The following is a 57,671-nucleotide window of genomic DNA, read 5'->3' on the forward strand; positions in this document are numbered from 1 at the left end:
AATATACTCCCACTTTTATTGTTTATCAAAACGATAAAGAAATTGGTCGTATTATTGAACGTCCGAAAGTGTCATTAACCGCTGATATCTCAGCGATGTTATAGCTTAGTTTACAATGTAAGTATGAGTATATAGAGAAAAAATCGCCGATGAATTATATTCTCTGCGATTTTTTTGATCATGGCTTACTTTTTTGATAATAGCTTAATTGGTCATAGTTTAAGTAGTAATAGTTTAATTGATAATAATTTAAGTAGTAATAGCTGAATGGATAAGTAGGCTTTATAGCTTGTCGTTTGATTATCCCCTCTTACTCATTAAAGCAACAAATACCGTTATGATTACACGACTATAAGGTATAGCTGTGCCGGCTTAGCAGAGGGTGAGTTAAAATATTACAATAGGTATGGACTCGCTGCATGGTAATGAAGGTAAGTAATTGAAATTTTAGATTTTTTTGACGAAGCTGTTACTTTTTACACTGTTATATATTGCGAAGAGTAACAGCTTCAAGTTAAGAACAGGCGCATGTTGGCCAGTGACTTAAGGGTTTATCAAGCTAAAATTTGATGGCGATTCCGACCGCAATTGAACTATCTATCCAGAGCGAATCGCTAAAGTTTGCGCTACAAATATCCTGCTGGCAAAACATGGCATCATCCTCATCAATTAAGGTGGCATAGGCGCGTAGTTCGGTCACTAAGGCCATTTGCTGAGAGACTTCATAGCGAGTACCAATGGCGACACTGGCAGAGGGATACAGTTCTTCACTACCCTGTTCGGCATCGAAATAAGCACCACCTAGCCCTAAACTCAAAGTCGTTACATAGTTTTGCTGACGGTACAAAGCGATGCCATTAAAATGTGCATAAGTGATATCTAGCTCATTATTAGCTTGATCTTCGCCAATAAAATCATGACTAACACGGTTCAAAAGTATCTGACCTTGACCATTAACATTTGCTTGCCACGCTATACCAACAGCCATATTATTGCCAGAGTCAATATTGATATCGCTATTGTCACTGGTAACCAAGTCAGGACCGTATATTTTACCGAACATAACGCTGAGCTCTAATGGCTTTGCTATAGCGGCATGTGATGACAACAAAATGCAAAGCATTGCTAGTAGGGTTAATCGGCTATTTACTTTCATTACAAGGTGTCCTGTGATTTGTTGTTTTTTGTAAACTCAGCCAAATGTAGTGGCTAATTCTGACTAATTTTGGCTAGTTTTGACCAATTTTGGCTGAGTTTTAAGACCACTAAAAATTAAGACTAGCCAAATAAGTCAGTCAGTTTTTTCTTAGCTTTTTCTTCCAGCTTCTCTTTCAATTTCTCTTTAGCACTGTCGGTTAACTTTTTCTTTTGCGTGGCTTTTGCTTGTTGCCAAATTTGAGATAATGCTTGTTTAACAATCTCGGCACCGAGTTGGCTTGCAGGCAAACCAGTTTCACCACCGACATTATTTAATGTGATATCTGGTAACGTGGCACTATGTGCTTTATTACCAAAAGCACTTAAATCAAGTGTTAGCGCCGTGCCAGCAAGGATAATTTTACTGACTTTTATTTTAGGCTCTTCACCCGTATTAGTGTCGGCAGCACTTGCCTCAGCTTCAGGGGTATTACGCTTGATAGCATCGAGAATATCTTTGATATTAGAGCCACCGGTTTGGGTGAACTGGACAAATGCTTGCGGTGATTTGATGATGATCGCATCAATAATAATAGGTGATGAGGCTAAACTTTCTAAATTAATATCAAGCGTTACTTCCTCTAAAGCGAAAGCGTTTGGTTGGCTATAAGTTTTAGGGTTGGCTAAATTAATACCTAAAATACTACCTGCGCCGCTAGCAAGCTTAATATCTACGGTTTTTACGGTAACCGTTTGTTCAGTGACTTTGCTGCCCACCGTTTCAATTTGACCTTTAATGTAGCCATTAAGTGAGCTTCCTGCTAAAAACCAAAGAGCACCACCACTAAGTAATAACAAAACAATAATAATTGAGGCTATAATTTTCACGAGTTCAATCCTTAAAATGTAAAAATGAAGTATCGCGCATACTCGCTATACTTCATTTGGTTTATGTCTTATTAAATTATATCTTAATAAGTACAAAGTTAAATATTTTTTCTAATTTGCGACCAAAGCCTTAAATCCTAGGCTAAGTTGTCTCCAGAGCTGTCAGTATCTAAGTTATAATAATGTTACTGTAATTTACTCAATTTTAGAGAGTTTTGTTTATGTCTACTGCCATTGGTCGTCGCTTACCTTTGTTATTACTGGTTGGAATGTTAATTGCCTTAGTTGTTTATTTACAATGGCCTGAAAAGACCTCCAACAACGAAAAGTATCAACGTGTTGTCGCAGTAAAAACGGCTAAAATCGATCTCGTTGATTTTAATGATTCCGTCGAGGCCATTGGTACGACACGAGCGAATGAGCAGGTGTACATTACCAGTAAATATTCAGATGTTGTTGCTGAGGTTCTATTTCAAGATGGCGAAACGGTTAAAAAAGATGACATTTTAGTACGGCTAAATAGCCAAGAGGAAGCGGCTAAAGTCGAAGAACTTCAGGCTAATCTTGCCGAGTCTGTCGCGCAACTCAATCGTTTTCAAGATTTGTACAAACAAAAAGCCACCGCTAAGTCGCTGGTTGATCAACAAGAAGCAAAAACTAAGGCCATTTCAGCACAACTACTCAGTGCCAGAATAAAGCTAGCGGAACTTACTATTACAGCGCCATTTTCAGGCATCTTAGGCTTTCGCGAAATTAGTCTCGGTGCGTTAATTAATGTTGGCGATGTGATCACCAGTTTAGATGATCTGAGTATTATTAAAGTTGATTTTTCAATTCCAGAGCGTTACTTAACTACCGTAGCGATTGGTCAGCGCATAGAAGCGAACAATATAGCTTATAAAGACAAAGTATTTGTTGGCAAAGTCACCTCGATAGACTCTCGCATCGACAGTGTCACACGAACCTTAAAAGTACGTGCAAAAATTAACAATGCTGATAATCAGTTACGTGCGGGCATGTTGTTAAATTTGCATGTGGTACGCAAAGTTGAGCAAATATTACAGATACCTGAAAGTGCCATTATTCCGATTGAAGACCAGCATTTTGTTTTTGTTGTTGAAGCGGGTAAAGCCATTAAGAAATCGTTAAATATTGGTCGTCGCTACCGTGGTTTTGTTGAGGTTATTGGTGGTCTAGAAGTGGGCACAGAAGTGGTTGTCGAAGGCGCCTTAAAATTACGTGATGGTACTAGTGTCAATACCATAGGGAATAAATCGTGATTTTATCTGACCTGTCAGTTAAGCGCCCTGTCTTTGCCACAGTAATCAATTTACTCTTGATCACCTTTGGTATTGTCGCTTTTTTAACCTTACCCCTTCGAGAGTATCCTGATATCGACCCGCCGGTAGTGAGTATTAATACCTCTTATCCTGGTGCGTCTGCTGCCATTGTCGAAAGTAAAATCACGCAAATACTGGAAGATAGAATTAGCGGCATTGAAGGGGTTAAATCCATCAACTCTTCTAGCCGAGTGGGCCGTTCTAATATTTCAATTGAATTTGAACTAGACCGTGATATTGACGCCGCGACAAATGATGTGCGTGACAGAATTTCGCGCGCGTTAAACAACCTACCAGAACAAGCTGAACCGCCTGAGGTATCTAAGGCAAATGATGATGAAAGTGCCATTGTTTGGTTTGTTTTACAAAGCGAGGTAATGAGCACATTACAGCTAACTGATTACGCCGAACGTTATATTGTTGACAGGTTTTCTGTGGTTGATGGTGTAGCACGCGTGCAAGTTGGTGGCGGTAGAACCTATGCGATGAATGTAGTGTTAAACCGAAAAGCAATGGCCGCTAGAGGCATCACTGTTAATGACATAGAACAAACCCTGCGCGCTGAAAATGTTGAATTACCGGCGGGAGAAGTGGAATCAATCGACCGAGATTTTTCGATTCGTGTTGAACGCAGTTATCTAACCGAAGATGACTTTGCCACTATGGTAGTGGCGCGTAATGATGATAAATCATTGGTCTATCTGGGTGATGTGGCTAAAATTGATTTAGCGGCGGAAGATGAAGAAAACATGTTTCGTGGTAATGGCAAAAACATGGTGGGTTTGGGCATTATTAAACAGTCAAAAGCCAATACCCTCGAAGTAGTTAAAGCGGCGCGAAAAGAGATGATGTCGATTCGTGGTGGCTTGCCAATAGGTACCACGATCACCAACAGCTATGATTCATCAGTGTTTATTCAAGGCTCAATTGACGAAGTGTATAGCACACTAGCTATTGCCATGATCATGGTGGTATTGGTTATATTTTTATTTTTGGGTAACGTGAGAGCAACACTTATTCCCGCTGTTACCGTACCTGTGGCGCTAATTGGTTCCATGATGGTGCTATCGTGGTTTGGTTTTTCAATAAACTTATTGACCCTACTGGCCATGGTGCTAGCGATTGGTTTGGTTGTTGATGATGCCATTGTGGTACTGGAAAATATTTACCGCCGTATTGAGCGCGGGCAAACCCCGTTGCTCGCGGCATACGAAGGCGGGCGAGAAGTAGCGTTTGCGGTTATTGCGACCACCTTAGTGCTAGTTGCGGTGTTTGTGCCATTAATCTTTTTATCAGGTAATGTCGGACGATTATTCACCGAGTTTGCGATTGCGATTGCGGCAGCGGTTATTTTTTCTAGCTTAACGGCATTATCGTTAACACCAATGATGTGTTCAAAAATGTTAAAACATAAGGAACGTAGCTCATCGTTTGGTCAAAAGTTGGATCGAGGTTTTGCTAAGTTTGAAGCGGCTTATGGGCGTTCGTTAAAAGCCAGTATCCATCAACCCCTGATGATATGTATTGTGATTATTTTGTCACTATTTGCGGTCTACAGTTTATTTAATCAATTACCTTCAGAGTACACACCAAAAGAAGATCGCGGAAACTTCTTCGTCATGATGAGTGGTGCAGAAGGGGCAAGTTATGAAAATAACGTTAAAAATATGCAGCAAATAGAAGAAGCATTACTCGTGCATCAACAAAGTGGCGAGCTTGACCGAGTGCTTGTACGTGTGCCAGGTTTTGGTGGTTCGGGTGGTATTGCCATTGTGGGTATGCCCGCTTGGAAAGATCGCATTACAGATACCTTCGAATTTATTAATAAAATAAATGGTGAACTCGCTAAAGTAACCGATGTTAGAGCGTTTGCTATGATGCGCCGAGGCTTAAGTGGCGGCGGGTCTTCATCACCGGTTGAGTTTGTTCTGCAAGGTAACACCTATGAAGAGTTAGCAAAGTGGCGTGATATTATTATTGCTAAAGCGCAAGAAAACCCCAACCTGCACAGTATTGATAGTGACTACAAAGAAACCTATCCACAATTGCTGGTTAATATTAATCACAACAGAGCTTTCGACTTAGGCGTGTCTGTGGGTGATATTGGCCGCACCCTTGAAACTATGTTGGGTCAACGCCGCGTGACTAACTTTGTTGAGCGCGGTGAAGAGTATTATGTGGTGGTTAAAGGCGAGAAAAATGATTTTTCAAACCCTAAAGACATTGATAATATTTTTGTTCGCTCCACGGTCAGTAATCAATTGGTGCCTCTGTCGAACTTGATCACAATAGAAGAGAGTGCCACATCGTCGCAACTCAATCGTTTCAATCGCCTGCGCAGTGTCACTATTAGTGCTAACTTAGCCACAGGCTATGCCTTGGGTGATGCCTTAGCGTTTTTAAATACCGCGGTTGCTGAACATTTGCCTGAACAAGCGCAAGTGGCCTACAAAGGCCAGTCGCAATTATTACAAGAATCAGGTAACTCTATCGCCTTTATTTTTGTTTTGGCCTTAGTGATAACCTACCTAGTATTGTCAGCCCAATTTGAGAGCTTCATTCATCCTTTTGTGATTATGTTAACTGTGCCATTAGCTTTAGTTGGCGCTTTAGCCGGCCTGAAACTGATGGGAATGAGTCTGAATATATACAGTCAAATTGGTATTGTGATGTTAATTGGTTTGGCGGCAAAAAATGGTATTTTAATTGTTGAATTTGCCAATCAGTTACGTGATAAAGGCATCGCCTTTGAAGAAGCATTGATCACGGCTGCCACGCAACGCTTAAGACCTATTGTGATGACTACATTCACCACAGTCACCAGTGCTATCCCATTAGTGCTCGCGGTGGGGCCTGGCGCTGAAAGTAGAATGGTGATCGGCGTGGTGATCTTCGCGGGTGTATCATTGGCCAGTATTTTTACTTTATTTGTTGTACCTGGGGCTTATTATTGGCTGTGCCGCAATACCGGCTCACCACAAGTGATCACTAAAGAAATTGAGCACCAGCAAGCTCAAGCCGCTATAGAGAAAATGTAGTTATACCAGTTGAATTAAAGCAGTGAGCCATGATAAGTAAAGACAAATAGTCAAGAGTCAGGCGCTTGATTAAGCAATCACTGGCTATTGTGATGGTAAGAAATATAGTGCTTGCCTGTTTAAGCTATCTTAAACGATCGATTATTTATTTCAATTGCTACTCAATAGTGCCAGTCGAAAAAGTCTCTATAGCAGTAATGTTATAGGGACTTTTCTACATTTAAAGCAGATTAAACTTAATCAACCAAACACTGAGGCTAAATTGCTGCTGACTATTTTTTGTATAAAAACCAGACGTCTTGATTAAAAACTATACTTGGGATATAAATAGGGAAAATAATAATAATAAATTTGGGAAATATTGATGTTTAAGGTTAATAAAAAACTTTGGTCTTTTAATTTTGGTTGCCTAATTGCGGGTTCATTAATTTGGTTGGTTCAAATCGGTAATTGGGCGCCAGTACCCAGCATACTTCACCCTCATACTGATTTTATGCTTGATTATTACCCTGGTGCAGTGACGGCTATTACCGCAAGTATCGTCAGTATATTGTTACTGTTTTTTATGCATAAAGGTTTTAAATTATGTGCCAGTGAACACACTTTTTGGCTATTATTACCAACAATGTGCTTTATTAGCTTAACCTTGTTGATGGGGCAGTTTATGTTTTCAGCCCTTATGTTCGCCGCTATGCCAATATTATTTATCTTAGTGTTTAGTGCTATTATTTTTCGGCTAAAAAATCGCAAACTACGAGTTGTTTAAACTGAACTGAGATTAAGCGGTAGAGTGTGATAAGCATTGAGAGGCAAGCATTTAGAACTAGGCATTTAGAACTAAGTATTTAGAACTAGGCATTTATAAAGTAGATGTATTAATCAAGGGCAGTTTATCTGCCCTTGATTATGTTAAGCATTAGCGCTTATATGAGTGCGCTACTTGGGACACTGGTTGGGCTAATGTGTTCGATAGGGTAACAACCTAGAATTTTAATGAAATTTGTTTGTTCAGTGATTTGACTAATCGCCTCTTGTAAAGCTAAGTGCTTCAAATTGGCTTCTACATCGACATAAAACATTTCTTCCCAAGGTCGCCCTTGAATTGGGCGAGACTCAAGTTTGCACATATTAATGCCTTTGTTTTTCAGTACAAGTAGGCACTCGACTAATGCACCAGGCTTTTGGCCAGTGGCAATAATTAAGGTGGTTTTTGCTGGAATTTGCTCTGCAACCTCAATAGGTTTACGCGCCACTAAAATGAAGCGACTATGGTTTTCAATTTGGTTGGCTATCTGTTTTTCCAACGCCTGAAGTTGGTACAAGTTACCGCCTTCTTCGCTACCAATAACCGCAACACTGTCGTCTTGCAATTGATAGACTTTAGCCATGGCATCAGCCGTACTCTCACAGTATTCAATGCGAATATCACTTTGTTTATCTAAAAAGTTACTACATTGCGCAAATGGCTGACCATGGGCATAAATGGTTTTGATTTTATTAAGTTTGGTATTTACGGCGGTCAGTAGGCAGTGCTCAATAGGTTGAGTTATTTCGCCAACAATCGACAAGTTGGTATGTTGCAGTACGTCATAAACTTCATTAATGCTGCCTGAACTGGTGTTTTCTATTGGCAACATGCCATAGTCAACCGAGCCAGATTCAACTTGCTGCATAATCTCAGCAAAACTCTGGCAACCGCTTTCAATAATTTTTGCTGCACGGCGAGAAAAATAACGATGGCTTGCTAAGTAACTGTAAGAACCTTTATCACCAAGAAAAGCGACACTAACTGACGGCTCTTGTATATTTGGATTGGCTAAGGTTTGCAGGTAAGCCTGCTGATTAAGCACGGAATCTTCAATAATGGTTTGAAAGACACTGGTCACGTAATGCGCATCTAAGCCTAGTTTTTTACCTTGGGTGATCAAGCGGATCAGTAACTCTTGTTCGCGCTGTTGGTCTCTTACTGGACGAATGAGATGAGCTTTGCTTTTCGCAACATTTAAAGTAAGGGCGCGGCGTTCAGCAAATAATGCCAGTAGTTGCTGATCGAGTTGGGTAATTTTTTCACGTATTTTATTTAAATCTAATGCTTCGTTCACCGCGTTTTCCTAATAGGTAGTTATGAGTTTATTCGCTTTTATTATCATATTCTGCGAGTTATTTATTACTGTTACTTGTTGCGACCACTAAAACTAAAAAACCTCCATTAGGAGGTTTTTAGTGAATGCCAAAACCTAAAGCGCGCTCAGAGAACTGAGAGAAAGAAAGTGTTAAAGAAAAAGGCTAGTTTTGTCATTTGCATAGCTTTACTTTAGCCACCATCACACCAGAGTACAACCGTTTCTTTATGCCAATTTTTATTTAAAGGGATAAAAAAGGCTTATCAGCAAGAATTTTGACCAAGACACCGCTAATAACTGATGTCTAATCACTGAGGTCTAATAACTTAAACGTGATAGCTAATCACAGTTATCTGTCAGTTAAATACATTGATAGATAATAGTGAAAGAACTCATGATGCCAACACCCCATATTAATGAACGTATGACGCCGATATTCATTAAATAGGCAATATTGTAAAGCACTCTGGCAACAATATGGGTAATAGCGAGTTGCTCGATAAAAACGCCGGTGTTTTGTGTCGCGATGGCTAACAAAACGGCGGGGGCGAAGATAAGCAAGGATTCAAAGGCATTTTGATGTGCAGCGAAAGCTCTAGCGCCAAAGCCGGTTAGCTTAGCTTGTTGAGCACGAGGGTGATTGTTGTTGTAACCGCCCATGTTATGCATGGCAATAGCTACCGGAATTTTGGCAATAAAAGGTAATAGGGTGGCGATAAATAAACAAATAATTAAGGTGGTCATTATTGTTCCTTGGTATGTTGATAGTTTGGGTTACTTTGCTTCGCTTCGCTTCACTAGTAACTGAGTAAAGTCAGTGTGTACTTGCTTGGGCCGGGTAAAAAGCTAGAGGCTTGACCTTTTATCCAACGCTCATGTCCTAAACCATAATATGGACTCCAAGGATGACCTGATTGACTGGTGGGCATATGAAAAATGCCACTTTCTTCGTGTCCAGGAGAAACCACCATGCGCTGCGAGGCACCAAATGATTGTCCTTGTACTCTTGGCATGTAGCTATCACCGGGTAATTCTACTTCAGGCATATCAAGCCATTGGCCAATAAATGGCACAGCACGACTTAAGGGGTGCTGAATTTTGCTGATATTTTGTTTACCCCAAGTGGCGTTCGCCAGTGTACTTGATTCGGTCATTTGACTGAGTGTTGTCTCAAGGCTGGCTTCAAACAAGGCCGACCAACTTTCATGACTACGCCAGAGAAAGTTCTCGGGCTGCTGATTGATTAACTGCCATAATGGCGTTTCTATTTGGTGACGTATGCTATGAAAACTGTAACTTTTATCAAGCTTGGTCATATTTTCATTGAAAATTTCAAACACCTGCTCTCTGACGGCTAAGCGAAAATTTCTGATCAGGCGATAGGAAACAGAATCTGTGCTTGCTGACAAATGTTCAACGTCGATAATTTTCTTCACTTTATACCAGTCATGATGCTTAGCCAACATGGCGTCAGTGAGTACATCAGACAAGATAAATCTTTGCCAACGTAATAAAAATTTAGCCCGGTTATCAAGGGCAATATCGAGTAAGGCTTGTTCATCAAACGAAGCTTTAGCCTCGAGGTTTTGTTTTATTTGTGAAGACCGCGCACCGATGGCATAGCCGCCATTACCGACTTTGTTCAACATATCGCCACCAATAACCCGTGAATTTGCTGTCCATAAGCGCGAATTATCTGGGTTGATGACTTTGGGATACGCCTCAGCGGGTAAAAGTCCTAACCATTTATTTTCGCCATTGGCCCAAGATGTCGGTGTTTCACCAAACTTTGCGCTGCGTTGTGGGATCGGCCCCATGATGGTCCAGCCAATATTACCTTGTTTATCACCCACCATTAAGTTTTGTGCGGGTAAGCCGGCACGAGCCGCAATAGCAAAGGCCTGCTCTACATTGGTAGCGGTTTCAAATTCAACAATAGCCATGTTAACCGCGGCTTTGTCGTGAGCAATCCAACGATAGGCAAGTAAATCGCCTTGAGCATTTTCACCGATCACAGGTCCCCAAATGGTATCAGTTACCGTGATGTCGACCGCTTCTTGATCTTTTACTGCGATAATTTGTTTACGTTTGATAAAGTTTTGGTAGCCATCGGGCGTTAAGTATTGGCTTTTATCGGCATTGGTTTCAAGAATGATCACATCGCTCCAGTCGCCATAACTGTTGGTAAAGCCCCAAGCAATATGACCGTTGCTGCCAATAATAATGTTGGGTGTGCCAGGTAATGTTGCGCCAGTGACTTTTACGGCCGTATTATCGACACTTTGATATTCAAAAGAGGCTCTAAACCAAGTGTTTGGTACCCGAATGCCCAAATGCATATCGTTGGCAACCATAGCGCTGCCGGTTGAACTGATATTACCGGCAATAGCCCAATTATTTGAACCTGGGAACTCTTCATTTAAAGTTGATTTTTCTCTGGCCAGTGGTGCGGGAATACTGTCAGATATGGTCTGGTCTAGCGCTTGATGCTTTAGCAAAGCCGCCATACCTTCACTTGAGGCAGAAGGCCAAGCTGCTTTTGGTAATGGCGATGCAGGAAACTCAGTGCCATCTATGGCAGCATCCCAACGACTGCCTTTAGGGTTAAGAAATGCATACACTTCAGAGCTTAAGAGCGAATGCATTAAGCCTAGGGTTCGTTCGCGCTTTCCGTCTTGATACTGTAAGTCGATATACATACTGAGTACGGTTAAAATGGTATCTTCTTCTTGCCATTCGACGGGGGCTTGGCGTAGTAGTAAATATTCAAATGGTGGCGCTTTAAGGTATTTTAAGCCCTGATTTACCCCGCGGGTGTAGGCTTTTAGTAGGTCTAAATCTGCGGTTGATAATTGTGACACTATGTTAGTAGCGCGTTCACGAAAACGATGGCGGCGAATGTCACTGTCATAGGCTATTGCGGCGTCACCAAATAGGCTAGCAAGTTCGCCAGCTGAATTTCGGCGTAATAAATCCATTTGAAAAAAGCGTTCTTGAGCATGAACAAAGCCTGTGGCGATGGCGATGTCTAAGCGATTATCTGCTTTGATGGTGACAATACCTTGCGAGTCTCGCTCTACAATAGTGCTGGCAGATAAGCCATAAAGTGTTTGCTTACCGTCTAATTGTGGTAAGGCACTGTCGATTTGACTGTATATCCAAGTACTCAACGTCGCGATAACTAAGAAGAGAATAAATAGTATGCCGATCAGCGTATTTTTTAAATGTTTCATTAGGCTTAGCAAAGTAAACAATTTCGATAGCGTAGAGTACCTTAAAACAAATGAAGTTTGAATCTTGATGATTCGATAAATTCATCCTAACTATAGATTACACTTACATATACACTCATCACATATATACATTGGATAAAATCCGATGCTTGGCTGAAATTGCCTTGCTGATTTTATTTGATGTTACACTCATGCTATTGGTATTCAGATGTATGGGTATTAAGATGGTTTGCCAACAAAAGGCTTAAGATGATGGTAGAGATGAAATTAAAATGACGAGTTGCGCAAATAATAATTTTGCCATCATAGTGTTGGCAGCAGGGCAGTCGTCTCGTTTAGGTCAGATGAAGCAATTAATTAATATCCACGAACAAAGCTTAGTTGAATGGCAATTAGCGCAAGCTTTAAAGGTGACAAGTCAGGTCTATTGCGTTTTAGGTTTTAATGCCAGCCAAATTCAAGCGCGTATTGACCATCTCCCCATCAAGACTATTATTAATAGCAAGTTCTCAGACGGCATGGCGTCATCGATTGCTGTTGGTGTTGCAGGACTAGCTGCTAATATAAAAGCGGTTATGATCGTATTAGTTGACCAATGGCAGCTAACCTCAGCTGATTTGATTCGTCATCAAGGTTATTGGCAAGCTAATCCTCATGCTATTGTTGTTGCACAAGACTTAAGGGCAGTTGCGTCAAACGAAAAAGAAAACATTGGTCCGCCGGTGATATTTTCTCAAGACTATTTTACTGAATTAACCCAGTTAACAGGTCAGCAAGGGGCAAAACCTTTGCTAGCGCAATACCAAGATAAATTATTAAAAGTACCACTCGCGCATGCGTTTATTGATATAGATACACCAGAGCAATTAAAATACATGGTTAAAAAGCTTGGCATTAATGCATAACATTACTAGCTAAGGCTAGGCTTAATCAAAGCAAGACTAACCAAAGCAAGGTTCAACAAACTTAAAGGAAATGATTGTATGATCACCTTAACGGTCAATGGTAAAGAACATCAATTTAATGATGATGGCGATATGCCCTTGTTGTGGGCATTAAGAGATATTTTAAAATATACCGGTACCAAGTATGGTTGTGGTAAAGGCTTATGTGGCGCTTGTACTGTCCATGTTGATGGCCAACCTGTTCGCTCATGTGTTATGCCAGTGTCGGCTATTGCGCAGCAAAAAATCACCACTATTGAAGGACTTTCTGAGCATGGAGAACACCCGGTTCAACAAGCGTGGCAAGCATTAAATGTGGCACAGTGTGGTTATTGTCAGTCAGGACAGATGATGTCAGCGGTGGCATTGTTAGACCGCAAACCTACACCAAACGATGAAGATATTGAACTCGCCATGAGTGGTAATATTTGTCGTTGTGGTACTTATCAACGCATCAAACAAGCGATTCACCTTGCCGCTGACTTGGGCACTGAAGTAAAAGGAAGCGGATCATGAAACATATTGAAAATGTTAGCCGTCGCGGCTTCTTAAAAACACTCGGTATCAGTTCTACGGCTTTGGTGCTTGGGGTGCAATTACCGTCCATGCTGACTATGCCAAAAGCCTTGGCAGGTGTTATAGCCGCTGATAAATTTTCACCCAATGTTTATGTTCAAATAGGTAGCGACAATATAGTCAGTATTGTCGTGCATAGGTCAGAAATGGGTCAAGGGATCAGAACCAGCATTCCGATGATTGTCGCCGACGAACTCGGCGCTGATTGGCAACAAATAACCGTTGTACAAGGTTTAGGTGATAAAAAATATGGTAGCCAAAATACTGATGGCTCACGCTCGGTAAGACGTTTTTATCAACCCCTGCGAGAAGCTGGCGCAGCGGCACGTATGATGCTGCAACAGGCGGCAGCCAAGCAATGGCAAGTTGATGTGAGTGAAACCGCAGCGCTAAATAGCACTATTGTCCATAAAGAAACGGGTCGAACATTATCTTTTGGCAGCTTAGTTGCCATAGCAAGCACGCTAGCCTTGCCTGCACAATCGGCCTTAATATTAAAAGATAAGAAAGATTTTAATCTTATTGGCAAATCGGATGTGGCTTTAGTTGACGGTGAAAAAATCGCAATAGGTGCTACTACTTACGGTTTTGATGTTGAATTAGACCAGATGCAATATGCTGTTATTGCTCGACCACCGGTACTTGGGGCAAAGGTTAAATCATTTAATAGCGCTTCGGCAAAGGCCATTGTGGGTGTTATTGATGTAGTGCAACTACCTGATTTAGAAGAGCCCGCGGTATTTAAACCTTTAGGGGGCGTTGCTGTTATTGCTAAAAATACTTGGGCGGCAATGAAAGGTCGGGAAGCATTAGCAATGCAATGGCATGAAAGTGCGCATCAAAGTTACAACAGCGATGACTATAAACAAGCATTAGCAAACAGTTGTGATAACCCAAGCAAAGTGTTGCGCAGTAAAGGTGATGTAGGCAAAGCATTAATTGCAGCTAAACAAGTGATAACAGCATCTTATTATGTGCCGGAATTAATTCATGTCCCTATGGAGCCACCAGCCGCTGCCGCACATTTTCATGACGGTATTTTTGATATTTGGGCTTGTACTCAAACACCGCAGTCAGCGCAAAGTACCGTGGCACAAATTACCGGTGTTGCGCCAGAAAATGTCAATATTAATGTCACTTTGTTAGGGGGTGGCTTTGGCCGAAAATCTAAGCCCGACTTTATTGTTGAAGCCGCGATACTCTCTAAACAGTTAAATGTGCCCATTAAAGTGATGTGGACTCGCGAAGATGAAATTCAAAATGGTTATTATCATGCGGTTAGTTATCAAAAGCTTGCGGCCGGTATTGATGAAAATGGCACGGTTACCGCGTGGCAACATCATGTGGCAGAGCCGCCTATTGGCTCAACGTTCAGCCAAGGTGAAGACTTAATTGGCTCAGAAGCTGATTTAGGCTTAATTGATATGCCCTATGATATTGCTAATGTCAGTTGTGCTGCCGGCAAAGCGCCAGCCCACACTCGTATCGGCTGGATGCGCTCAGTCACTAATATCAACCATGTTTTTGCAGTAAGTTCATTTGTTGATGAGCTGGCCCAAGCAAAAGGTTTGGACAGCAAAGACAACTTAATCGCCATGCTGGGCGCAGATCGTAAAATTGACTTCTCGAATGAGCAGGCTAAATACGGGAATTATGGTGAAACACTAGAGAAATTCCCTGTTGACACTGCACGTATGAAAGCCGTAATAGAAAAAGCCAGTACCATGGCAAAGTGGGGCAGAAAGCTACCTAAAGGCCATGGTTTAGGCATTGCTATGCATCGAAGCTTCGTTAGTTATGTGGCTTGTATTGTTGAAGTATCAGAAAACAGTGACGGGAAAATTAAAGTTAATGACGTTTGGATGGCGGTAGATTGTGGTTTAGCGGTAAACCCTGAACGCATTCGCTCGCAAATGGAAGGTGCGGCTATTTTTGCTTTATCATTAACCTTTTTTAGTGAACTAACCGCGAAAGATGGGGTCATTGAGCAAAATAATTTTGACAGTTATCAAGTGGCTCGAATTGCAGATACTCCAACAACGCATGTAGAAATAATTGACAGTGACGCGCCTCCAGGCGGTGTCGGTGAACCGGGTGTTCCGCCTATTGCCCCAGCTATTTGTAATGCTATTTTTAATGCCACAGGTAAGCGTTATCGAGAATTGCCATTAAAAAAATATGGTATAGTGTAAATACGGATGGTTAGCTAGCTGCAGCGGTTTTAGGCTGTGCTAGCGGCCAATCTAATTTGGTAAATTAATCAGAAAAAAGCAGCAAATTATGCTGCTTTTTTATTGAATGCTGTAAAATGGTAAACGAACTGATAAAATAGTAAAAATCGATATTCAATTGGTATTCTACCATAGGAAAATAGATGGCTTCATTACAAGACCAGTTGCTTAAAGCAGGTTTAACCACCAAGCAAAAAGCACGACAAGCAAATAGTGATAAACGCAAAACAGGCAAACAAAAGCGCAGTGGCGTCAAGGTTGACACTAGTTTACAAGAGCAAGTTAAACAAGAGCTTGAGCTGGCGAAAAAAGACAAGCTAGCCCATGATATCGCCTTGAATAATGAAAGAAAACAAACCTTAGCAGCAAAAGAGCAACAGCAGAGAATTTTACAAATTTTGCAACATCATCAAGTGAGCAATGTTAAAGGCGAAGCAGAATATAATTACACTTTTAATAGTAAAATTAAGAAGTTATTTGTTGATGCTGTCACCCATAAAGCCTTAGTTAATGGCCGTTTAGCCTTATGTGGCGTCAATGATACAACTTATATCGTTACCACCGAAACGGCAGAAAAAGTAGCGAGTTTAGATAAAGCAGTTATTTTGGTGCAAAACACCAAGGTGGCTGATGAAGTTATTGCTGAAGATGACCCTTACGCAGAATTTCAAATTCCTGATGATATGATGTGGTAATAAAATCATGTCATTCTTTTAGTTTATTTACTTAACAGTGAGCACAAACCCTACTATGTTTTTAATTCGTTGGCCGATTGGCCGTTTAATTTTGTTATTAAATTTTATATTTTCTCCCAGTGCGCCAAAACGCTCGCCACAACTACAAAAAGAAGTGGATGCTAGTACGGCACATTTAAGCTTGTATCAATTACCTGCTTGTCCATTTTGTGTGAAAACCCGTCGCGCTATGAAGCGATTAGGCTTAAATATTGAATTACGCAATATAAACCAGCATGAGCAATACCGTGAAGAGTTGATCCGAGAAGGTGGTAAAAGAACCGTACCTTGTTTAAAAATTATCAATGCAGATCAATCAATTACTTGGATGTATGAATCAGGTGAGATTATTAACTATTTAGAGAAGTTTTCTCGTTAAGCACTATATTTAATTAAACATGACTTTTAATTAAATATTGAGCTTTTATTAAGAATTTTTTCACCTCTTTATGGGTCTGTATATTGCAAGTTAATCAGATGGCTATAACTAGATCGATCAGAGGTGAAAATGTTAATTAACACGAAAAAAAACCATCAACTGTCCGAGCAGCAAGTAACAGACGAGTCAGTTTATTATGGTCGACGTGAGCTGTTAAAGAAGCTTGGTTACCTAGGTGCGGGTAGTTTATTAGCACAATCTGCCAGCACGAATGCTGGCGCACTAGACTTTTTCAGTAGTAAAGAAGCCGAGGTGTTTAAGCGTCAAGCCTTAAAGTTTGCGCCAGCAGGCGAATCTTTACAAATACTCACCCCTGAAGCTAAAATTTCCAGCCATAATAATTTTTATGAATTTGGTACGGGTAAGAGCGATCCCGTTGAAAATGCGCAAGGATTTAAGGTTAACCCTTGGCAACTCAGCATTTCTGGTGAAGTCGATAAACCTTATACCTTAGGTTACGATGATTTATTTAAACACTTTCCCTTAGAAGAACGTATCTATCGTTTACGCTGTGTTGAAGCATGGTCAATGGTTATTCCATGGGTAGGTTTTGGCTTAGCAGAGTTAATTAAAAAAGCAGCACCTAATTCACGAGCAAAATATGTCGCCTTTGAAACTTTATATGATCCAGAGCAGATGCCAGGACAAAAAAGTCGAATGGGCGGAGGTGTACAATACCCCTACGTAGAAGGTTTACGTATTGATGAAGCTATGAATCCGCTAACGTTTATGAGCGTAGGTTTATACGGTAAAACCCTACCCGCGCAAAATGGTGCGCCTATACGATTAGTTGTGCCGTGGAAGTATGGTTTTAAAAGTATTAAATCCATTGTTGGTATAAAATTAGTTGAACATAAACCACCCACAACCTGGAATATACTCGCTGATAGAGAATACGGTTTTTATGCCAATGTTAATCCAGCTGTAGATCATCCGCGTTGGAGTCAGGCAAGTGAGAGACGTATAACCACTGGCGGCTTATTTGCCCGTAATCGTATTGCGACCTTACCATTCAATGGCTATGGTGAGGAGGTTGCTCACTTGTATAAAAATATGGATTTAAGGAAGCACTATTAGTGCAAACTAGGGCAACTGGGGTGAGTAAAGAGGCTTTCAAAGCCGTATTTTTACGCAATAGAGTGATGTTACTTAAAATTGCGATTCACTTGCTGGCTTTTTTACCCTTATTTGTCCTGTATTTTTTAGCCTTTACCGAGCAGTTGGGTGCAGACCCTGTAGAAGAGGTTATTCACTTTACCGGTATGGGCGCCTTTAATTTATTACTGATTTCTCTGCTGGTAACACCGGTTGCGAAAAAATATCGCCAAGGCTATTTATTACAAATAAGGCGATTACTGGGTTTGTATAGCTTTACCTATGCGATGTTTCATTTACTGAATTTTTTAGCTTTTGAAGTGCAATTTGATCTTGTGCTATTTTTTGACGAGATTATTGACAGACCTTACATTACTGTCGGTATGGCAGCGTTAATGATACTTTTTTCTTTAGCAATCACTTCAATAACCGCACTAAGGCGCAAAATGGGTACAAAGTGGCAAAAGTTACACAACGGGGTTTATCTCGCGGTATTACTGATTGCACTACACTTTTTTTGGTCAGTAAAATCTGACATTGTTGAACCCATGATATATTTTATTATGGCCGTATTGCTATTAATTTTACGCAAAGACAAAATTAAGCGCTGGTTTAAGTCATCGTGATTGGTTTTTTAGTCAAAAAAAACGAAGGCATTCGCCTTCGCCTTCGTTTTCTATTTTAGATGCGATACCTAAGGGTATTAAATCCTTTGGTCTTAGTCGTCTCGAGCAGTAACTTCAAGCAAGTGATAACCAAATTGAGTCTTAACAGGCCCTTGTACTTCATTCAATGGCGCTGTAAATACAACTTCATCAAACTCTGGCACCATTTGGCCGCGACCGAAAGAGCCTAATGCTCCACCTTGCGCTTTAGAAGGACAGTTTGAATGCGCTTGTGCGATGGCCGTAAAATCTTCACCGGCGACTATTTGTTGCTTTAATGTTAGACATTGCTCTTCAGTATCTACCAATATATGACGTGCTGATGCTTTTGACATTGTGTCTCTCTTATTCATTACTTTAAAAATTATCGGTGGACTTTAACGTATTTTTTTTGAGAATAGAATAGCCAAAAAGATAAATTATATTACTTAAGGTAAGGGGGGTATAACCGACAAACTAAATAACCTGATAAATTGAGCGTATATCTCTTGATAATGTAATTGATTATCAACTTCATAGATTAAATCTTAGTTGGTTTTTATTCCCCGCCACTTGCGGTGCAAAAAGGAAGATAACCTAACTATCTAAAGATACCCCGTTTTGCGTAGCAAATTTCGCCTTAGCGAAACCCTTGGGACGTGGAGTATTAAATTATCTGGGTATTGGTCTACATAGCCAGTGATTGTTTCTGTATTTGAGCTAATTATGACTATTTTTATTTTAAATTATGCTTAATAAAACCTGAGTAAAATAGTATTGATAGTGCTTATAACACCTGGGGTGATATTTCATTTCAGCTAATAATTTATGTCATTCAAGTTATTATAATAACTCAAGTCATTAATTATAATAGTGAGTGGATTAAAGCTTGCTGCATATGACACTCTTTGGTGTTGCTCACCTTATTAAGTATCTTTTAAGCCCATTTTTTTTAAAAAAGTCATCATTAAACACCACTTTGTGAATGATGATTGTAATAAATTAAGGCCAATAAAAGCGGTAAACCATAACCAATTTTGTGAATAGGTTACGGCTAAATAAAGTGAAATTAAAATCATAATACCTGCAACTAGACGAAGTGCTTCATTAAGTGTCATGAGAATATCCTTTTGAGTTAAAGCTTAAGTTAAAGTCAGAATATATACTTTATTAGGTACATTAGTAAAGTCTAATGTAATTATATTAGGTTTTGCTAATGTAAAAAGCAAGGGTAATTAAAATTAATTTTGATCCGTAAGTTGCATCAAGAGCCAAACTAATGAGGGCTAAAGCTAGGTGATTAAGTTTAGCGACTCTTTTTAGTGACTCTCTTTAGTGACTATGTTCAGTGATTATGCTCAGTGGCTATGTTTTGGTAGGAATTTTTAGTGATTAGGTTTAAGTGAAATACCGGCATTAAAAAACCGCTAAAGGGCGGTTTTTTAATATCATCAGTCAGATTCAGTGCCCTTAACTAGTGCTCAGTATAAATTGCTCTGAACTTTACTGACCCTAGCATTGGCCTGTAATGCTTTCTTGCTATTTTTAGCAATCAAGCTAGATTTTTGCTTGGAATCTTTTTCGCTAATATTTTTGTTTTTACTGTCGGTGCTGGTGGATGAAAAGTCAAAATAGGCGAGTACTTGTTGCAGCTTGTCATTAAATTTAGCCGCAAACTCAAAGAGAGAATTTTTTTTAGCAAACTTATGTGGTGCTAAGTTTGCAAAATCAGTGACTTTAATCCCCAACGATGGTTGTTGAGATATTTGAGAAGTTGACTGTATAGTGATTTGATTGTATTGATTAAATACTTCGCTGGTAATACTGGGGTAAGCGTAGTTATTAACATGGGTATTTGTTGGTGATTTTACCTCGCTAACAACCTTGTTTATGATTAAAACAACTTTAGCTTGGTTTTTCACTTTGGGTGCTGCTTGAGTTGCTGAGCAGTATAAGCCTAATAAACCAATCATAAGCAATATAGCGCCACTTAAGTTAGGTTTCCTTGGTCTTGTCTTTTTAGTTATTCTCATTAAATTATTACCCTGTATCCTTCCTTGGTGTAACGATTGTACCATTGTGTTACAAATTAATATAGATAGGGCTTGTGTTTACACGATAACAGGATGTTGAGCTGTGTACTTGATTAGGCCAATAATCTGATTTAGTCTGTAATTGGCTTATGATAATTTGCCTAATTTACTGATAGAGCCATTAGTCCAGTAAGCTAGTCCAGTAAATTAGCTCTGTAAACTTTGAATTTATGCCGACTGCAATGTTGAATAAATTACACAGGATCAACTGTGTTTTAGCCATAAAAATAGGCCGGTGCTGATAAATACTATGATTTATCAGCACCGGCCTTTATTTAGTACCAAGCTTTAGGTGGTTTCAGCTATAGTCTTATTTGGCTTGAGCTTTAAATAACAGTCTATTGTTATGTAATAAAGGCTCAGTATAACCGTTAGGTTGCTTGTCGCCTTGCAGTACTAATGCTAATGCTGTTTGAAAAGCTATGTTGTTGTCAAAATCATTCGACATAGCGTGATATTGACTATCACCTTGGTTTTGTTGATCAACAATGGCGGCCATTTTTTTCAAGCTGGCTAGCACTTGTTCTGGTGTGCAAATGTTATGTTGTAACCAATTAGCCATATGCTGACTTGATATTCTTAAAGTCGCGCGATCTTCCATTAAGCCAACATTATTAATGTCAGGCACTTTTGAACAACCAACGCCTTGATCAATCCAGCGCACAACATAGCCTAAAATACCTTGTGAATTGTTGTCTAACTCATCTGAAATCTCTTGTGCGGACCACTGGGTATTTTCCGCTAAAGGTATAGTTAAAATATCATCGACGTTTGCCGGTACACGGTTCTTCAGTTGCTGCTGCAATTGCAATACATTCACTTTATGGTAATGCAAAGCGTGCAAGGTTGCTGCGGTTGGCGAGGGTACCCATGCGGTATTGGCGCCCGCTTTCACATGATTAATTTTTGTGGCTAACATATTGGCCATTTGATCAGGTATTGGCCACATGCCTTTGCCTATTTGTGCTTTACCACTAAAACCACAAGCTAAGCCAACATCGACATTATTATCTTCATAAGCAGAAATCCATTTAGTTAATTTGATATCTGCTTTTCTGGCCATAACGCCGGCAGCCATTGAGGTATGAATTTCATCACCGGTTCGGTCAAGAAAGCCAGTATTGATAAATACCACGCGCTCTTTTGCCTGATAAATACAGGCTTTTAAGTTAACACTGGTGCGGCGTTCTTCATCCATAATACCCATTTTTACCGTATGACGAGGTAGCGTTAATAGGTCTTCAACTCGGTCAAATAATTCATTGGCAAAAGCTACTTCTTCAGGGCCATGCATTTTAGGTTTAACAATATAAACTGAACCTGTGTCACTGTTGCGTAAAGTGTTTTTTTGATTAACGTCGTATGTGGATATTAATGAGGTAATAACAGCATCCATAATGCCCTCAGGTACTTCATTGTTGTGCTGGTCAATAATGGCATTGTTGGTCATCAAGTGGCCAACGTTACGCACGAACATTAAGCTGCGAGCTTTTAGTTTGCCTTGTGTCCCATCAAGCTTTTGAAAACATTTATCAGGATGCATCAAACGGGTTTGTTGTTTACCTGATTTTTCAAAAGTTTCAGATAAAGTGCCTTGATTTAAACCAAGCCAATTTTTATAGGCAATCACTTTGTCTTCAGCGTCAACCGCGGCAACCGAATCTTCACAATCCATGATAGTGGTTAATGCTGACTCCATTGAAATATCACTAACACCCGCCGTATCGCTTTTTGCAATCGTGCTGTTTTGATCAAATTCAACGATAAAGTGTAAATCGTGGTGTTTAAAAACCAACTCATTGGGCGACGTTTGCTCACCGGTAAAACCAATAAATAATTCAGGCTCAGCTAAGTAGGCGCTTTCATCATTACTGAGTGTAACAACAAGGGCATGGTTAATTATTTGATAACTTTTAACATCTGTGTGAGAGCCATTAACCAAAGGAATAGTTTGGTCTAAAAAGTCGCGAGCAAAGGCGACAACTTTAGCCCCACGTGCAGGGTTATAAGCTTTTGTTTTTTCAGCGCCATCTGCTTCAGAGATCACATCTGAGCCATATAAGGCGTCGTATAAGCTCCCCCAGCGAGCATTGACCGCATTTAAGGCAAAGCGAGCATTCATGACCGGCACAACCAGTTGTGGTCCTGCGATAGTGGCTAATTCAGCATCGACATTTTTTGTTGATATGGTGAAGTCAGCCACAGGGGGAACGAGGTAGCCAATAGCGGTTAAAAAGATTTTATATGCTTTAAAATTAAATTTTTCAGCTTGATGTGCATGATGATAAGCCGTTATTTGCGCTTGCAATGACGTGCGTTTTACCAATAGGGCTTTATTTTTTGGTGCTAAATCGGCGATGAGTTTTGCAAAGCCAGACCAGAAAGTATCTGAAGCTAGTGTTGTACCTGGCAGCACTTGCTGGTTAACAAAATTATATAATTCTTCTGCTACCTGCAAATTTGCGATTGAAATTCTTTTTGTCATAGGGCACCTATTTTGAATAGTTTGAAAGTTTGGAAGAAAGTTTTATTATTTAATACATTGACGAAAAACTACTATCAGCAATCTAGAAATATTGTCTATCTGATGCCATAGCTGCTGGTTAACAATAGGTCTTACTTTAGCCCAGTGTTTTGTTTTTAAACATGCTCATAAAGTTAATTTATTATTAATTATGATCAGCAGCAGGTCGCTTTCATTTTAGTATACCTGTATTGGTATTATTGTTTGTGGTTATCCTTGTTATCCTTAATATTCATGCGGCGAATGAATCATCCATAAAAACGTTGAATAAATTTTTAGTTAGGCAAGTGAAAATCTTAAGATAAATCAGACTGTTTTATTTTTTTAGCCTATATGACAAGGTATTAAAGGCAAAGTTTTGGCATGAAAAATGAGACCAAGCTCACTGACGTTGTGAGTATTTTAGCGCGTTAAAATAATCTGTTATTGGGTTATTTAATCATTGCACCAGGAGTGATTAAAATAGTGGCCTTATATTTGGCCACTATTGGTGTCTATAAACTAGCTCAGCTAACCAATAAAACGAGTATGAGGTTAATCAGGCTAAAAAAGTGTTGCCAAAAAAGTGATAATAAATGGGCTAGTGAGGGCAGTAATAACAGCAGAAACAATTAAAGCCAATGAGCTATAAGCCGCGTGTTGGTAACTAATATTACTGACCGTTGCCGTGCCAATAGCATGACTGGCAGCGCCAATAGCCAAGCCTTGTGCTTTAGGTGATTTAACTTTAATAAACCGTAACCAAGGCGGACCCACTAAAGCGCCAAAAAAGCCGGCGAGAATAATGGCAAAGGCGGTAATAGCGGTATTACCGTCTAATGGACCGGCAATGGCAATAGCAATAGGTGTAGTCACTGACTTGAGTGAAAGTGCCACGGCAATGGTGTAATCCCCGATTAACAGCATGGTAATAATAAAACTGCTAACAATGGCAATGAAGGCGCCAAGCAATAACACTAAAACAATACTCTTCCACTCTTTAGTAATGGTTTCTAAGTGCTGATACAGTGGAAAGCCTAAAGCTACAACAGCGGGCTCAAGCAAAGCATTAAGTAGCCAAGCATTTGAAAAATAACTCTCAAAGCTAATATCTTGCCAAAGTAAGATAGCAATAATGGCTAAAATACACATCAGCATAGGTTGCAACCAAATAGCGTTGAGTTTACGTTGAAAAACCGCAGTCAACTGAAACAGTGCAATTGTGCCAGCGACAGTAAAAATCGAAGACAGTAAATGGTTGTGTAATAACTCAGTGATCATTGTCATCATCAAGGTTACTCAGCATCGACAGCGTAGCGCTGATAATGTAAACCAACAACCGTCAGTAATAGAAAGGTCGTTAGAAAGGTAATAGCGACTATGGCGATGCCAAATTGTTTGATCAATTCAAAGTGGTTCATAATGCCAACACCGGCAGGCACAAAACACACCGCCATATGCTTTAAACACCACACGACAGTGCTTTTAATATAATCAGCATTAAAGAGACGAAAATGTAGTGTCAGGGTGAAAATAATCAAGCCATATAAACTACTCGGTAATATCGGCGCAAAATACCCACATAACTTACCTAGGGCAAGGCAACTAAAAATAGCAAAGATGCTATACAAAGCATTGAATGTTTTTTGCTTAAACGTGATCACACTGACTAAACCTTATTGCTGTATTAGCCTTCATTGGCGGCTTCAATAACCAACTGTCTAAACCATATATGACTAGCGTCATGGTGCAACAGTGGGCTCCAAATCATTTTAAGTTCAATATCAGGAATATCGAATGGTGGCTTAAGTACCGTATAGTTAGCATCGTTTTTATGAATTAATGCGGCCCGTGTTGGTAAGGTGGCGACTAATTCATCTTCTAGTGCAAGCTGCATTGCCACGTGATAATTTCGCGTAAAGACTTTAATATTACGTTGTTTACCTAAGCGCGCTAGGGCTTCGTCAACCCAGCCTAATTTTTGCACATCTTTTGGATCCATACCAACACCGACTCCAAAGCCGGTTTTAGATACCCAAACATGTTTAGCACTGAGGTAAGTGTTGAGGTTAAACTTTGACACGATCGGATTATTCGCACTTAACAGGCACGAAAAAGAATCTCGCCAAATAGTTTTTTGATGAAAAGATTGTGGTAACTCATCAAAACGGTTAATGGCCATATCAATTTTACCTGCCTCCACATCATGAAAATTAACATCACTGGGTGTCATGATGTCAATGGTCACGTTAGGCGCTATTTGATTGATCCGCTTCAATAATTTGGGTAGTAATGTCGAAGCCGCATAGTCACTGGCCATCAGACGAAAAACCCGCTGACTATTAAGTTCGTTAAATTCTTCTTCACCTTGCAGTGCTTCTTCTAGCTCTAATAAAATTTTACGAATAGCAGGGGCTAAAGCCCGAGCACGTTCGGTCGGCACCATACCATCGGATGTTCTGACTAAAATAGGATCGTTAAAAAGTGTACGTAATCTTTTTAAACCATTGCTCATTGCCGGTTGGGTAATATTTAATTGACCCGCTGCGCGTGTAACATTTTTCTCTCTAAGTAAAACATCAAGATAAATTAGCAGGTTTAAATCAATTTTTGAGATATTCATAACATTAATAATCTAGAACAAAAGTATAACTTAGATATATGTCATGGCTTATAGTGATAATCAAGTTAATTTAATAGAAAACATAAATTAAACTTATCCTTATTATCCGGTGGCTTTCATTGGCTGGGTGGCTTAGCGTTTGAATTTATTGAGTTATTGACTTATATTTTTTAGAGTTAATACACCAGTATTTACTTTGTGAATGGCAGGGATTCTAATTATATATTTTGTTTATTAACAGCGACTGGTTTAGTATTTGTGTTGTCAGGTGTGACAACTTACATGAGAAGTTACACCATCAATAATTATAAATACTGTCAGTTAAAATTTTGGAGCAAGTCATATGTCTAATTATCAAAGTGCAATCGAAGCAGTTCAAGCAATTAAAGAAAAAGCTGGCAGTTCATGGAATGCCATTAATCCTGAATCAGTAGCCCGTATGCGAGCGCAGAACAAATTTAAAACAGGTTTAGACATTGCTCAGTATACTGCAAACATTATGCGTGCTGATATGGCAGCTTACGACGCTGATAGTTCTAAGTACACCCAATCTTTAGGTTGTTGGCATGGTTTTATTGGCCAACAGAAAATGATTTCTATCAAGAAACATTTTGCGGGTAAAACAGACCGTCGTTACTTATATCTTTCGGGTTGGATGGTTGCTGCACTACGCAGTGAATTTGGTCCTCTTCCTGATCAATCTATGCACGAAAAAACTTCAGTAGCTGCTTTAGTTGCAGAGCTTTACACTTTTTTACGTCAAGCTGATGCCCGTGAACTAGGCGGTCTTTTCCGTGACCTAGACGCAGCAAGCGAAGGCGACAAAGCGGCTATCCAAGACCAAATTGATAACCACGTAACACATGTTGTGCCAATTATTGCTGATATCGATGCAGGTTTTGGTAACGCTGAAGCGACTTACATCATGGCTAAGCAAATGATCGAAGCTGGTGCATGTGCACTTCAAATTGAAAACCAAGTGGCTGATGAAAAGCAATGTGGACATCAAGACGGTAAAGTAACGGTTCCTCATGCAGATTTTCATTCTAAAATTCGTGCATTACGTCATGCTTTCTTAGAACTAGGTATAGACAATGGTATTATCGTTTCACGTACAGACTCTGAAGGTGCTGGCCTGACTAAAGAAATCGCCGTAGTTAAAGAAGTTGGCGATCAAGGTGACATATATAACTCTTTCCTAGACGTTGAAGAAATTGACGTAAGCGATATGGCTGAAGGCGATGTGTGTTTCAACCGTAACGGTAAGCTAGTTCGTCCTAAGCGCTTACCTTCTGGTTTATACCAGTTTCGTCAAGGTACCGGTGAAGAGCGTTGTGTATTTGACAGCATCGAAGCGATTAAAGCAGGCGCTGACTTACTTTGGATTGAAACAGCAACACCCAACGTTGCTGACATCACGGCAATGATGAATGAAGTACGTAAAGAAATTCCAAATGCTAAGCTGGTTTACAACAACAGCCCATCATTTAACTGGACACTAAACTTCCGTCAGCAAGCCTTTGATTCAATGGTAGCGGCTGGTGAAGACGTATCTAACTATGTTCGTGCTGATTTAATGCATGTTGATTATGATACGACTGAGTTAGCGGTAGCTGCCGATGACAAAATCCGTAGTTTCCAAGCGGAGACTTCACGTGAAGCGGGTATTTTCCATCACCTAATTACACTTCCTACTTACCATACCGCGGCGTTATCTACCGATAACCTTGCGAAAGAATACTTTGGTGATGCAGGTATGCTGGGTTATGTTGAAGGTGTTCAGCGTAAAGAAATTCGTCAAGGTATCGCCTGTGTTAAACATCAAAACATGTCAGGTTCTGATATGGGCGATGATCACAAAGAATACTTTGCAGGTGAAAACGCGCTTAAAGCCGGTGGCGCTAATAACACTTCTAACCAGTTTTAATTGCAGATTAGCATAATAGTTGGCTGGTAAAAGCACTGCCAACTGCAGTGAAAACAACACTGCCTTTAAGCAGTCATGCCAACAATTGAAGCACATTTAGTTTGAAAGTTGGCAAGAAAACCAAAATCCGATGAATAGCTTTCATCGGATTTTTTTATGTTCATTTTTTAGGTTCATTTTTAGGTTGATTTTTAGGTAGTAAAGATTTTTAAGCATTTAAAAGCTAAGCTAGTTGTAACAGTGATGAAATAACTACCAGTCGATTCACCCACAAAATTTATCTGTTCACGAATATGATTAACCGTTAAGTGCCGCTATTTATCTTGGGTTCTACGGCTGAGTTATTAGCTAATATGGCTATTTAAAACGATACGACCAAGGTGGGGGGCTATTAACTCGATGTTTTTTAATGTAAATAAAAGCCTTTAGTATTAATGAAATAATAATGTATTGGCAAAATACCCATGCCAGTTTTACTGGTAAGAGCTTAAATTAGTTTATAAAACCTTACTGTCAAACTACAGATAAATTAAATCTTATTACCGATTGCTATTCATTATTAGGTAAAGGTCCGACATTTTTCGTAGTTAAATGACCATTGGTAACATAACTTTACATTTAAGTTAAGTGTCATGTGGACTTACCTGTTAGAACCAAGTTTTATTTGTGCCAAAAAGCTGCTAATTTGTCTTAGTTAAATAGTATTTTAATGAAAAAATATAATAAAACACCAACAATTATAAAAGCACAAAAAGGAAGGAAACATGACAGTCTTAAATAATCGTAAACACGTACTTGCTCTCAGTATTACCGCCGCATTATTTGCTTCACAAAGTTATCTTGCCGTTGCGGCAGAAAAAGACAGTGTAGAAAGAATACAAGTTACCGGTTCTCACATTCAGAGAACGGACATGGAAGGACCATCTCCATTAACATCACTCAGTGCAGAAGATATTGCCAATAGTGGTGTGACTGACCTTATTGGCCTTTTCACCAAATTACCTATGGCAGGACAAGGCACTTTTTCAACGCAAGGAAACAGCAGTGACAATACCAGCAATGGTGGTTCAAGTGTTTCATTACGTGGTTTGGGTGCTGACTCAACATTAATATTAGTGAACGGCAGACGCGTTTCTGTGTCACCATTTGCTAATAATATTGATACCGCCTTTGTTGATATCAATAATATTCCATTAGCGGCTATTAAACGCGTTGATATTCTAAAAGATGGTGCCTCAGCCACTTATGGCTCTGATGCTGTCGCCGGCGTTATCAATATTATCTTAAGAGATGATGTTGAAGGTGCTGAGATTTCAGCCAAACTTGGTGACACCGCTGATGGCGGTGGTAAAGAAAAAAACCTTAGTATTGTTTGGGGCAGCTCAACAGAAAAAAGCAGTCACACTTTTGCTTTAGATTACTTTGACCGCGAAGAAATTCTTTATGCTGATCGAGATTATTCAAAATCAGCTAACCAAAAAGCTTTAAGACCTAACGACCCGTTCGCCACTGACTTTAGAAGTTCATCAGGGTTCCCAGGCACTATTGCTTTAGCGAGTGACTCAACTAATCGTTTGCCTGATACCTTTGGTAATGATGTTTGTGCTGAAGCAGATATTGTGGGTAATCTTTGTCGTTATGACTACGCGCCTGTAATGACCTCAGTTCCTGCTACTGAACGTGCTAGCTTTATTTATTTAGGTAAGTACGAAATTAATGACAATTTACGTGGCTTTGCTGAATTAAACGGTCAACATTCAAAAACCACTATTCGTGGTGCTGGTAGCCCAAGCTTTAACGAGTTATTTATGGCGGGAGACAACGTTAACCACCCTTTTGCCAACCTACCGACTCATGAGTTTTATCAGCAAGATTTAACCATGCGTCGACGTATGCTCGATATTGGCAATCGTGAAAAACGTGTTACCTCAAATTATTATCGCTCAATTATTGGTCTACAAGGCGAAATTAAAGATTGGAGCTGGGAAGTTGCATATAACTACATTAAAAGTGAATCGACAGAGCGTGGCGTAAATGGCTTCCCTAATTCTCGTCGTACGCAAGAAGCGATTGACAGTGGTTTATGGAACCCGTTTGAACCCTCAAGTAACAGTCAAGAATCATTAGACTTTATTGAAACTACTACCACACGTATTGGTAAATCAACCAGTAAGTCATTTGATGGTAAAATCAGTGGTTCATTAATGGAAATGGCACATGGCGATCTTGGTTTAGCGGTAGGTGTTGAATACAGAGAAGAGAGCATTAGCGACAACCCTGATGATCAATTCTTGCGTGGTGAAGTTTTCGGTACGGAAGCAACCCAAGCTAACGGTTCTCGTGACAATACCTCTATTTTTGCTGAGTTAGCTATTCCAGTACTTGATAACTTAGAAGTACAGGTGGCGGTACGTCATGAAGATTACAGCGATTTTGGTACCACTACCGATCCCAAAGTAGCCTTTATTTGGCAAACAACTGATTCATTATCACTACGTGGTTCATACGGTACGGCGTTTAGAGCACCGTCATTGCATCAAATTGGTTTAGGCAACACAGATGAATCGCCTAACTTAGTTGATTCGGTACGTTGTGCTGCTGTTGGTAATGTTAATAAAGCTTGTGAGCCACAAGAATATACCGCAGTACTGTCAGGTAATGATGATTTAGGCCCTGAAGAGTCTAAAAGCTATAACTTAGGTTTAATCTATGAACTAGCTGATAACATGGATTTTTCAGTAGATTATTATGATTATGATATCGAAAATGTTATCACGAAAGATACGCAGTTTAAATTTAGTACCTTGGGTAACGATCCCTCGGTAGTTGAGCGTTTACCGTCAAGTGTTGCTGGCGATCCGGGTGAAGTAGTACGTATTTTTGATCAATATGAAAATATTGGTAATATCACCACATCAGGCTTAGACGTTGAAGCTAATTACGGCTTAGAAACTGATATGGGTGATTTCAGATTTACCTATGCGCTAAATTACGTTTTATCTTATGAAGATGCTCGCCCGAATGCTGATGGCTCTATGCGCATTGATACTCAAGAAGGTGACTTTGAACAACCTGAAGTACGTTGGTCATTCAATACGGTTTGGGTACAAGGTGACTGGAACGCAAGTATGGCGGTTAACTATGTTGGCGAATTCAAACAAGATGCTGCAGTGGCTGCTGAAGGTATGAATGATATAGATTCATTGACAACGGTTGACACCACAGTGAATTATATCGGCATTAAAGATACCACTTTAAGTATTGGTGCCACCAACTTGTTTAATGAAGAACCTCCGTTTTCTTATCATGATTTTACGGGCTTCGTCAGTGGTACACACAATAGCCAAGGCCGTTTTGTCTACGTTAAAGCAAGCTACAAATTTTAAATAACACTTAGTATGTAACCATATATAAAAGTATTTAAAATTGTTAAAAAGCTCTTACTTAGGTAAGAGCTTTTTTTTATGCAACTTTTAGACTTTGTTTCGTAAGATTGTTGCTAGGCTATAAAGTAAAATATTTAAAGGATTACAGAGCAAATGAGTATGTTAGCCAAAATTTCTTTTATAGGAGAGCATGTAGCGCAGAGTAAGTTGTTTGTAGGTCGCACTTTAGTCCGTCATCGATTAAGCGGGCCATTCATGTAGCGTTGAGCGATTTTTTGTAGGTCGCACTTTAGTCAGTCATCCATTAAGCGGGCCACTCATCTAACGTTGGGTTATTTTTTGTAGGTCAGACTTTAGTCTGACAACCATTAAGCGGGCCATTCATACGATGGGCCAAAAAAATATCAGCAGCAGAATATTTTTGTCGCTAATTTTTTGTACCTATGGCAGCTAAATTGCCTTAAGGCTGAGCATGTATTAGTCACTAAATTTAGTTTACACTTTTAGCATTTTTTCATTGGGTGGCGTTGTTAGTGTGGCTCCTTGATTTTTAATCATCTGCCGAAAAGCGCCAGGAGTTATGCCATAGCGGCGTTTAAAGTGTCGGTATAAATGGCTTAAATTACTAAAGCCTGTAGCGAATGCTACTGCTGTTATATCGGTGTCTGAGCTGGCAAGTAACTTAGCCACAGCATCGCAGCGCACCTTGAGGAGATATTCAATGACACTGAATCCTGTGTGCTGACGAAATTGACGCGCAAAATGACTTCTCGATATGTTAACTTGATTTGCCACCATTTCCAGCGTGATATCCATGGCATAGTTGTCATGAATCCAATTCTGAGCTTTAGTCATTCGCAGCGATGATTGCGCACTTGTTTTCTGTTCATAACCGGCACTACTCATATGAATAAGCAATAACCGCAAGTATAAATTCTCTTTTAAACTAGCATGCAGTAGCGAGCTGGAATCAGGGGATGCTTCGATTTCATGGGCAATTTTTTTCATTTCCTCAGTGCTGTCATCAGTGTTAACTTGGTTATTGTTTATTAAAAAGCCACCTTCAGATAACGTATTTAAAAACAGGCGATTAGTAGGGTTTGACAAAGTATCAAATGACGGTGGATTAATGCAGACAAAGAGTAACTTGGTAGCGTTTTGCTTATCAATAGCAATGGTATGTGGATATTTAGCGGGGATAAAAATAGAGTGTCCAGCTGAAAAGTGATGCACCTCGTCATTAATGCTGATGTTTACACTGCCTTGTAAACAGACAACAAACTCATGCAGGTTATGGTGGTGTTGCTCGATATCATGCTGTAATACAACACTGGAAGCCCAAAGCATAAAATAGTCCAATAGTATAGTTATAGGGTTCAATGCTATGCGACAGCAAGCAATAAAGATACTAAAATAACACATACTTGCACTATTGTGCCCTAAGTTGTGGCCATCAAAAATGGCTTGCCAAGGTAAACACTTAACTCTGGCAATCGAATGGCAATAGCTTAGTTGATATTTTATCTTATTGGAGAAAACTATGGTTGTTGTACATCACTTAAATAATTCTCGGTCTCAACGGGTTCTTTGGGCTTTGGAAGAGCTTGGCGTACCTTATGAAGTAAAACAATATCAACGTGATCTCAAGACTAATCTAGCGCCTGCTAGTCTTAAAAAAATACATCCTTTGGGTAAGTCTCCAGTAATTACCGATGGTGACATTACTGTGGCAGAATCTGGAGCGATTATTGAATATCTTGCTCAAACTTATGGTGAAGGTAACTTCATTCCTGAGACTAAAACTGAAGCACATCGCCAGTATCTATACTGGTTACATTTTGCTGAAGGTACTATGATGCAGCAATTATTGTTGAAACTCATTTTAGAAAAGGCAGTGCAAAGGTCGAAACCATTTTTTGTTAAATACATAGCTAAAGCCATTATGAAAAAAGTCATGGCGGGCTATGTTGGGCCCAATATCACGGCTAATTTAGCGTTAATCGAGCACCATTTAACTGATAATGAATGGTTTGCTGGCGATCAGCTATCAGGCGCTGACATTCAAATGAGTTTTCCTTTAGAAGCATGGGCAGCAAGGAAGACAGTTGACCAAGATTATCCAAAAATTATTGCCTACGTTAAACGTTTTCAGGCTCGAGCAGGGTATCAAAAAGCCTTAAAATCGGGTGGCACCTACGATTATGCCTAGCTTTGGCAGTTTAATAAAAAGCCATCAATAGAAAGTGTTAAACTTAGCGTTATAAAGTAGATGATAAAACGGCGTTGTCAGTGCAATCTTAATCGCTGGCTTTGTTTTGGGAGAGCAGTTCCTTGAAAACATCGCTTTATTAATCTCAGTCAGTGCCAAGCACGTTTAGATAAATAATCAGCCACTGCCATAAGTGGCGTACTTAATAAATTGATGAGTTGTTAATGTTTCAACTCAATTTTGGGAGAGAAAGCTATGATTGTATTCAAGTTAAATGGGAACAAGGTTTCCTCTGCTGCTGATGTAAACACACCATTATTATGGGTCATCCGTGATGAATTTGGTTTTAAAGGCACAAAGTTTGGTTGTGGTATTGGTCTGTGTGGTGCTTGTACCGTACATATTGACGGTGCACCAGTCAGAACATGCTCTTTTCCATTAATAGCCGCAGAAAATAAAAATATCACCACGATTGAAGGTTTAGAAAACAAACATCCATTACAACAAACATGGATTGATGAACAGGTGCCGCAATGTGGCTACTGCCAGTCGGGACAAATTATGCAAGCCGCGACTTTATTAGCCAGTAATTCGTCACCGAGTGACCAAGAAATTGTCGATCATATGAGTGGAAATTTATGTCGCTGTATGGCTTATGTACGCATTAAAAGTGCGATTAAAAATGCGGCAGGTGTGATGTCAGCCGATGTACAAACTTTTGATCCTAGCTCTTCAACGCAACAATCATAAAGGCGTATGGCAATGAAAAATATTAAAGATGCAAAAAATAATGTCAGCTTATCTCGACGTCGATTTTTAGTAGGTTCGGTCAGTGGTTCGCTGTTAATGGCTTTTGCCCCCTTAGTTGGCGCAGTAGGCTTAGGTGACAGTCCTCAAGAAACACTGAAAAATAAATTATTTTCCCCAACGGTTTGGTTTGAAATCAACCCATTAGGTGAAGTGAACATTAATATTGCTAAGGCAGAAATGGGCCAACATATTGGCACTGCACTAGCACGCGTTGTTGCTGATGAGCTAGGGGCTGATTGGTCTAAAGTCTCCATCACTCATGTTGATACTGATCCTAAATGGGGTTATATGGTCACGGGTGGTTCATGGTCAGTTTTTCAAACATTTAAGCCCATGTCTCAAGCGGGTGCTGCAGGGCGTATAGCCTTAATAGAAGCGGCAGCGAAAATCTTAAATTGCCCTGCAGAGCAATGTAGCGTAGAAAATGGCGCGGTACTTTATCAAGATCGCTCAATTAGTTTTGGTGACATTGTTGCCAAAGGCCATTTTAATCGTACCTTTACACCAGAAGAGATTAGCGCTTTACCGTTAAAACCTGCAAGTAAAAGAAGCTTAGTAGGAAAACCGGCCTTAGCGCTTGATATTCCGGCTAAAACTAATGGCTCAGCCGTTTATGGTATTGATATAGAGTTGGCCGGTATGGTCTATGCTCGACCGATTATTCCACCGACCCGATATGGCAGTAAAGTCACGAATGTTGACGACAGTGCCGCCCAGAAAATCAAAGGTTATTTGGGTTATTATCTCTTGCAAGACCCGAGTGACCACCTTCAAGGTTGGGTTAGTGTCGCGGCTGATAGTTATTATGGCGCAATTCAAGCGGCTGATGCCTTAAAGGTTAGCTATCAAGTGGGTAAAACAGCTAAGGTCAGTGAGCAAGATATTCTCCAAGAAGGAGAGCGTTTAGTTACTGATAAGAGCGAAGGCGGATTGTTTATTGATCAGGGCGATTTCTCAGCGGCAAGCACTAAAGCCGATAAATCGATTGATGCGGTTTATCGCACGCATACCGTTTTACACTTCGCTTTAGAGCCAGTTAACGCCACCGTAGAAGAAAAAGATGGTCTTTGGCATGTTTATACCGGTAATCAATGGCAGTCGCTAACCTTGCCAGCAATTGCTAAAGCGCTGCAAGTAACGGATGACAAAGTTGTTATGCATCAGCAATATCTCGGTGGTGGTTTTGGCCGTCGTTTATTCGGCGATTATGCGATACCTGCGGTATTAACCGCTAAAGCAATTGGCAAGCCAGTAAAAATGGTATTTACTCGTGAAGATGATTCTAGATTTGATCAACCCAGATCGCCGTCTGTCGTCTCGTTTCGAGCGGTGTTTGATCAGGAAAATAAATTTACCGGTATGGAGCATGCACTGGCTGCCGGTTGGCCAACCTTAGCCATGGCACCAGGATTTATGCCTGAAAGCTTAGATAAAAAAACGCGTGTTGATATGTTTTCTACCAGTGGTGCGGATCACTGGTACAGCATGGACAATCATCGTGTGCGCGTGGTCAATAATAGCCTAGCACAAGAAACCATACTGCCTGGTTGGTTAAGATCTGTCGGGCAGGGTTGGATTGTTTGGGGACTAGAATCATTTATTGATGAAATTGCCCATCAAAGCAAAACTGATCCGATTGATTTTCGCTTATCCATGCTTGACGGTTTAGGTAAACAAGCCGGTAAAGCACCAGAAAGTGTTGGTGGTGCCAAGCGATTAGCGAATGTACTCAACATTCTTAAGCAAAAAACCAAAGATGTTAAACTCGCTAAGAATGAAGGCATGGGTGTTGCGATAAGTTCGGGACAAGAACGTACCATGCCGGCTTGGATGGCTTGTGCTGCTCAGGTTCATGTTGAGCCTAGCTCAGGAAAAATAACCGTTAAAAAGCTCACCATGATTGTTGATGCTGGTGTTATTGTTCACCCGGATGGCGCATTAGCGCAAGTTCAAGGCTCTATGCTCTGGGGAACAAGTTTAGCGTTACATGAACAAAGCCCGATAGAAAATGGTCAGGTGAGTAATCTCAACTTAAACAGCTACTCACCATTACGTATGAGTGACGTACCTGAGCTCGATATTGAATTTGTTGAAAGCGATGAGTTTCCTGTCGGCTTGGGCGAACCTGGCGTAGTATCGATAGCACCGGCGATAGCCAATGCTATTTTTCAAATAACGGGTGTTAGAGTGCGAGATTTACCTATTACCGCCGCAGCAATCAAAAATGCTTAAGCAATAAGTTTTGTCACTTTTAAGTGAGTTATAGTGAGTATATAAAGACTATAACTCACTCGTTTATTAAAGCCCTTAGTTGTCTTCATCGCGACTAAGGGCTTTTTATTTTCAGCCCCCATGCTAAAAGTGCTTGCACATTCTAGACTCAACATTTTTATGCTGCATACAATACTTAGCTAAACAGCTAAACTCAGCATATACAATGTAGGCTGTGGATTAACCGTTGTTGAGCAGAGAAAAACCCCCTAACTGACAATCGCTCAAAGGTTGTTCATCTTGAAATAATCAAGGCATCGCTGGCAAAGTTTTAGCTTAAGGGTAAGTGTTGACCTGCTACTAAACCTTCCCTGTGTTCAACACTATGGCCGTTAAACTGTATGAAGCCATAAGAGGAAAATTTTTACCCTAGGTGCTTGTGGATTGAGTACCAATATTGTTTAACCTAGTGGTGGATAAATACTGATTGTCGGTAGCTTTATGGTTGCGTTTATTAAATTTTTTAAGCTAAAATCGGGACTTCAATGTTCTTTTTATTGTTATTATTTTCTGGCGACGTTCATCAAGCGGTAAGTGATATAAATAGCGATAACAGTGCCTGAAGGTGTTTTTCAATGGTTAATTCACCCTAGTGATTTAATGAAAAATTCCTTAAAATATATCAGTTGTTATTATAAGTTATCTTGCTAATAGCAACATATGCTTTTGTTTTTATGTTTAAATAGCCAAAATGGAATCCTATTAGTAACAACTTTGTTACTTGAAGTTAACAGTTCCATGTGGAGAAATATTTTTGAAGATATTAATAAGTAATGCGAAAAAATCACTATTACCACTCATTATCGCTAGTTTATTTGCTGGAAATGCTATGGCTAAAGGAAGTGGAGCGGCTAGTGCTTATGCCGTTGAACTTGGCGCTGCAGGTACTTTCACTATTTTAAGTAAATCTGGCATTACCGATGTGAAAACTTCCGCTATTACAGGCAATGTAGGTACTAGTCCAATTACCGGTGCAGCGCTGCTGATCAGCTGCCCTGAAGTAACAGGCACCATTTTCACGGTTGACGCCAATGGTCCACTCTGTGCGGTAAATTCAGCATACGACCTCGGTGTTGCCGTGGGTGATATGGAAACTGCCTATAATGACGCTGCAAGACGCCCAGCAGATAGCACAGAACTTGGCGCAGGAGAAATTGGCGGTTTAACGCTAGTACCTGGCGTTTATAAATGGTCTACGAACGTCAATATCAGTACAGATGTTACCTTTAAGGGCACGTCGAATGATGTTTGGATAATGCAGGTATCAGGTAATTTGAATCAGGCGAATAGCACTAGGGTTACTTTAGCTGGTGGTGCATTAGCCAAGAACATTTTCTGGCAAGTTGCAGGTCAAACTGCCCTTGGAACAGATGCCTTTTTTAAAGGTATTGTTCTGAGTAAAACATTGATTTCTTTGAATACACACACCGAAGTCAAAGGCAGACTCTTCTCTGGAACCGCGGTGACATTGCAAAAAAATACCGTTACAGCACCGGTTGAATTTCCTGTAAGGCCATAATAAAAAAGCAAGGTCTGCTGACTAGTGTAAAGTATCGACACGCTAATGATAAAGAGGGTTAGAGAGTAAACTCTCTAACCCTCTTTATCTCATTGTTCAAAACGGTCAAAATTTATTTATTGCAAAAACTCATTTATTACAAAACTAATAGCGATAATTTTGTTAATTTCAAGCTAAGTCATGAACGTATAAATTCATACACTGGAAAATATTTTTTAAAGTGCCTGTACAATCAACAGCAGTAATAGAATAAGACTAACCCATTGCCAAAACATGACAGGATCACGCTGTATTAGCGGTGGCTTAGTTTTTGTTAAAAATAATTTATTCGGCTGTCGCAAGTCATGAACAAACTCTGATAACACAGAGTAGCGTTTTAAGGGATCAATTTTTAAAGCGCGTTCAAGTGTATCGTCAATCCAAAGGGGTAATTCAGTATTATCATTGATCATCGGTTTATAGTTGAGCTTACGTTGCGCTGATACGCTGTTCGCTTGTGCTATTTCACGACCATATGGAAATTTACCTGATAACATTTGATAAGTGATCACGCCCAACGAATAAAGGTCAGATGCCTGTGTGCCTAATTGTCCTAAAAAATATTCAGGGGCTGAATAACGAATGGTACCGCGCATAATTTCTTCGGTGTTAGCATCGGTAACACCGGCAATAAAGGTTGAACCAAAGTCTATTATTTTTACCGTCTTAGTATTGTCGATCATGATATTAGCTGGGCGTAAGTCTTGATGTATCATGTCTTGGCGGTGAAAAGCCTGTAAGCCTTTTGCGGTTTGCTCAATAATATTTCTAACTTGTTCTAAGCTTGGTTTTGGATGGTCTATCATCCATTGATTTAACGAAATACCATCAATAAATTCTGTCACTAAATATAAATAATGACGCTTTCTTTTTGGAATAATCGCTTTAACAACATGTGGATTGTTAATGCGTTTAGCTATCCATTCTTCTAGCATAAAACGCTCAAGGTATCGCGTGTCGGTTCTTAATTCAGTGGATGGCGTTTTTATTACTAAGGTTTGCTGTGTGTCGTTGTCGCGTGCTAAAAAAACATGGCTTCGGCTACTAATATATATTTCGCGGATAATTTCATAACCATCAAACTGCATTCTTGGTGAAAGTCTTGGCGGCAATGGCAACAAGGTCAGTTGATGCACTTCATCAAGCTGATAGCTGGGCACGTTATCAATACGGACAATTTGAACACTGAGATTGTCATCACTCCCTAAGGCAAGTGCTTGTGTAATAATGCTATCAGCGGCATTATCTAAGCTCTGGGCATTATTAATGCTATTGGCGATTTGAGCATTATTTAAAAACTCGTAAACGCCGTCAGTGGCAATAATATAGATATCGCCTTGCTCAAGTAGCTGGCTTTGATAATCAATGTCAAATGTTTGGTTAATCCCTAAAGCGCGGGTTAAATAGCTAACATCGGTGGAAACAACTCGGCGGTGATCTTCGGTTAATTGCTCTAATTGTTGACCTGATAAACGATAAATTCGTGTATCACCTGAATGAAAAAGATGTGCCGTATTTGATTTTAATATCAGTGCACTGAAGGTGCAGACGTAGCCTTTGTCTTTATCAAAGCGATAAGGGCTATTACGTGTTTGCGAATAAAGCCATGAATTAATCGATTTAATGACTTTTTGTGCAGAATTTTTAACAGACCACGAATCAGAGGTACAGTAGTAGTCCTCTAAAAAACACGATATTGCTGTTTCACTGGCAATTTGGCTGACGTTACTTGAGCTAATACCATCAGCCATGGCAAGTACAATCCCTTTGCTGCTAAGCATGGGTTCTTTAGGAATGATGCTGCCGAGAAAATCTTGATTGATTTTTTTTCGACCTTTATTGGTCGCGCCGCCAATACTCACAGTTAATGCTTGACTCATTACTTGTTTCCAATGGTATTAAAATTAGCTTAAATCGGTAAAGTTTGAAGCAATAAAAAGACTTCATAACCTAAATTACGAAGTCTTTTATCTACATTGATATTATTCTAATTTGATTAATTACCTGCTTATTTTTAATGGTTACAATGAAAAAATACGGCGTTATAAAATTTATAAGTAGCATAACTACTGACTAAATTTTATGGCTTGTATTTAGCCATTTTTCCCCATTAAAAAGTAGAGCACTTATTTAATCAAATTTGTATTAGTTATTTATTAATTGACTCATACAAGCTTATGCTTTGAATAAACCATTGATAAAGTGTGAATTAAGCAATTTTTCTGCTTGGCGATGTTTTAACATGTGTAAAGTATAATGGTAAACCTACTAATAATAAGCCACCAGCAAGGTTACCTAGTACCGTTGGAATTTCGTTCCATACCAAATAATCATAAACAGTAAAGTCACCCCCCATGATCATTGAGAATGGGAATAAGAACATGTTAACAATTGAATGTTCAAAACCCATAAAGAAGAACAACATTACGGGCATCCACATGGCGGCCATTTTAGCACCAGCAGAAGTAGAGATCATCGCACCAACCACACCCATTGATACCATCCAATTACATAACATGCCGCGGAAGAATATAGTGATCCAGCCGCTTAAGCCATGTTCTTGGTAACCTACGGTTCTTGCTTCACCAATACTTGCTACTTTAGCTGCAATAGCACCGCCGTCAGCCGAATAACCATAAGTTAAAATAAAGGACATTAAAAAGGCTGTGGTCATTGCTCCGCCAAAGTTACCTAGAAAGACCAAGCCCCAGTTACGCATTACACCGCCAAAGGTAACACCAGGACGCTTGTCTAATAAGGCTAATGGTACCAGTGTAAATACACCAGTGAGTAGATCAAACTTCATCAAATAAAGCATGATAAAACCAACAGGGAAAAGACAGGCGCCTAAAATAGGGCTACCTGTTTTAGTTGCCACCGTAATCGCAAATATCGCAGCTAGGCCTAAAATAGCGCCGGCCATAAAAGCACGTATAAGAGTATCTTTGGTAGACATGTAAACTTTCTGTTCACCTGCGTCCACCATCTTGGTTACAAATTCACTGGGTTCTATATAAGCCATTGTTATATCTCTATTTAATAGTAAGGTTAATTCATTTTACTGTTTACTTAACAAAGCAAGTTGAATGCCAGTCATGTAACGTATTGATTTTTATTTAATATATAATTTTTCATTTGGTTTTTTTTGCTTTATTTGCCAGCGTTGCACAACTTTAATTAGCTTGGCGCACCAAATAAGATCACCATGATTTATAGGGTAAAAATTTACCATTCAAGGTTAAAATGACTCTATCGCCTTTTGGATTTTCTTCTTTTTCTACTTCCATAGAAAAGTCGATAGCACTCATGATGCCGTCACCAAACTTTTCTTGAATAACCTCTTTAAGGGTATCGCCATAGACGCCTACCACTTCGTAGATACGATAAATTAATGGATCTTGTGGTACTGACTTATCCCACTCTTTGGTTGGGTAGGCCATTAGGGCTTGCTTTGTTTCTTTAGGTAAGGCTAAAAATTCAATGATTTTATCAGCTTCAACTTCAGGCCAACTGTTCATGCCTAAACAGGCGGAGGTTGTCCAAACGATAGACATACCCACAGCGTCTGCAATATTCTGCCAACTAAGTTCTTTTTCATTTTTGATTGCAAATATTGCTTCAGTTACATCGAGCTTATTCATGTGACTTCCTTAAGATATAAAAATATTATTTGATTAAGTTAGCTGTTTAATCTTGGTGCGTTATTTTCAATACAGTGCAAGCACCTTAAATTACGCGTTGATTTAACCATCAAACGACTAACCTTGTTATCTACTGACATTAACAATTGCGAAAACTATGCCAATAGCTAAAATTTAATTAAACCACTGATTTTTATTTATATTAATTATTTTACTGGTCTGTGCAAGGCAACGGTTTTTCGTGATAAACGATATTTCGTGCTGTTTGTCACGAAATATCGTTGCTTGGCTTAGAAATTGAATGGTGGGGTTAGTTGATAAGTCATCAGGAATGTTTTATGCAAGCGAACTTATTTTTAAATGCACCTAACGCACTGTTATATATTGATCCTTTTAATAATAAAATTTTGCAGTTAAACCACAAAGCTGCAGTATTATTTGCTATCAAAAGCGACGTCGAGTTAGAAAATAATACGTTAACAAAGGTTAGCGTAACGCAGTTTTTTACTGGCTGTTTAGATAAGTTAATTCACTTTACTCAACAAATATTAGCGCAGGGCGAAGCGTGGACAAACGATCTATTTCTCACCATCAATAATGAAAAAATATATTTAGATATTACGGCTAGCGCTTTAGATAATAAGCTTTTGTTCTCTTGTCAAAGTGCCAAAGTGACTTATGCCCGTTACCACCAAGCAACAGCGCAAGCTAAATATAAAGCGGGTATTGTCCATTGGAATGCCAACGAAAGTGTATTTGAAGAAATTGAGCGACAAAATCAATTGTTACTCAGTGCGGTAGGTGATGGCATATATGGCGTAGATGTTGACGGGAATACCACCTTTGTAAATGCAGCGGCCGAGCAAATATTAGGCTGGGGGAAAGCAGAACTTGTTGGGAAAAGTATTCATGACGTGATTCATCACTCGCATGCCAATGGCGAGCATTACCACGCTTACAAATGCCCAATTTATGCTGCTTTTAAAGATGGAGAAGTACACAGTGTTGATGACGAAGTGTTCTGGTCAAAAAGTGGTATGCCAGTGGCGGTAGAATATAAAAGTACCCCAGTAACTGAAAATGGTTTATTAATCGGCGCCGTAGTTATTTTTCGAGACATAACACAAAGAAAGTCTATTCAAGCTAAATTGTTAAACGCTTTAAAAGAGGTAGATACACTAAAAGAGCGCCTTGAAATGGATAATGCGTATTTGCTTGAAGAATTAAATGCAGATTTTAATCATCACCAGATCATTGGTCAGAGTATGCAGGTGCAGCATATGGTTAATCAAATAGAATTAGTGGCAGCTACTAATGCGAATGTCATCATTACTGGCGAATCAGGTACAGGTAAAGAGTTAATTGCGAGGGCGATTCATGAAGTCAGTGAACGAAAAGCCCGGCCATTAATTAGAGTTAATTGCGCGGCAATTCCGGCAGACTTATTTGAAAGTGAATTTTTTGGTCATGTAAAAGGCGCTTTTTCAGGCGCAATATCAGACCGAGTTGGACGCTTTGAACTGGCGGATGGCGCGACTATTTTTTTAGATGAAGTCGGTGAGATTCCCTTACAACTGCAAGGGAAATTACTGCGGGTATTACAAGAGCAGCAGTTTGAGCGGGTAGGAGAGTCGAAAACCAGACATGTTGATGTCAGAGTTATTTCAGCCACTAATCAAAAATTAAAGACCTTGGTTCAGCAGAATAAATTTAGAGAAGACTTATATTTTAGGCTCAATGTATTTCCTATTCATTCACCGGCATTACGAGAGCGTAGCGATGATATTCCGCTTTTAGTAACACATTTTATTGATAAAGTGTGTTTAAACTTTAATCGACCTAAACCACAAGTGTCAGTTTCGCAAATGCAGTATTTAACTCGATACCCTTGGCCCGGCAATATTAGAGAACTGGAAAATATTATTGAACGTCAGATAATCTTAGCCAAAAGTAATAAAATAAACTTCGAGTTTTTGGCTAATGAATCGGTATTTAATCATGAATCATTTAACCCTAAAGTTGCTCCGCAGTTGATGAGAGTAGAGGAGCAAAAATCACTTGAAAAAACGAATTTGGCTAATGCGTTAAAACATTGCCAAGGTAAAATTTATGGTGAGAAGGGTGCTGCTCAGCTATTAGGCTTAAAACCGACAACATTGGCGTCAAAGTTAAAAAAATATGGCTTAAATCGTCAGGAATTTACTCCTTAATCAGGTGATAGCTAGTGGCTGTTGGATGTTATAAAAATACTATGGACTAGACAGTTACCACATTTTATTATCTTGACGATTGAGAACAATATTATGATTATTTTGCGTTAAATTAATCCTATGTAGACCTGAGATGCTTTACCACCTTGTGGCTGCCAGAGTACTTATAATACTTGCATCATATTATTTAAGGTAGCCAAGCCAAGCTTGATAAGGCTGCCAACTGCTCAGCCAGGTTGGAATGTCACTGGCGGGCATCGGCCTTGCGATGCCGTAACCTTGGGCTTTATTACAACCCAATTGTAATAAAGCCGTGCCATGCTCAACAGTTTCTACTCCTTCAGCAATCACCTCAAGCTGGAAGGCTTTCGCCAAACTTACCACAGCCAAAACAATGGCTAAGTCATCTGCGTCAGTGAGCATGTCGCGTATAAAAGTCTGGTCTATTTTAATCAGGTTGGCGGGTAGGCGTCTGAGGTAGGTTAGAGAGGAATATCCAGTACCAAAATCATCTAGGGCAAACTGCACACCCAGGCCAATACAAGATTTCATGGTCGCTATAATGTAGTTGATGTCACTAAAGGCACTGGTTTCTAATATCTCTAATTCTAACAAATGAGCTGACACATCAGAGTGTGCCGCTAATAATGTCGCCAAGCGTTCAACAAAATCAGCTTGCTGGAGTTGATAAGCACTAATGTTGACGCTAATCGGTAAAGTAATGCCTATACTTTGCCATTGGCTTATTTGGCTCAGCGCGGTATCGATAACCCATTCACCTATATCGAGACTCATGGTGTGGTTTTCTATTAGCGGTAAAAAATCTAATGGCGGCACTAAACCGCGGACAGGATGTAGCCAGCGGATTAATGCTTCTACGCCTACTACTTCACCGGTAGACATATTCACTTTCGGTTGATAGTACAAAACAAACTCATGTTTATTAAGTGCTGAACTGATATGACTGATGTTTTCCTGTTTGAGATTAACGGCGTTATCGAGGGCGCTATCAAACAAGTGATAACAATTTTTACCCGCCTTTTTCGCCATATACATGGCTTGGTCGGCATGACGGATAAGTATGTCGGCATCGGCATCATCTTGAGGGTAGAGCGTAACACCTATGCTAACTGACACCTTTAACACCACATCACCAACAGTGATAGGCTCTGACGCTGCACGTAATAAGCGCTCTAATGCCATTTTGTAATCTTCAGCGTTAACTAAATCACTTAATACGGCAACAAATTCATCACCACCCAGGCGTGCAAGTGTATCCACCTCACGTAAGGCATCACTCATACGTCCAGAGACGATAATAAGTAGTTCATCCCCGATAGCGTGGCCATAGATATCATTAACCTCTTTAAAGCCATCTAAATCCATAAAGATAACCGCGAGTGAATGATGATGACGCTGGCATTGCAACATGGTTTGATTTAGTCGGTCGGCAAGTAATGCACGGTTAGGTAGCTTAGTTAAAGTATCGTAATGGGCCATCTGCTCTAATTGATATTGATGATATCTTTGCAGCGTAATATCACTAAAGAGGGCAACATAATGGCTGACTTTGCCAACGGTATCTTTTACGGCACTGATGGTGATGCCGGCAACATATTTTTCACCATTTTTGCGACGACTCAATATTTCACCAGCCCACTGGCCAGAAGATTTAATAACTTGCCACAGCGCACTATAAAACTCAGGTGGATGACGGTCTGTTTGAAAGAAAATGGGGGCTTGGCCAACGACCTCCTCACGGGAGTAACCGGCAATGGCAGTAAATTTTTTGTTAACATCAATAACCCTATTTTCCGCATCGGTAATCACAATACCTTCTAGGGCGTGGGTGAATACACTCGCGGCAAGGGTTAGTTCATTGGCGCGTTTATCTATTTCTTGGTTGGCACGTATTAATTGAGCGGTGCGCTTATCTTTTTCTTGATTTTGAAAAGCCAGTTTTTCGTTGGCAATAATGAGTGCTTTTTCGGCTTGTTTACGTTGGCTGATATTTCGAACAAGCGCATTAAACTCAAAACCATCGGCTAGCTTAATAAAAGAAATCGTTAACTCAATAGGAAGATTATGTCCGTCTTGATGTAATGCTTCAACCTCAATTATTTTATTTAGAATAGGCCCTTCACCCGTGGCCATAAAATGCTCCAAGCCCTTTTTATGTGCAGCACGCAATGGTATTGGAATAATTAGGTTTGCCAGCTCCTGTCCTACAGTTTGCTTACTTGTCCAACCAAAGACATCTTGTGCTTGAGCGCTCCAGCCAACAATATCGCCTTTGGCATTCATCTGAATTAATGCATCCTGTGATGTATCCATCATGGCATTGAGACGTTCTGCATCTTGGTTCACTGTATTAATTAGCTGCTTGTATTTTAGTAAATACGGAATGATAATCGTGGGGAGCATTAGTAGCAATATCATCACAGTGACCATTAAGGCTAATGTGTTTAGAGCAACGCCATCAATGACTTTATCGGTGGTTTGTGGAATAAACTGCAGCGCTGTCATCGCGCTATAGTGCATAGCAGAGAAAGCTAAGCCCATAACTACCGCACTCACTATGTGCTTTTTAGTTATAAATTTGTATTGGCTTTGGTGAATAGCTTGATACTGTATTTTCAGTGCCACTATGGCCAATACCACAGCAATAAAGCTGGCAAGATAAACTAAACCAGCGTCATGAAACATCAGGGTGTTTGAGCTGATGGTGGCTAGGTTTATATAGTGCATCAGGCTGATAGCTGAACCCAACAACAATCCAGCGACTAATAGTCGGAAATAGTTAAAGGCTTGCTGTGTTATCAACCACAGAACAATGCTACAAGCACAAATTACAGGCAGAACAGACAAGATTATTGTGGGTACATCATAGCTAACGGGCATTGCGGGCTTTAACGCTAACATGCTAATAAAACTCATGGCCCAAATACCTATGGTCATCACTAAAGCAGCGAATAAATTCCAAGCTATTTTTTGACTGCTTTGGCGGGTGGAAGTATTTCGCTCGACCATGCCAAAAGCACTGAATGATGACAAGATAGCAATGAGGATGGATAGACAAACTAATATAGGATCATAAGCTGTAATCAGTGCTTCAACAGTTACAACATTATAGTCGGGATTCATTGCTATCAAGCCTCAAAAACTTAATGAAAATTAGACGTATTGCATTTTAATATAGCCTATCCACACTAAGTTTCAAGCAGCATTGAAAGCTTGACCTGTAGGCTTTTTCTATTATGGACATAGGCATTTTTTCAGTTAACTCTCATCTTGTATTGTCTGTATCAATTAATAATGAGCAGATTTATTGATGACAGCATTAAGCTTAACTTTGTAGTGAGGCTGACTTTTGAGCCGATTATATTAACGTTATGGCCAATCTAGTTTTGCTAATTTAGTGTTAGTTTACGTTAAAAACTCATGCGCTAAAGATCTTGGTTTAGGACTTTTCGGCTAGATCATTCACCACCAAATCGAGTAATTGCATTAGCTGATTTGCTTGCATGCTGTCGATACTATTGAACTTACAGCTTATTTCATTAGGAATGTTTACCGCCTTTATTTTCAAGGCCTGGCCATCTTGCGTTAGTTCAACAAGACGCTTGCGCTTGTCGTGCTGGTCTTTAATTATTTCTAACAAGCCTTTGTCAGCCATTTTCTTTAAAATTTGTGTCATCGCACCACCATCAATCACGGTTTTTTCTACCAGCGCTGCAATGGTTATTTTGTCTTGTTCCCACAATGCCATCATAACCACATATTGTGGGTAGGTAATATTAAGCTTCATTAGTGGTTCACGATAAGCACGAACAATGCTGTTTGAGGCCATATATAAACGATGACACAGCTGATTTTTGAGCGTTAATTGTTCAAATGACATAAGTTGCTCCTTGAAGTGATATTTTAGGTGATATTTTAGGTGATATTTTAATTTGCACACAAAGTATTTGCAATCAGTATTTGTTTGATATATTATTTTGCACACAAACTAAATTTAAATTATTATCACTTGGAGTTAACTATGAACGTATTAGAAAATATTGCTTACACAGCAAAAGCAACTGCAACCGGTGGTCGTGAAGGTATAGCAAAATCTGACGATGGCCGTTTAGAGCTTGCATTATCTACGCCTAAAGGTTTAGGTGGTGATGACGGACAAGGTACAAACCCTGAGCAATTATTTGCTGCAGGCTATGCAGCTTGTTTTATTGGCGCACTTAAATTTGTCGCGGGTGAAGAAAAAACCAGTTTACCAAACGAAACTTATATTAATTCAGAAGTGTCTATTGGTGCTATTGACGGTGGTTTTGGTATCGGGGTTAAGCTAGCAATATCATTAGGCGATATGGATAAAGCACAAGCACAAATCATGGTAGATAAAGCGCATCAAGTATGTCCTTATTCAAATGCGACTCGTGGCAATATTGCAGTGGAACTTTCAATTATTTAATATGCCACATAAGTTGATATAAAAGCGCGCATTGCCAACAGCAAGAGCGTGCTTTTTTGTGCCTGTAATAGAATAGCTTAATCAAGCTATTCTATTATTTTAAACTAAACAGCGCTCATGTAGCCGTCTTATGCAAAGAAATGCTGTTATGGGATATTTAAGGTTAAGTTGCCATTTTCATATGATATTTACCGGCTAACGGCCTTTTCATTTTACAACACCACAGGCTTAATATTGACAAAACTCATGGTGCTGCCATTTTTATTTGCGGCTTGTTCACGGACAAATAAAAGCAGGGTTTTTCCGAAGTTGGCGAGCAAAGCAGCCATACTTAGCAGCTTGCTTGGCTGGTTTGCTCAAATTTGAGTAGTCGTCTTGAGATAATATCAATGGCTACATTAAGCAGGGCTGTACAGATGATAAGAATGAGTGCATTACTATAGCGTATTTCACTGAAATTACTGTCGATATAAAACCCCAAAGTCATAATGCCTAAAATACCAAACACGGCGGTTTCTCGCACTATGATCTCAAAGCGATAAAACATCAAAGCCATCATACTGGGATAGATAGTTGGCATGATGTGGTAGTTAAATTGATTTAGCTTACTTATCTGCATTTCTTGGGGCGCAATAGCGTTACTTTGTTTTACCACCAAATAAGCGATAACACAGCCATTATGTATCGCTAAAGCAATAATAGCAGGTAACATTGATGGGCCAAGCAGCATTAAAAAGATAAAGGCTAAGATATATTCAGGCACTGAACGACCCATTAATAAGCTGAATCGGCCGAGCCATGTTAGCGGGGCAGGCCATAGGTGCTTACTTGCCATCATATGGGCGCTTAAGCTAATAAAGTGAGTAGCTGCCAAGGCCAGTAGCGCCAAGGTAATGGTGGCTATTGCCCCAGGAATAGCTTGCTCTGACAACAAAGCGCTAAACCAAGCGGTGAGTGATGACCATTGTACCTCAGCCAATGTCGCCGCGTTTGCTATGGCGGGAGGTAAAATATCATGGGTTATAAAACGCACCAGTAAGCTGCTATCGATGTGAGGAATATCTATCAGTGTCACACAGGCAATGACCAGATAAACTCCGAGTAACTTAGGTGGGCACCAGTAACGAATGGTGCCAATAAGAGCAATAAATATCATTAATAACGCGGCCCCCTCGCTATAGTTTCCCTGTCTAAAAGCCGTTTCCATGTAAAAACCTAGCGTGGGCATACCGATAAAGCCGAGTACGGCGCTACTGCGCAGGGCACATTCAAAACGGTAGCGCGTGTAGCTCATCAGTTGCGGCATAACTTGGGCGATTTTACCATATGTGAAACGGCTAATAATATCGGCACGGCTATCAATACTTTCTAAAGGGCTATCTGACGATTGATTGATGATATCGTGAAACACGCGGGCAAAAGTGGCGGCAAATGGGATACTAATGGCCAAAATTCCGGTCAGGGGAGACAGCCCAAAAACTTGTAAAAATAGCAGTGCCCAAAAAATTTCATGAATGGCCCGCAAAAAAGCACAGCAGCTGGATATTAACGGGTGTTGGTATATTAGTGCGAGGGGAGCACCCAGTACTAAGCCTAAACAGACGCCGATAATGGCAAAGTTAACGGTTTGCATAATGGCTTGTAATAAGTATTCAGTGGCGAAAAAATCAGGGGTGACTAACCCATTTGCCATACGAGTTAACTCGAGGAAAGGGTCAAAATTAACAATTTCTATATCAGCAAAAGGCAGAGTAATCAGGGCAATAAACCAAATTGATAACGTGACTTTCTGCCAATAGCCTAAAGCATATTGTAGGTTTTTCAATGATGGTATTGGTTGCAGCTGCTTGGGTTGCGACATAAAAGCAGCTTACGCGATTGCGCTAGTTTGATAGAGCGCCGTGATTTGCTCTTGGTCGATACTCTGCTGTTGGCTATCGAGTATCAAGCGACCTTTATCTAACGCGATAACACGGTCAAAAGCGCTCATGGCTAAGGCTCTGTCATGAATCACCATAATGACACTGTTGTGCTGCGCTAATACGGTGTTGAGTAGTCTTGATGTCATTAAGGGATCTAGCGCTGAGAAGGGTTCATCGCCAATAAAAACATCTTGTTGTTGATACAAAGCTCTGGCTAAGGCGACTCGTTGTCTTTGCCCACCCGAGAGTTGATCCACTTTCTTTGTTAAGGGTTGGTCTAATTCTAACTGCTGACACAGTGCTGCAATATCGTATAAATCTTGCTTGAAAGGTCTAATTAAATTGACCAAGTTGTATAACCAGTGGTGTCGAGCTAAAGCACCCATAAATATATTGTGATAGATGCTGAGATTATCCACTAAGCCCTGGCGCTGTGAACACAGGGCCGCACGGGTTGTTAACGCTTGATAAATATGGTGTAGCAGACTAGATTTTCCCGCACCAGAGGGACCGATAATCGCAACTTTTTCACCTTCATTGATGGTCAGGCTCAGATCAAAAATAACCTGAGTAGAGCGCTTTTTTTGACCGGTTTTTTTACGGGAATTAGCGCCAGCAGTTTTGTCATAATGAAGGTTTAGGTTGGCAAGGTTGAGCATTAATCGATAAGCCCTATTTGTTTAGCTACGTCTTCCACAGGTTGAAAATCTTTGTTTTCAGCTTTAACAAAAGCAGAACGTGGAAAACTTTTTAAAAGCTCAGGACTATTCATATTAAGCAATGCGGCTTGCACTTTGTCAGCAAAGCCGGTGCCAAAATTGGCTTCAACATCAGCGCGTATTGTCCATTGGTAATCAGGGTAGGTGGGGCTCTGCCAAATAACATTGACTTTATTAGTGTCTACTTTACCGGCGGCGAGGGCACTTTCCCACACTTTATAATTTACCGCACCCACTTGGTAAGTACCTGATTGAACTTGCACAATAGTACGGTTATGGTCGCCCGAAAATCCCACCCGTTTAAAGGCTTGTTGTGGTTTTTGCTTTAAGTGCTGCTCGATATAATATTGCGGCATCAAGCGACCTGAGGTTGAACCTTTTGAGCCAAAGGTAAAGGTTTTGTCGGTGATATCAGGAAAACGCTCACTCAGTGCTAAGCCTGTGCTGTAGTGGGCAATAAAGTAGCTTTTAAAAAACTGATCTTCATAACCTTGTGCAATCGCTTGTGAGCCTGGCACTAATCGTCTGGCTTGTACCCCAGATAAACCACCAAACCAAGCAAGCTGCACCTGATTATTTCTAAAGGCGGTTACCGCGGCTGAGTAAGACTTAACGGGCACATATTTTACCTCAACGCCAAGTTGCTTGGATAAGTAGAGGGCAACCTGCTCAAAGCGGGTTCTCAGCTGAGACTCATCTGCATCGGGAATAGCGGTAAAAGTAAAGGTGTCCGCACTTGCGTTGGCACCTACAAAAAGGCTTAGGGTTAAGGCACACAGTGCGAATAATTTGGTCAGTGTTTTCATAATATCTCTGTTAATTAGGGTCTCATTAATATTTTTATGTCATAACGTTGGGCGTGTTAAGTCGCGCATTATCTCTTAAAAATAATAATTAACACACTATTTAGCGATAATAATGCCTGTTAATGATAAGGCGAAGGGTTTCATTACACTTAGATTAAAATAATAAGTACATAATTTGAATAAGTTAAAAAGGGGGGGGGAACTGGAGATATACCCATCATTTTTCTGGCACAAATTCATTAATGAAAGAATTAACACAGACACCCACCTTTAATTACCCCTCACCCTGGCGATGCTAATTATAGGCAACCAATAGGTTACTGTTTAGGCTCTGGTCATAGTAACACTGAATTTGATTATATTGGGTTGGTGTTACGGAGAGTGTTGCTAAAAATATTGGTTTTTATAAGTTCTTATTAATGGTCAATAATCGCTAACTGGCTAGTTATGTAAGATTTTATTGGTTTTCAGGCACAAAAAAAGACGCTACAAGGCGTCTTAAATCGTTAAAATGGTGGCCCCTCCCTGACTTGAACAGGGGACCTGCCGATTATGAGTCGGACGCTCTAACCAACTGAGCTAAGGGGCCATAATTCTACTTTGCTTTGATAAGCGCTAAAGGTTCATCGAAAGCGGCGAGCAGTATAAGCATTTTTTATTTTGTTGTCACCCTTATAAAGTTAAAAATTTGATAAATAAGTCTAATAGTTCAATAGTTGAGCGATTTGCTGTTTCGGTAATCACTCGATGGAATTTATTGGTTACTTTATAGTAAACAGTTTAATTAATGAGAGCCTACAAATGCTGGATATAATAAACTTTTGCGTTTTTTGTAATCCACTTAAGCTAGTTATTACTCTAAAATATGTGATCGACAATATGATTTACATTGTTCTACTCATTAACATCTATGTAAGCATCAATGACAGGTCTTATATGTTTAAGAGATACTATTATGATGGTTTGCTAGCTACTAGCATCACTAAGGCAACAGCGCGCAAATAGAATGTAAACTAGCGTCTCGGGTTTACAGTAAATACTAGGTAAAAAAAATCCAGCTATTAGCTGGATTTTATGTTTATATATTTCGAGGAGAAATATTACTCACCGTCTAAGAAACTTTTCAATTGCTCAGAACGTGAAGGATGGCGCAATTTGCGTAATGCTTTTGCTTCAATTTGACGAATACGTTCACGTGTTACATCAAACTGCTTACCCACTTCTTCTAAAGTATGATCAGTGTTCATGTCGATACCAAAGCGCATTCTTAACACTTTTGCTTCACGAGCCGTTAGGCCCGCTAGTACTTCATGTGTCGCATGCTTTAAGTTTTCAGCCGTGGCAGAATCAACAGGTAATTCACCGCTACCGTCTTCAATAAAGTCACCTAAGTGAGAATCTTCATCATCACCAATCGGTGTTTCCATTGAAATAGGTTCTTTAGCGATTTTTAACACTTTACGAATTTTATCTTCCGGCATAATCATGCGTTCAGCTAATTCTTCAGGTGTTGGTTCGCGACCCATTTCTTGTAACATTTGACGTGAAATACGGTTAAGTTTATTAATCGTTTCAATCATGTGCACTGGAATACGAATAGTACGCGCCTGATCGGCAATTGAACGAGTAATCGCTTGGCGTATCCACCACGTAGCATAAGTTGAGAACTTATAACCACGACGATATTCAAACTTATCAACTGCTTTCATTAAACCAATGTTACCTTCTTGAATTAAATCCAAGAATTGTAAGCCACGGTTAGTGTATTTTTTCGCAATTGAGATAACTAAACGTAAGTTAGCTTCGACCATTTCTTTTTTCGCACGACGAGCTTTCGCTTCGCCGATCGACATACGACGGTTAATGTCTTTAATGCCGTGAACATTGAGATAAGTCTCTTCTTCTAGCATGTTCAGTTTGTATATGCAGCGTTCAACATCTAGTTCGATGTCAGCCATTCTCTTTGAGTGAGGTAGGCCCGCTGCTTTTTGTTCTTCAAACCAATTTTTTGAGGTTTCGTTACCCGGAAATATTTTGATGAAAGTAGTTTTTGGCATACCGGCACCAACCACACAGTGTTTCATGATTAAGCGTTCTTGAACACGTAAACGGTCCACAACACTGCGCATGTTTTTCACTAGGCGGTCAAATACTTTGGGTACGATTCTAAATTCTTTAAATACTTCAGCTAATGCATCAATTGCTGCTTGTGCATCAGTATGGCCTCGGCCTTTAGTTTTAATAACTTTGTTAGCAAGCTCGTAGGCTGTGCGCAAAGCAGTAAACTTTTCACGGGCTTCTTCAGGACAAGGGCCAGTATCTTCTTCTTCCTCATCGTCCTCATCAGATTTATCTTCGTTAGCTAACTCTTCTTTAGAAAGCTCTGATCCGATATGAGTTGCCGCGGCTGGAATTTCTTCGTCTTGGGCATCAGGGTCTAAAAATCCAACGATAATATCGCTTAGACGTACTTCTTCAGCTTCAAAATTATCCCATTGATCAAGCAAGTAATTAATTGCTGGCGGGTATTCAGAAACAGAACGTTGTACTTCTTTGATACCTTCTTCGATGCGTTTGGCGATAACAATTTCGCCTTTACGCGTCAGTAGCTCTACCGTACCCATTTCACGCATGTACATGCGAACGGGATCTGTAGTACGACCAATTTCACTTTCAACAGTCGCAAGCGCTTGCGCAGCAGCTTCAGCAGCATCTTCATCAGTATTCGCTTCACTCATCATTAACGTGTCGTTATCAGGAGCGTTTTCAAACACCTGAATACCCATGTCGTTAATCATTCGAATGATGTCTTCAACTTGATCTGAATCGATAATATCCTGAGGTAAATGATCGTTAACTTGTGCAAAAGTTAAATAACCTTGCTCTTTACCTTTTACTATTAACTCTTTAAGTCTAGATTGAGGGGCTTGATCCATTGACGAGTGTCCACCTATTTATGGCTATCAAAATTACAACAGTTAGCCGGAAATTATAGCGAAATAATTACTAAATTACCAGCGGTAAACTGCGCTTCTGTTTATTTTAAATATAACTTAAACGATATTATTCTATGCGCTTAGTAAACCGTGCAATTCTTGCTTTTCGGTTAAGGTTAAGCCGATACTACGTTCTTTTTCTAATAATTGCTCTGTGCGTTGTTCAATAAAAACATTTAAAAAGTTTTCAATTAAATCTAAAAACATGCTTTCAGCATTTTCTGCTTCAACATGATGTTCTAAACACAGCAGCTTTGTTAGTTGTTTTCCGGCTTCCTGGCCTCTAAAATGCTCAATTAATTGTGCACTATTTACCTTTGGGTTTTGCTTACACAATGCTAGTAACGTATTTAGCAAAGGTATACCTGGCATATTTAACTCATTTAAAATTGCCGAGTCTGGTAGTATCTCTACTATATGGGGATGCTCAAGTAGTAATGCAATAGCGAGTCTTACTGGGGTAATTTTAGGCCGCTTAGCTTTAGCTTTATTTTCAGCGACGTTAGCAAAGCTCTTATGTAATTTTTTTAGTTGCATTTCGTTACTTGCACCAAATTGATTTGCTAATTTAGTGACAATGGCGTCTTTAAGATTACTGTCAGGTAGTTTGGCTAAATAAGGCTGAAAAGCACTGACAGCAGCACCTTTTCCTTCGGGAGAGCTCATGTCGATTTGGTTTAGCAAATGCTCAAACAAAAATTGTGACAATGGCGTGGCATTATCTAATATGCTTTCAAAAGCCGCCTGGCCTTGCTCTCTGATCATCGAGTCAGGGTCTTCGCCATCAGGTAAAAAAACAAATTTGAGACTATAACCATCTTGAATTAACGGTAGGGCATTATCCAGAGCACGCCATGCGGCATCACGGCCAGCCCGGTCTCCATCGTAACAACAAATAACTTCTTTAACGGTGCGAAATAGGGTTTGTAGTTGTTCAGGCGTTGTTGCCGTACCTAGTGAGGCAACCGCATAGTCAACACCGTGTTGAGCAAGTGCAACTACATCCATATAGCCTTCAACCACCACTAAGCGTGTTAGTTGCTTAATGGCCTGTTTCGCTTCATAAAGGCCATATAACTCATGGCCTTTATGGTAAATTCGGGTTTCTGGCGAGTTGAGGTACTTGGGCGTACCATCACTTAATACCCGCCCGCCAAAGCCGATAACTCGGCCACGCTTATCGCGAATAGGAAATTGAATACGGCCTCTAAACCTGTCGTAAGGTTTGTTTTTATCGCCTTGAACGGCCATGCCTAAATCAACCAGCTGCTGATTTATTTGGCCGCTGCGGCCAAATACTTTCATCATGCCGTCCCAAGCATCACTGATATAACCTATACCAAAACGCTTAACTATTTCACCGCTTAAGCCTCGGCCTTTTAAATAGTCAATCGCGACATTTTTGTCAGTGGCCACTTTTAATTGCTGTTGAAAAAAACGGCTAATTTGCGCCATTAATTCATAGTCATCTTGTTTTTGACTGTAGGTTTTTTGATCTTGTTTTTGTTGTGCAGGTGAGCGCGTGTTTTGTTCGCGTGGCACGTCCATATTGTAATGGGAAGCCAATTCTTCTACTGCATCAGGAAACTCTAAACGGTCAAATTCCATCAAAAACGAAATGGCATTGCCATGTTCACCACAACCGAAGCAGTGATAAAATTGTTTATCTTGGCTAACACTAAAAGAGGGAGATTTTTCAGTATGAAAAGGGCAACAAGCCTGGTAATTTTTACCGGCTTTTTTTAATGGTACGCGAGAATCTATGAGTTCAACAATATCGGCTCGAGCCAATAAGTCATCAATAAATTGTCGAGGGATCATACCAGCCATAAACACTATTACATCCAGATAAAACTCTATTTTACACCAATAAGACTTGGAAAATAGTAGCTTCTTATATTCTAGTTAAAATAAAACCGCGAGGCCTAAGCTATCGCGGTTTATATTCAGCATGAACATTGAAGTTCAAAAGGAAGCTTAACTAACTGTTTAAAATTACTCTAACTTGGCCACTAACTGCGCCCATGTCAGCTTTACCTTGCATTAGCGGTTTTAATACCGCCATGACTTTACCCATATCAGCCATTGAGGCTGCACCGGTTTCGGCAATTGTTTCTGTAATCAGTTGGTTAATTTCATCTGCAGATAAGGGTTGCGGCAGAAAATATTCTATAGCGATAACTTCTTCAGCTTCTTTAGCTGCTAGTTCATCGCGACCACCTTCAGTAAACATTTTGATAGATTCTTTGCGCTGTTTAACCATTTTGGTTAACAAGGCAATGACATTTTCATCAGTTGCTTCTGTTTTGTGATCTATTTCTGCCAGCTTTATCGCAGAAAGTGCCATACGAATTACGCCAAGACGAAGTTTGTCTTTGGCACGCATGGCATTTTTCATTTCATCTTGCAGTTGACTAAGTAGACTCATAATTTAATTTACGCTTAAGTTAACTCAGTTGACTTAGGATTTACTAAGGTATCTTAGTACATGCGAACGCGACGAGCGTTCTCACGAGAAACTTTTTTAGCTGCGCGTTTTACTGCGGCTGCTTTCTTACGCTTACGTTCCCAAGTCGGCTTTTCATAAGACTCGCGACGGCGAACTTCTGAAAGGATACCTGCTTTTTCACATGAACGTTTAAAACGACGTAATGCAACGTCAAATGGTTCGTTTTCTCTTACTTTAATTACTGGCATGTACTATTTTACCTTAGTTAGGAATCTATATTAAATGGTGTCTGATTTCAGCTAAATAGCCTCATCTTCACCCACTCTATTAAAAATTGGTGACGTATTCTAATGCGAAGGCCATAGTAATGTAAAGTGGAATTAATTTTTTCACTGGATTTATTAGCTCAATAGCGGCCTGAACACACTAATACTAGTCGCTGTGTAAATAGCTGCTGTAATATTAACAAAATTGCTCACTCGGTTTCTTTGTCATAAATTTTAAAGGCTAAATGGGGGTTTTAAATTTTTTGGCTATCTTTATGCGCTATAAATTGAAAGTTGCCTAGGGCATAGGTAAAATCAGCAACCAAATAACGGCTGCACCTTATATACAAGTGAATAGTCGAATTCACTATTGATGCAACAGGGCTAGG

The 57,671-nt window shown here is 39.9% G+C and carries 43 protein-coding genes, 1 tRNA gene and 1 pseudogene (1 of these 45 only partly in view); 19 read left to right on the forward strand and 26 right to left on the reverse strand.

The features are described from left to right. Positions 1–104, forward strand: partial view of a thioredoxin family protein gene (locus H4J65_RS12655; RefSeq protein WP_182198418.1) — the final stretch only. Its footprint begins 370 nt before the window's first position; only the last 104 of its 474 coding nucleotides appear in the window; the start codon falls outside the window, past its left edge; it ends in the stop codon at positions 102–104. A gap of 455 nt (positions 105–559) precedes the next feature. On the opposite strand, the gene H4J65_RS12660 is transcribed toward H4J65_RS12655, so the two are convergent. Both H4J65_RS12660 and H4J65_RS12665 read right to left on the reverse strand, forming a co-directional pair. Then, positions 560–1,156, reverse strand: coding sequence for a hypothetical protein (locus H4J65_RS12660; RefSeq protein ID WP_182198419.1), 597 nt, complete (start codon positions 1,154–1,156; stop codon positions 560–562). 122 nt (positions 1,157–1,278) lie between these two features. After that, positions 1,279–2,025, reverse strand: a complete 747-nt coding sequence (locus H4J65_RS12665; RefSeq protein ID WP_182136024.1) for a hypothetical protein — start codon at positions 2,023–2,025, stop codon at positions 1,279–1,281. Between the two features lie 221 nt (positions 2,026–2,246). On the opposite strand from H4J65_RS12665, the gene H4J65_RS12670 reads away from it, so the two are divergent. The 3 genes from H4J65_RS12670 (at position 2,247) to H4J65_RS12680 (ending at position 7,169) form a co-directional block, all read left to right on the forward strand. Further along, positions 2,247–3,305: an efflux RND transporter periplasmic adaptor subunit gene (locus H4J65_RS12670; RefSeq protein WP_182198420.1), complete on the forward strand. Its 1,059-nt coding sequence runs from the start codon at positions 2,247–2,249 to the stop codon at positions 3,303–3,305. Then, entirely contained in the window at positions 3,302–6,403 is a 3,102-nt protein-coding gene (locus tag H4J65_RS12675; protein ID WP_182198421.1) for an efflux RND transporter permease subunit, read from the forward strand. Before H4J65_RS12670 ends, H4J65_RS12675 begins: the two co-directional genes overlap by 4 nt. A 364-nt stretch (positions 6,404–6,767) precedes the next feature. Then, positions 6,768–7,169 (forward strand): hypothetical protein, encoded by a 402-nt coding sequence (locus H4J65_RS12680; protein WP_182198422.1) that lies wholly within the window; start codon positions 6,768–6,770, stop codon positions 7,167–7,169. A 160-nt stretch (positions 7,170–7,329) separates the two neighbouring features. On the opposite strand, the pseudogene pheA reads toward H4J65_RS12680, so the two are convergent. The 3 genes and pseudogenes from pheA to H4J65_RS12695 form a co-directional block, all read right to left on the reverse strand. Beyond that, positions 7,330–8,505: pseudogene (gene pheA / locus H4J65_RS12685) on the reverse strand (prephenate dehydratase); the annotation flags it as partial. A gap of 381 nt (positions 8,506–8,886) precedes the next feature. Further along, entirely contained in the window at positions 8,887–9,270 is a 384-nt protein-coding gene (locus tag H4J65_RS12690; RefSeq protein ID WP_182183728.1) for an MAPEG family protein, read from the reverse strand. 53 nt (positions 9,271–9,323) lie between these two features. After that, a complete protein-coding gene (locus H4J65_RS12695; protein ID WP_182198424.1) occupies positions 9,324–11,759 on the reverse strand; it encodes a penicillin acylase family protein in 2,436 nt (811 codons plus the stop codon). A 272-nt stretch (positions 11,760–12,031) separates the two neighbouring features. Between H4J65_RS12695 and H4J65_RS12700 the strand changes: the two genes are divergently transcribed. The 7 genes from H4J65_RS12700 (at position 12,032) to msrQ (ending at position 18,404) form a co-directional block, all read left to right on the forward strand. Beyond that, the gene (locus H4J65_RS12700; protein WP_182198425.1) at positions 12,032–12,664 is read left to right on the forward strand and encodes an NTP transferase domain-containing protein; all 633 of its coding nucleotides are present in this window, start codon (positions 12,032–12,034) and stop codon (positions 12,662–12,664) included. A 78-nt stretch (positions 12,665–12,742) separates the two neighbouring features. Next, positions 12,743–13,219, forward strand: a complete 477-nt coding sequence (locus H4J65_RS12705; RefSeq protein ID WP_182136016.1) for a (2Fe-2S)-binding protein — start codon at positions 12,743–12,745, stop codon at positions 13,217–13,219. Beyond that, positions 13,216–15,471, forward strand: coding sequence for a xanthine dehydrogenase family protein molybdopterin-binding subunit (locus H4J65_RS12710; protein WP_182198426.1), 2,256 nt, complete (start codon positions 13,216–13,218; stop codon positions 15,469–15,471). Before H4J65_RS12705 ends, H4J65_RS12710 begins: the two co-directional genes overlap by 4 nt. Before the next feature lie 182 nt (positions 15,472–15,653). Continuing rightward, on the forward strand, positions 15,654–16,205 hold the full coding sequence (locus tag H4J65_RS12715) for a DUF2058 domain-containing protein (protein WP_182183736.1): 552 nt from the start codon (positions 15,654–15,656) through the stop codon (positions 16,203–16,205). Between the two features lie 55 nt (positions 16,206–16,260). Next, entirely contained in the window at positions 16,261–16,623 is a 363-nt protein-coding gene (locus tag H4J65_RS12720) for a glutaredoxin (protein ID WP_182136013.1), read from the forward strand. Positions 16,624–16,752: 129 nt separating this feature from the next. After that, complete coding sequence (msrP, locus tag H4J65_RS12725) at positions 16,753–17,760, forward strand: protein-methionine-sulfoxide reductase catalytic subunit MsrP (protein ID WP_182136012.1); 1,008 nt, start codon at positions 16,753–16,755, stop codon at positions 17,758–17,760. After that, positions 17,760–18,404 carry a protein-methionine-sulfoxide reductase heme-binding subunit MsrQ gene (msrQ, locus tag H4J65_RS12730; protein ID WP_310649939.1) on the forward strand — a complete coding sequence of 215 codons (645 nt, stop codon included), beginning with the start codon at positions 17,760–17,762 and terminating at the stop codon, positions 18,402–18,404. Before msrP ends, msrQ begins: the two co-directional genes overlap by 1 nt. A gap of 92 nt (positions 18,405–18,496) precedes the next feature. Here msrQ and H4J65_RS12735 read toward each other — a convergent pair whose 3' ends face one another. From H4J65_RS12735 to H4J65_RS12765, 7 genes are all read right to left on the reverse strand, one after another. Continuing rightward, positions 18,497–18,796: a peptidylprolyl isomerase gene (locus H4J65_RS12735; RefSeq protein WP_182136011.1), complete on the reverse strand. Its 300-nt coding sequence runs from the start codon at positions 18,794–18,796 to the stop codon at positions 18,497–18,499. Positions 18,797–19,348: 552 nt separating this feature from the next. Beyond that, on the reverse strand, positions 19,349–19,540 hold the full coding sequence (locus H4J65_RS12740) for a DUF2892 domain-containing protein (RefSeq protein ID WP_182183738.1): 192 nt from the start codon (positions 19,538–19,540) through the stop codon (positions 19,349–19,351). Positions 19,541–19,903: 363 nt separating this feature from the next. Continuing rightward, the gene (locus H4J65_RS12745; protein ID WP_182198427.1) at positions 19,904–20,455 is read right to left on the reverse strand and encodes a hypothetical protein; all 552 of its coding nucleotides are present in this window, start codon (positions 20,453–20,455) and stop codon (positions 19,904–19,906) included. Positions 20,456–20,825: 370 nt separating this feature from the next. Continuing rightward, positions 20,826–23,000, reverse strand: coding sequence for a malate synthase G (locus H4J65_RS12750; protein ID WP_182198428.1), 2,175 nt, complete (start codon positions 22,998–23,000; stop codon positions 20,826–20,828). A 582-nt stretch (positions 23,001–23,582) separates the two neighbouring features. Then, positions 23,583–24,308, reverse strand: a complete 726-nt coding sequence (locus H4J65_RS12755) for an LrgB family protein (protein ID WP_259363077.1) — start codon at positions 24,306–24,308, stop codon at positions 23,583–23,585. 5 nt (positions 24,309–24,313) lie between these two features. Beyond that, the gene (locus H4J65_RS12760) at positions 24,314–24,682 is read right to left on the reverse strand and encodes a CidA/LrgA family protein (protein WP_310649940.1); all 369 of its coding nucleotides are present in this window, start codon (positions 24,680–24,682) and stop codon (positions 24,314–24,316) included. A gap of 23 nt (positions 24,683–24,705) precedes the next feature. After that, the gene (locus H4J65_RS12765) at positions 24,706–25,641 is read right to left on the reverse strand and encodes a LysR family transcriptional regulator (RefSeq protein WP_182183741.1); all 936 of its coding nucleotides are present in this window, start codon (positions 25,639–25,641) and stop codon (positions 24,706–24,708) included. 343 nt (positions 25,642–25,984) lie between these two features. Here H4J65_RS12765 and H4J65_RS12770 point away from each other — a divergent pair, with 343 nt between their 5' ends. Further along, positions 25,985–27,568, forward strand: a complete 1,584-nt coding sequence (locus H4J65_RS12770; RefSeq protein ID WP_182198429.1) for an isocitrate lyase — start codon at positions 25,985–25,987, stop codon at positions 27,566–27,568. 764 nt (positions 27,569–28,332) lie between these two features. Then, positions 28,333–30,954 carry a TonB-dependent siderophore receptor gene (locus tag H4J65_RS12775; protein ID WP_182136004.1) on the forward strand — a complete coding sequence of 874 codons (2,622 nt, stop codon included), beginning with the start codon at positions 28,333–28,335 and terminating at the stop codon, positions 30,952–30,954. 495 nt (positions 30,955–31,449) lie between these two features. On the opposite strand, the gene H4J65_RS12780 is transcribed toward H4J65_RS12775, so the two are convergent. Next, positions 31,450–32,301 (reverse strand): AraC family transcriptional regulator, encoded by an 852-nt coding sequence (locus tag H4J65_RS12780; protein ID WP_182198430.1) that lies wholly within the window; start codon positions 32,299–32,301, stop codon positions 31,450–31,452. A gap of 193 nt (positions 32,302–32,494) precedes the next feature. Between H4J65_RS12780 and H4J65_RS12785 the strand changes: the two genes are divergently transcribed. From H4J65_RS12785 to H4J65_RS12800, 4 genes are all read left to right on the forward strand, one after another. Continuing rightward, positions 32,495–33,163 carry a glutathione S-transferase family protein gene (locus tag H4J65_RS12785; protein ID WP_182198431.1) on the forward strand — a complete coding sequence of 223 codons (669 nt, stop codon included), beginning with the start codon at positions 32,495–32,497 and terminating at the stop codon, positions 33,161–33,163. A gap of 255 nt (positions 33,164–33,418) precedes the next feature. Next, complete coding sequence (locus H4J65_RS12790) at positions 33,419–33,913, forward strand: (2Fe-2S)-binding protein (protein ID WP_182136001.1); 495 nt, start codon at positions 33,419–33,421, stop codon at positions 33,911–33,913. A 6-nt stretch (positions 33,914–33,919) separates the two neighbouring features. Further along, positions 33,920–36,205: a xanthine dehydrogenase family protein molybdopterin-binding subunit gene (locus H4J65_RS12795; protein ID WP_182198432.1), complete on the forward strand. Its 2,286-nt coding sequence runs from the start codon at positions 33,920–33,922 to the stop codon at positions 36,203–36,205. 793 nt (positions 36,206–36,998) lie between these two features. Beyond that, a complete protein-coding gene (locus H4J65_RS12800) occupies positions 36,999–37,763 on the forward strand; it encodes an ice-binding family protein (protein WP_259367612.1) in 765 nt (254 codons plus the stop codon). A 215-nt stretch (positions 37,764–37,978) separates the two neighbouring features. Here the strand turns inward: H4J65_RS12800 and H4J65_RS12805 are convergent, their stop codons facing one another. The 3 genes from H4J65_RS12805 to cynS form a co-directional block, all read right to left on the reverse strand. Then, the gene (locus H4J65_RS12805) at positions 37,979–39,682 is read right to left on the reverse strand and encodes a bifunctional protein-serine/threonine kinase/phosphatase (RefSeq protein ID WP_182198433.1); all 1,704 of its coding nucleotides are present in this window, start codon (positions 39,680–39,682) and stop codon (positions 37,979–37,981) included. A 329-nt stretch (positions 39,683–40,011) separates the two neighbouring features. After that, positions 40,012–40,824, reverse strand: coding sequence for a formate/nitrite transporter family protein (locus H4J65_RS12810; protein WP_182198434.1), 813 nt, complete (start codon positions 40,822–40,824; stop codon positions 40,012–40,014). A 178-nt stretch (positions 40,825–41,002) separates the two neighbouring features. Then, on the reverse strand, positions 41,003–41,443 hold the full coding sequence (cynS, locus tag H4J65_RS12815) for a cyanase (RefSeq protein WP_182135997.1): 441 nt from the start codon (positions 41,441–41,443) through the stop codon (positions 41,003–41,005). A gap of 338 nt (positions 41,444–41,781) precedes the next feature. Between cynS and H4J65_RS12820 the strand changes: the two genes are divergently transcribed. Further along, complete coding sequence (locus tag H4J65_RS12820; protein ID WP_182198435.1) at positions 41,782–43,653, forward strand: sigma-54-dependent Fis family transcriptional regulator; 1,872 nt, start codon at positions 41,782–41,784, stop codon at positions 43,651–43,653. A 183-nt stretch (positions 43,654–43,836) separates the two neighbouring features. Here the strand turns inward: H4J65_RS12820 and H4J65_RS12825 are convergent, their stop codons facing one another. Together H4J65_RS12825 and H4J65_RS12830 are read right to left on the reverse strand one after the other, a co-directional pair. Next, positions 43,837–46,797 carry an EAL domain-containing protein gene (locus tag H4J65_RS12825; protein ID WP_182198436.1) on the reverse strand — a complete coding sequence of 987 codons (2,961 nt, stop codon included), beginning with the start codon at positions 46,795–46,797 and terminating at the stop codon, positions 43,837–43,839. 316 nt (positions 46,798–47,113) lie between these two features. Next, positions 47,114–47,554, reverse strand: coding sequence for a MarR family winged helix-turn-helix transcriptional regulator (locus tag H4J65_RS12830; protein ID WP_182135994.1), 441 nt, complete (start codon positions 47,552–47,554; stop codon positions 47,114–47,116). 141 nt (positions 47,555–47,695) lie between these two features. Here H4J65_RS12830 and H4J65_RS12835 point away from each other — a divergent pair, with 141 nt between their 5' ends. Next, entirely contained in the window at positions 47,696–48,124 is a 429-nt protein-coding gene (locus H4J65_RS12835) for an organic hydroperoxide resistance protein (protein WP_182198437.1), read from the forward strand. Between the two features lie 331 nt (positions 48,125–48,455). Here the strand turns inward: H4J65_RS12835 and H4J65_RS12840 are convergent, their stop codons facing one another. The 8 genes from H4J65_RS12840 to rpsU form a co-directional block, all read right to left on the reverse strand. Continuing rightward, positions 48,456–49,985 carry an ABC transporter permease gene (locus H4J65_RS12840; RefSeq protein ID WP_182198438.1) on the reverse strand — a complete coding sequence of 510 codons (1,530 nt, stop codon included), beginning with the start codon at positions 49,983–49,985 and terminating at the stop codon, positions 48,456–48,458. A gap of 9 nt (positions 49,986–49,994) precedes the next feature. Next, the gene (locus H4J65_RS12845) at positions 49,995–50,705 is read right to left on the reverse strand and encodes an ATP-binding cassette domain-containing protein (protein ID WP_182198439.1); all 711 of its coding nucleotides are present in this window, start codon (positions 50,703–50,705) and stop codon (positions 49,995–49,997) included. Then, the gene (locus H4J65_RS12850; RefSeq protein WP_182198440.1) at positions 50,705–51,571 is read right to left on the reverse strand and encodes a putative selenate ABC transporter substrate-binding protein; all 867 of its coding nucleotides are present in this window, start codon (positions 51,569–51,571) and stop codon (positions 50,705–50,707) included. Before H4J65_RS12850 ends, H4J65_RS12845 begins: the two co-directional genes overlap by 1 nt. 512 nt (positions 51,572–52,083) lie before the next feature. Beyond that, a tRNA-Ile gene (locus H4J65_RS12855) sits at positions 52,084–52,160 on the reverse strand. 511 nt (positions 52,161–52,671) lie between these two features. Then, the gene (gene rpoD / locus H4J65_RS12860; protein ID WP_182135589.1) at positions 52,672–54,507 is read right to left on the reverse strand and encodes an RNA polymerase sigma factor RpoD; all 1,836 of its coding nucleotides are present in this window, start codon (positions 54,505–54,507) and stop codon (positions 52,672–52,674) included. 132 nt (positions 54,508–54,639) lie between these two features. Further along, positions 54,640–56,397 (reverse strand): DNA primase, encoded by a 1,758-nt coding sequence (gene dnaG, locus H4J65_RS12865; protein ID WP_182183774.1) that lies wholly within the window; start codon positions 56,395–56,397, stop codon positions 54,640–54,642. 151 nt (positions 56,398–56,548) lie between these two features. Continuing rightward, the gene (locus tag H4J65_RS12870) at positions 56,549–56,995 is read right to left on the reverse strand and encodes a GatB/YqeY domain-containing protein (protein ID WP_182135591.1); all 447 of its coding nucleotides are present in this window, start codon (positions 56,993–56,995) and stop codon (positions 56,549–56,551) included. A 53-nt stretch (positions 56,996–57,048) separates the two neighbouring features. Continuing rightward, positions 57,049–57,264, reverse strand: coding sequence for a 30S ribosomal protein S21 (gene rpsU / locus H4J65_RS12875; protein WP_011045067.1), 216 nt, complete (start codon positions 57,262–57,264; stop codon positions 57,049–57,051). Positions 57,265–57,671: the final 407 nt, after the last annotated feature.

The organism is Colwellia sp. MB02u-9 (genome assembly GCF_014077085.1).
Classification (GTDB): Bacteria; Pseudomonadota; Gammaproteobacteria; order Enterobacterales; family Alteromonadaceae; genus Cognaticolwellia.

What these genes read in the sequence shown, in the direction of transcription:
- H4J65_RS12660 (WP_182198419.1), bottom strand. Translation starts at nt 1,156, where the DNA reads ATGAAAGTAAATAGCCGATTAACCCTACTAGCAATGCTTTGCATTTTG.
- H4J65_RS12670 (WP_182198420.1), top strand. Translation starts at nt 2,247, where the DNA reads ATGTCTACTGCCATTGGTCGTCGCTTACCTTTGTTATTACTGGTTGGA.
- H4J65_RS12680 (WP_182198422.1), top strand. Translation starts at nt 6,768, where the DNA reads ATGTTTAAGGTTAATAAAAAACTTTGGTCTTTTAATTTTGGTTGCCTA.
- H4J65_RS12690 (WP_182183728.1), bottom strand. Translation starts at nt 9,270, where the DNA reads ATGACCACCTTAATTATTTGTTTATTTATCGCCACCCTATTACCTTTT.
- H4J65_RS12695 (WP_182198424.1), bottom strand. Translation starts at nt 11,759, where the DNA reads ATGAAACATTTAAAAAATACGCTGATCGGCATACTATTTATTCTCTTC.
- H4J65_RS12700 (WP_182198425.1), top strand. Translation starts at nt 12,032, where the DNA reads ATGACGAGTTGCGCAAATAATAATTTTGCCATCATAGTGTTGGCAGCA.
- H4J65_RS12705 (WP_182136016.1), top strand. Translation starts at nt 12,743, where the DNA reads ATGATCACCTTAACGGTCAATGGTAAAGAACATCAATTTAATGATGAT.
- H4J65_RS12710 (WP_182198426.1), top strand. Translation starts at nt 13,216, where the DNA reads ATGAAACATATTGAAAATGTTAGCCGTCGCGGCTTCTTAAAAACACTC.
- H4J65_RS12715 (WP_182183736.1), top strand. Translation starts at nt 15,654, where the DNA reads ATGGCTTCATTACAAGACCAGTTGCTTAAAGCAGGTTTAACCACCAAG.
- H4J65_RS12720 (WP_182136013.1), top strand. Translation starts at nt 16,261, where the DNA reads ATGTTTTTAATTCGTTGGCCGATTGGCCGTTTAATTTTGTTATTAAAT.
- msrP (WP_182136012.1), top strand. Translation starts at nt 16,753, where the DNA reads ATGTTAATTAACACGAAAAAAAACCATCAACTGTCCGAGCAGCAAGTA.
- H4J65_RS12735 (WP_182136011.1), bottom strand. Translation starts at nt 18,796, where the DNA reads ATGAATAAGAGAGACACAATGTCAAAAGCATCAGCACGTCATATATTG.
- H4J65_RS12740 (WP_182183738.1), bottom strand. Translation starts at nt 19,540, where the DNA reads ATGACACTTAATGAAGCACTTCGTCTAGTTGCAGGTATTATGATTTTA.
- H4J65_RS12745 (WP_182198427.1), bottom strand. Translation starts at nt 20,455, where the DNA reads ATGAGAATAACTAAAAAGACAAGACCAAGGAAACCTAACTTAAGTGGC.
- H4J65_RS12750 (WP_182198428.1), bottom strand. Translation starts at nt 23,000, where the DNA reads ATGACAAAAAGAATTTCAATCGCAAATTTGCAGGTAGCAGAAGAATTA.
- H4J65_RS12755 (WP_259363077.1), bottom strand. Translation starts at nt 24,308, where the DNA reads ATGATGACAATGATCACTGAGTTATTACACAACCATTTACTGTCTTCG.
- H4J65_RS12765 (WP_182183741.1), bottom strand. Translation starts at nt 25,641, where the DNA reads ATGAATATCTCAAAAATTGATTTAAACCTGCTAATTTATCTTGATGTT.
- H4J65_RS12770 (WP_182198429.1), top strand. Translation starts at nt 25,985, where the DNA reads ATGTCTAATTATCAAAGTGCAATCGAAGCAGTTCAAGCAATTAAAGAA.
- H4J65_RS12775 (WP_182136004.1), top strand. Translation starts at nt 28,333, where the DNA reads ATGACAGTCTTAAATAATCGTAAACACGTACTTGCTCTCAGTATTACC.
- H4J65_RS12780 (WP_182198430.1), bottom strand. Translation starts at nt 32,301, where the DNA reads ATGCTTTGGGCTTCCAGTGTTGTATTACAGCATGATATCGAGCAACAC.
- H4J65_RS12785 (WP_182198431.1), top strand. Translation starts at nt 32,495, where the DNA reads ATGGTTGTTGTACATCACTTAAATAATTCTCGGTCTCAACGGGTTCTT.
- H4J65_RS12790 (WP_182136001.1), top strand. Translation starts at nt 33,419, where the DNA reads ATGATTGTATTCAAGTTAAATGGGAACAAGGTTTCCTCTGCTGCTGAT.
- H4J65_RS12795 (WP_182198432.1), top strand. Translation starts at nt 33,920, where the DNA reads ATGGCAATGAAAAATATTAAAGATGCAAAAAATAATGTCAGCTTATCT.
- H4J65_RS12805 (WP_182198433.1), bottom strand. Translation starts at nt 39,682, where the DNA reads ATGAGTCAAGCATTAACTGTGAGTATTGGCGGCGCGACCAATAAAGGT.
- H4J65_RS12810 (WP_182198434.1), bottom strand. Translation starts at nt 40,824, where the DNA reads ATGGCTTATATAGAACCCAGTGAATTTGTAACCAAGATGGTGGACGCA.
- cynS (WP_182135997.1), bottom strand. Translation starts at nt 41,443, where the DNA reads ATGAATAAGCTCGATGTAACTGAAGCAATATTTGCAATCAAAAATGAA.
- H4J65_RS12820 (WP_182198435.1), top strand. Translation starts at nt 41,782, where the DNA reads ATGCAAGCGAACTTATTTTTAAATGCACCTAACGCACTGTTATATATT.
- H4J65_RS12825 (WP_182198436.1), bottom strand. Translation starts at nt 46,797, where the DNA reads ATGAATCCCGACTATAATGTTGTAACTGTTGAAGCACTGATTACAGCT.
- H4J65_RS12830 (WP_182135994.1), bottom strand. Translation starts at nt 47,554, where the DNA reads ATGTCATTTGAACAATTAACGCTCAAAAATCAGCTGTGTCATCGTTTA.
- H4J65_RS12835 (WP_182198437.1), top strand. Translation starts at nt 47,696, where the DNA reads ATGAACGTATTAGAAAATATTGCTTACACAGCAAAAGCAACTGCAACC.
- H4J65_RS12840 (WP_182198438.1), bottom strand. Translation starts at nt 49,985, where the DNA reads ATGTCGCAACCCAAGCAGCTGCAACCAATACCATCATTGAAAAACCTA.
- H4J65_RS12845 (WP_182198439.1), bottom strand. Translation starts at nt 50,705, where the DNA reads ATGCTCAACCTTGCCAACCTAAACCTTCATTATGACAAAACTGCTGGC.
- H4J65_RS12850 (WP_182198440.1), bottom strand. Translation starts at nt 51,571, where the DNA reads ATGAAAACACTGACCAAATTATTCGCACTGTGTGCCTTAACCCTAAGC.
- rpoD (WP_182135589.1), bottom strand. Translation starts at nt 54,507, where the DNA reads ATGGATCAAGCCCCTCAATCTAGACTTAAAGAGTTAATAGTAAAAGGT.
- dnaG (WP_182183774.1), bottom strand. Translation starts at nt 56,397, where the DNA reads ATGGCTGGTATGATCCCTCGACAATTTATTGATGACTTATTGGCTCGA.
- H4J65_RS12870 (WP_182135591.1), bottom strand. Translation starts at nt 56,995, where the DNA reads ATGAGTCTACTTAGTCAACTGCAAGATGAAATGAAAAATGCCATGCGT.
- rpsU (WP_011045067.1), bottom strand. Translation starts at nt 57,264, where the DNA reads ATGCCAGTAATTAAAGTAAGAGAAAACGAACCATTTGACGTTGCATTA.